Consider the following 57,671-nt stretch of genomic DNA (forward strand, 5'->3'; position numbering starts at 1 on the left):
AAGATCATTAAGAGATTATGAAGAACAACTTGTGTGGATTTTTACTGATTGATTGATCGAAATATTATCATTGATTGATTGGTTTAAATTACTCGAAGTTTATTTGAGCGAAATTTAAGTCAGAAAATTGATGAGCCAGAATTGGCACCTTGTCTTTAATAAGGTGCAAAATGATTTTTAACTGAAGAGTTTGATCATGGCTCAGATTGAACGCTGGCGGCAGGCTTAACACATGCAAGTCGAGCGGAGTGATGGTGCTTGCACTATCACTTAGCGGCGGACGGGTGAGTAATGCTTAGGAATCTGCCTATTAGTGGGGGACAACATTTCGAAAGGAATGCTAATACCGCATACGTCCTACGGGAGAAAGCAGGGGATCTTCGGACCTTGCGCTAATAGATGAGCCTAAGTCGGATTAGCTAGTTGGTGGGGTAAAGGCCTACCAAGGCGACGATCTGTAGCGGGTCTGAGAGGATGATCCGCCACACTGGGACTGAGACACGGCCCAGACTCCTACGGGAGGCAGCAGTGGGGAATATTGGACAATGGGCGCAAGCCTGATCCAGCCATGCCGCGTGTGTGAAGAAGGCCTTATGGTTGTAAAGCACTTTAAGCGAGGAGGAGGCTACTGAAGTTAATACCTTCAGATAGTGGACGTTACTCGCAGAATAAGCACCGGCTAACTCTGTGCCAGCAGCCGCGGTAATACAGAGGGTGCAAGCGTTAATCGGATTTACTGGGCGTAAAGCGCGCGTAGGCGGCTAATTAAGTCAAATGTGAAATCCCCGAGCTTAACTTGGGAATTGCATTCGATACTGGTTAGCTAGAGTGTGGGAGAGGATGGTAGAATTCCAGGTGTAGCGGTGAAATGCGTAGAGATCTGGAGGAATACCGATGGCGAAGGCAGCCATCTGGCCTAACACTGACGCTGAGGTGCGAAAGCATGGGGAGCAAACAGGATTAGATACCCTGGTAGTCCATGCCGTAAACGATGTCTACTAGCCGTTGGGGCCTTTGAGGCTTTAGTGGCGCAGCTAACGCGATAAGTAGACCGCCTGGGGAGTACGGTCGCAAGACTAAAACTCAAATGAATTGACGGGGGCCCGCACAAGCGGTGGAGCATGTGGTTTAATTCGATGCAACGCGAAGAACCTTACCTGGCCTTGACATAGTAAGAACTTTCCAGAGATGGATTGGTGCCTTCGGGAACTTATATACAGGTGCTGCATGGCTGTCGTCAGCTCGTGTCGTGAGATGTTGGGTTAAGTCCCGCAACGAGCGCAACCCTTTTCCTTATTTGCCAGCGAGTAATGTCGGGAACTTTAAGGATACTGCCAGTGACAAACTGGAGGAAGGCGGGGACGACGTCAAGTCATCATGGCCCTTACGGCCAGGGCTACACACGTGCTACAATGGTCGGTACAAAGGGTTGCTACCTAGCGATAGGATGCTAATCTCAAAAAGCCGATCGTAGTCCGGATTGGAGTCTGCAACTCGACTCCATGAAGTCGGAATCGCTAGTAATCGCGGATCAGAATGCCGCGGTGAATACGTTCCCGGGCCTTGTACACACCGCCCGTCACACCATGGGAGTTTGTTGCACCAGAAGTAGGTAGTCTAACCGCAAGGAGGACGCTTACCACGGTGTGGCCGATGACTGGGGTGAAGTCGTAACAAGGTAGCCGTAGGGGAACCTGCGGCTGGATCACCTCCTTAACGAAAGATTGACGATTGGTAAGAATCCACAACAAGTTGTTCTTCATAGATGTATCTGAGGGTCTGTAGCTCAGTTGGTTAGAGCACACGCTTGATAAGCGTGGGGTCACAAGTTCAAGTCTTGTCAGACCCACCATGACTTTGACTGGTTGAAGTTATAGAAAAGAAGATACATAACTGATGATGTAAGCTGGGGACTTAGCTTAGTTGGTAGAGCGCCTGCTTTGCACGCAGGAGGTCAGGAGTTCGACTCTCCTAGTCTCCACCAGAACTTAAGAGAAGTTCGGATTACAGAAATTAGTAAATAAAGATTAAGATCTTGGTTTATTAACTTCTGTGATTTAAGTATCACGGTATTAAGCATGACCTGACGAAGGCATGTTTATTCATTAACAGATTGGCAAAATTGAGTCTGAAATAAATTGTTCACTCAATAATGAAAAGAGAAGAAGTAATTCTGATCTTGGAATTAATTGAGAACTAGCAAATTAACTGAATCAAGCGTTTTGGTATATGAATTAGATTGAAGCTGTACAGTGTTTAAATACACAGTACTTCAAACTGTAAGAGATTGATGAGAAATCATTAATCATGTCTTATTACTCCTTGTAGGTAATAACGACTGTTTGGGGTTGTATAGTCAAGTAATTAAGTGCATGTGGTGGATGCCTTGGCAGTCAGAGGCGATGAAAGACGTAATAGCCTGCGATAAGCTCCGGGGAGGCGGCAAATATCCTTTGATCCGGAGATTTCTGAATGGGGGAACCCACCTACTTTAAGGTAGGTATTGCAACATGAATACATAGTGTTGCAAGGCGAACGAGGGGAAGTGAAACATCTCAGTACCCTTAGGAAAAGAAATCAATTGAGATTCCCTTAGTAGCGGCGAGCGAACGGGGATCAGCCCATTAAGTTATGTGTGTTTTAGTGGAACGCTCTGGGAAGTGCGAACGTAGAGGGTGATATTCCCGTACACGAAAGGGCACACATAATGATGACGAGTAGGGCGAGGCACGTGAAACCTTGTCTGAATATGGGGGGACCATCCTCCAAGGCTAAATACTCCTGACTGACCGATAGTGAACCAGTACCGTGAGGGAAAGGCGAAAAGAACCCCTGTGAGGGGAGTGAAATAGATCCTGAAACCGCATGCATACAAGCAGTGGGAGCCGACTTGTTCGGTGACTGCGTACCTTTTGTATAATGGGTCAGCGACTTATATTCAGTAGCGAGGTTAACCGTATAGGGGAGCCGTAGAGAAATCGAGTCTTAATAGGGCGTTTAGTTGCTGGGTATAGACCCGAAACCAGGCGATCTATCCATGAGCAGGTTGAAGGTTGGGTAACACTAACTGGAGGACCGAACCCACTGTCGTTGAAAAGCCAGGGGATGACTTGTGGATAGGGGTGAAAGGCTAATCAAGCCTGGTGATAGCTGGTTCTCCCCGAAAGCTATTTAGGTAGCGCCTCGGACGAATACCATAGGGGGTAGAGCACTGTTTCGGCTAGGGGGTCATCCCGACTTACCAAACCGATGCAAACTCCGAATACCTATGAGTACTATCCGGGAGACAGACTGCGGGTGCTAACGTCCGTAGTCAAGAGGAAAACAATCCAGACCGCCAGCTAAGGCCCCAAAATCATAGTTAAGTGGGAAACGATGTGGGAAGGCATAGACAGCTAGGAGGTTGGCTTAGAAGCAGCCACCCTTTAAAGAAAGCGTAATAGCTCACTAGTCGAGTCGGCCTGCGCGGAAGATGTAACGGGGCTAAAACTATGTGCCGAAGCTGCGGATTTGACTTTTAAGTCAAGTGGTAGGGGAGCGTTCTGTAAGCCGATGAAGGTGTATTGAGAAGTATGCTGGAGGTATCAGAAGTGCGAATGCTGACGTGAGTAACGACAAAACGGGTGAAAAACCCGTTCGCCGAAAGACCAAGGGTTCCAGTCCAACGTTAATCGGGGCTGGGTGAGTCGACCCCTAAGGCGAGGCCGAAAGGCGTAGTCGATGGGAAATTGGTTAATATTCCAATACTTCTGTGTAATGCGATGAGAGGACGGAGAAGGTTAAGTCAGCCTGGCGTTGGTTGTCCAGGTGAAAGGAAGTAGGCATGCATCTTAGGCAAATCCGGGGTGCTCTATGCTGAGATCTGATAGCAAGCTGTACTTGTACAGCGAAGTGGCTGATACCATGCTTCCAGGAAAAGTCTCTAAGCTTCAGTTACACAGGAATCGTACCCTAAACCGACACAGGTGGTCAGGTCGAGTAGACCAAGGCGCTTGAGAGAACTCTGCTGAAGGAACTAGGCAAAATGGTACCGTAACTTCGGGAGAAGGTACGCTGTTGTTGGTGATGGAACTTGCTTCCTGAGCTGATGACAGCCACAGAAACCAGGCCGCTGCAACTGTTTATTAAAAACATAGCACTCTGCAAACACGAAAGTGGACGTATAGGGTGTGATGCCTGCCCGGTGCTGGAAGGTTAATTGATGGGGTTAGCGTAAGCGAAGCTCTTGATCGAAGCCCCAGTAAACGGCGGCCGTAACTATAACGGTCCTAAGGTAGCGAAATTCCTTGTCGGGTAAGTTCCGACCTGCACGAATGGCATAATGATGGCGGCGCTGTCTCCAGCAGAGGCTCAGTGAAATCGAAATCGCTGTGAAGATGCAGTGTACCCGCGGCTAGACGGAAAGACCCCGTGAACCTTTACTGCAGCTTGACATTGAACTTTGACCTTACTTGTGTAGGATAGGTGGGAGGCTTTGAAGTTGGAACGCTAGTTCCAATGGAGCCGTCCTTGAAATACCACCCTGGTAATGTTGAGGTTCTAACTCTGCCCCGTAATCCGGGGCGAGGACCATGTCTGGTGGGTAGTTTGACTGGGGCGGTCTCCTCCTAAAGAGTAACGGAGGAGTACGAAGGTGCGCTCAGCGTGGTCGGAAATCACGCGTAGAGTATAAAGGCAAAAGCGCGCTTAACTGCGAGACCCACAAGTCGAGCAGGTACGAAAGTAGGTCTTAGTGATCCGGTGGTTCTGTATGGAAGGGCCATCGCTCAACGGATAAAAGGTACTCTGGGGATAACAGGCTGATACCGCCCAAGAGTTCATATCGACGGCGGTGTTTGGCACCTCGATGTCGGCTCATCTCATCCTGGGGCTGAAGCAGGTCCCAAGGGTATGGCTGTTCGCCATTTAAAGAGGTACGCGAGCTGGGTTTAGAACGTCGTGAGACAGTTCGGTCCCTATCTACCGTGGGCGCTGGAAATTTGAGAGGATCTGCTCCTAGTACGAGAGGACCAGAGTGGACGAACCTCTGGTGTACCGGTTGTGACGCCAGTCGCATCGCCGGGTAGCTATGTTCGGAAGGGATAACCGCTGAAAGCATCTAAGCGGGAAGCCTACCTCAAGATAAGATTTCCCTAGGACTTTATGTCCTCTAAAGAGCCGTTCGAGACTAGGACGTTGATAGGTTGGATGTGGAAGCATAGTGATATGTGAAGCTGACCAATACTAATTGCTCGTGAGGCTTGACTATACAACACCCAAGCAGTTGTATATAAAGCATCAATCGATTCATTAATATGCAAAGCAACTTGATTTAGTTATACGCTTAGCTAAAATGAACAAAATATTAAGACTCAATCAGCCCATCTGTAAAGATTTGGAAAACGCATCGGCAACCAATAAGACCAATGTAAGTATCCATACCAGTTGTGCTGGCGACCATAGCAAGAGTGAACCACCTGATCCCTTCCCGAACTCAGAAGTGAAACCTCTTAGCGCTGATGGTAGTGTGGGGTTTCCCATGTGAGAGTAAGTCATCGCCAGCTCATTATTCTAAACACCCTCAACCTAACAGTTGGGGGTGTTTTTTTATGACTGAATTAAAATACACAGACAAAGAATTTAGGGAGTAAAGGAAAAGTCGAATAAAAATATAGGAATATTATGAGAGAGTTGTGCTATAAATAATAAGAAAATTATCTATTTAAGCATAAATAATAAGAGAGGAGTATATATGAAAATCTATGGAGATGTAGGTTCCGGTAATTGTTATAAAATTAAACTCTTACTTTCCTTATTAAATATTAATCATAGATGGATTCATATTGATATTTTAAAAAAAGATACTCAAACCCAAGAGTTTTTATCTCTAAACCCTAATGGAAAAATACCTGTATTAGTTCTGGAAGATGGTCGTGTTTTAAGTGAATCGAATGCTATTTTAGGTTACTTAGCTGAGGGAACAAAATTTATTCCTATAGATCTTTTTATTAAAGCAAAAATGTACCAATGGATGTTCTTTGAACAATATAGCCATGAACCTTTTATTGCAGTTGCACGTTTTATTAATAAATATTTAGGTTTACCAGAAGATAGAAGAACCGAATATTATAATTTACAGCCAAAAGGGCATAAAGCATTATCTATTATGGATAAAGTATTAGCAGAGCACGACTATCTTACAGGACAACAACTCACTATTGCTGATATTGCGCTATATGCTTATACACATGTGGCTGATGAAGGTGGCTTCGATTTAAAGTTATACCCAAATATTCAAGCATGGTGTCAAAGAATTCAAGAATATCCCAGATATGTGAGTATGATTGAATAAAAAAGAACTCTTATAGAGTTCTTTTTTATATATGGGGGGGAAATTTTGAGCTCATTCTGATTTAGAAATGTGCTTCTAAACCAACATACGGGCCTTTAAATTCAAATTTAAGGTCATTGTTATCGTAGTCATCTAAATCGATATTGAGTATGCGATAGCCTGCTGTTAAACCAAGATCAATTAGTAGGTTATCTGCAAACTTATATTTTACTTCTGCTAGCGCATCTGTAATTCGTGCATCGTCAAAGTTTGTATAGGTTGCTTCACCTTTAGCACTTAAACCTGTAAATGGAAGTTTTACTTCACCTGATAAATAAGCAATAGGATATGTTTTATCAATATCCACGCGCTTACCTGTATACGCAGTGATATCACCATTTAGTACAGTTGCACCAAGTCCGGCATCTACACTCACAATATTATCTAGTAATTCGTAATAGAGAATAAAATCGCTATGATCTAAATCAACTTTATAGTTTGCTTGACCTAGAGTTTCTGATTTAGTTTGAGTATCTAAATTTACATAACGAATTTTTGCATTTGGAATAAATGGGATTGGGTGTTCTACTGACAATGAGAGTTGAGCACTACCTTTTTGATCTAGATCCTGATCATCAGGGAATTGAGAAGACATATTAGCTTTACCGTCATAAAACCAGTAGCCTACTTCTCCTTTGACTCCAACAAAGTCTGCCTGAGCAAAGCCACTTAAGCCCATCCCGAGCGCTAATAAAGACATTTTTAATATTTTCATTTTAACATCCGAATAAAAGAAATCTTCGAGCGCATGATATAGACATCTTGCTACAGATGCATTGATAAAAAATAAGCCTATCGAATATATATCTATAAGATTTTTTGAGACTGAATAAAAATTCATGTATTTCAAATAACTAATATTTATTTATTAATTTTTATGTCACTAAGTGTATAAAAATTTTGTCATCTTAACAGCAAGGTGACATTTAAATCTTAATTGAAAACTGAAGATTTAAGAATAAATTACTGGATAAGTCGAGTAATTGAAGAACTCTTTCAATGAATTGGAATAAAATATCATTGAACAATTATGTCTGAACCTAAGCTTTAGAGTGTAAAGATAAGCTGAAAAATAACCAATTGTGAAAAAAACTTAGAAAATTCGTAAAATTTCTGACGGAAATTACAGTAAAAAGAAATAAAAACAGGTATTGTTCAGCTATATAGGAGCAAAAAATGGACAAAAATCTTTAAGGAAGAATTTTCTATTTTTGCTTGTTTGTTAAGGGAATAAAAATACTCAAAAGGTTCTTTTTATTTTCTACAAACACAAAAGTATTTTTTGGTTCTTTTTTTGCATGCGGAATAACAATCAACAATAGCAGTAAAAATAAGTAATCTTTTAACATTAGGTGTTTTATGGCAGATTCTCGTGAAAACTGGACGTCACGATCTGGTTTTATTATTGCAGCCGTTGGTTCGGCTGTAGGTTTAGGTAATATTTGGCGCTTTCCATACGTTGCTTATGAAAATGGTGGCGGTGCGTTTCTTATTCCCTATCTATTGGCACTCATTACTGCTGGTTTACCGTTACTATTTTTAGATTATGCGGTAGGCCATCGTAGTACTGGTTCGCCTCCAAAAGCATATCGTGCTTTATTTAAAGGCGGAGAAACTTTAGGGTGGTGGCAGGTTTGTGTCTGTATCATCATCGGTTTGTATTATGCAAGCGTCCTGACATGGGCAGGTAGTTACGTTTACTTTTCTATTGGTCAAATGTGGGGAAGTGATCCAGAAGATTTCTTCTTTAATACTTATTTGCAAACCTCAAAAGCGACTGGTTTTGATCTACAGTTTGTAGGTCATTTATTCTGGCCGATTGTAGGGATTTGGGCACTTACTTTAATCATTCTTTATGGTGGTGTGAAAAAGGGTGTTGAATTATCCAATAAGATTTTCATGCCATTATTATTCGTTCTATTCACGATTCTGGTAGTCCAGTCATTGCGTTTACCGGGCGCTGTTCAAGGTTTGAATGCATTTTTTACGCCAAACTGGTCTGCAATGATGGATTATAAAGTTTGGTTAGCCGCTTATGGTCATACCTTCTTCTCACTATCTGTTGGCTTCGGGATCATGGTGACGTATGCATCATATTTGAAACCAAAAACTAATTTAACGGGTTCTGGCTTAATCGTTGGTTTTGCAAATGCATCAACAGAGATTCTAGCGGGTATTGGTATTTTTGCAGCGCTAGGTTTTATGGCACATGCTGCAGGAACTGAAGTTAAAGATGTGGTGAGTGGCGGGATTGGCTTGGCATTTATTGCATTCCCGAAAATTATTTCAAGTTTAGGTACAGGTGCCGATTTATTTGGTTTCTTATTCTTCTCTTCACTTTTCGTCGCAGGTATTTCTTCGATGGTCAGTATTTTGGAAGTGCCTATTGCAGCAATGCAAGATAAGTTGAAATGGGGCCGTAAAAAAGCTGTAACGATTATTGGTGGTGGTAGTGCGCTTGTATCGATTATTTTATTCTCAAGTGTAAACGCAATTAAACTGGTTGATATTGTTGACCACTTTATTAATAACATCGGTATTATTGGTGGTGCTTTACTTTCTATTATTGCCGTGACTTGGTTTAAACGTTCAGCACTCATTGAACTTCGCAATCATGTAAATCGTATCTCAACAATTCAACTTGGTAAGGGATGGGATTTCACTTTAACGGTTATTACATCTTTAATCTTGTTAACAACACTCACTATGACTGTTTTTAATTTGATCAAAAATGGCTATGATACTTATAGTATGAGCTTACAAGGTGTATTCGGCTGGGGCAGTGTGATTTTCTGTGCGGTCGTTGCAATCGTGTTAAGCAAAATGAAAGATCGCTAGGAGGATAGAATAATGAATACTTCGGCAATCGTAATGATGGTGATTTCGATGGTGTTTTTATGGGGTGGATTAGCTTTATCCATTCTGCATTTGTCGAAACATCCTGAAGAGTTAGATGATGTTTTAGAAGAGGTAAAAGATCAGCACACGCTTTGATGCTGATCTCGTAAAAAGCAGGCTCGAAGCCTGCTTTTTTTATGCAATTTTTTGAATTTTACAATAATAAAATCCATCACCAGACTGCGCTTGCGGCAGTAATTGGCGGCCATGAATTTGCTCAATACCCCAATCAGCTTCAATTTTGATTTCTTTCGCATCAGTATGTTCTGCGAAGAAATCTATCATTTGCTGTTCATTCTCAGCTTTTAAAACTGAACATGTAATATAGAGCAGTGTGCCTCCAACTTTGAGTTGTTGCCACATGTGCTGCAAGATCTGCTTTTGCAGCTCAATCGTTTGGGCTATATCACTAGATTGGCGTAAAAGGCGTATATCAGGATGACGTCGAATGACCCCTGTTGCAGAGCAAGGCGCATCTAGCACAATACAATCTACAGGCTCTGCGGGAACCCATTGGGTTGCATCTGCTGCCAAAATTTCTGTTTGACTTTGATCAAGTGCTAAGCGGTTTAAATTCTCAGTCACACGGACTAAACGGTTAGAATCTTGGTCAATAGCAATGAGCTTAGCCGGTTTAAACTTTTCGAGTAAATGAGCTGTTTTTCCACCGGGTGCTGCACAGGCATCAATCACTGTTTTATTATTTAAATCTGGTAATAATTCTGCACAAAGCTGAGCGTGTTCGTCTTGTACAGAAAACCATCCCTCTTCAAAACCAGGTAGCTGGGTAATTTGAACAGATTGCTCAAGGATGATGCCTGCTTCAGATAAAATACATGCACGTGCTTTAATTTCTGAATTTTGTAATTTTGCTAAATAAGCATCTCGACCAATGTGGCGTTGATTAACCCTTAAGGTTAAAGGTGCGACTTGTTTTAATGATTGGCATAGAGATTCGGTTTGTTCACCCCAATCTTTTTTCACACGCTTATAAAGCCAACTTGGTAAGCCATGCGCCTGTTGTAAACCTTGCTGAAAGTCATCAGTTTCACGCGTCGCGCGGCGTAAAATTGCATTCACAATACCGCTGAGTGCTGGGAACCCAAGTTGTTTCGTAGCGTCTACTGTTTCAGAGATCGCAGCATGTGCGGCAATACGCGTGCATAAAACTTGATAAAGGCCGACGTAAAGACAGGTTTCAACAGTTTCATTGTTTAACGGTTTGCTGAGCAAAGGTAAGCTAATTGATTTAAGTGCAAACCATTGACGCAATGTACCCAAAACCAACTCGTGAAACAAAGCACGATCACGTTCTGCAACTTGATTCAGCTGTGTATTTAAAATACTAGCGAGTGATTGGCCTTGCTGAACTTTTAATAACGTCTGGACGACTTGAGCACGTAAGTTAAATCGTGACGAATTTGATGAAACCTGACTCATGGCAGAATTTGTCCTACATGAAGTTTTTGAGTTTGGGCAATTTGTTGGGCATTCATTGCTTTGCCGCCCGGCCATTGCACACTGGTCAGACAAATAAAGGAATCTTGCCCACAAGCCACATGTACGCCTTGCTTATCAATCGCGATAATTTCACCAGCTTGGGCATTCACTTTGTTTTGACTAGAAATTGTTGAGCTCCAAACACGCAGCGCATTATTTTCATCTAACTGAACGAAGGCAACAGGCCAAGGGTTGAACGCACGAATATTTCGGTCAAGTTGAATAGCATCAGTTGACCAGTCAATACGAGCTTCTGATTTCACGAGCTTGTGTGCATAGACAGTTAGGCTTTCATCTTGAACTTCACGTTCTGCCAAATATTTTTGTAATGTTGCTTCTGACTCGAGTACTGCACAAATCGCTTCTGCACCTTGAACAGCTAATTTGTCATGCAAGCTGGTAGAGGTCTCTTCGGCGGTGATTGGGCAGTAGGTTTTATACATCATATCGCCTGTATCTAAACCGGCAGCCATCTGCATAATCGTAATTCCTGTTTCATCATCACCTGTTGCGATTGCACGCTGAATTGGTGCTGCACCGCGCCATCGTGGTAATAATGAGCCGTGAATGTTTAAACAACCATATTTAGGTGTATCGAGTACAGCTTGTGGAAGAATCAAACCATAGGCAGCGACCACCATCACATCAGCACCTAAAGCAGCGAGTTCTTGTTGCGCTGCCAAGCCTTCTTCAGTTGAAGCTTTAAAGTGAAGCGGTTGATAAACAGGAATATTATGTTCAAGGGCAAGCTGTTTTACAGGAGATGGCTTTAATTTTTGTCCGCGACCAGCTTTACGATCTGGTTGAGTATAAACTGCGATAATTTCATGGGAAGTTTTTAATAAAGCCGCCAATGCTGTTGCAGCAAATTCGGGGGTGCCAGCAAAAATAATTTTCACAAATGCAATCCAAAAAGAGTTTGTGGATAGTATACGTGAAAAACGTTTGAAGCCCTAAACTCATGGCTATTGAGAGATTTGGTTTTTAAATAGTGAACAAAAAATTATTGAAAAACTTTTATTGATAAAAAAAGGTTATGAAAAAATAAAAAATTATTCATGTAAGTTTTGCTAAATATTGACTGACTATTACTGTTCTTGGCTTTCCGAATATTATTTGCTTCTATAGAATGGAGAATGATCAAATTATGATGATGAGTCAATATTCCGACTGATCTAACGCTATATCAGTATCATTCAGCCAGAGTGGGAGAAATTTCGCTCAAGCACAACTTGTTGGAAACACTAATGCCTGACTATCGTTCAAAAACATCGACACACGGAAGAAATATGGCTGGCGCACGTGGCTTATGGCGTGCAACAGGAATGAAAGATGAGGATTTCGGCAAACCGATTATTGCGGTGGTCAATTCATTTACTCAATTTGTTCCGGGCCATGTACATCTTAAAGATCTAGGGCAGCTTGTTGCAGCAGAAATTCAGGCATCAGGTGGTGTTGCTAAAGAGTTCAATACGATCGCAGTAGACGATGGGATCGCAATGGGGCATGACGGCATGCTTTATTCTTTACCATCACGTGATTTGATTGCTGACTCAGTAGAGTACATGGTGAATGCGCATTGTGCTGATGCTATGGTCTGTATTTCTAACTGTGACAAGATTACTCCGGGAATGCTCATGGCTGCGATGCGCTTGAATATTCCTGTGGTTTTTGTGTCTGGTGGACCAATGGAAGCAGGTAAGGTCAAATTCCGCGGTAATGAAAAAGCGATTGATCTTGTTGATGCAATGGTTGTTGCAGCTGATGAAAGTTATACAGACGAAGAAGTTGAAGAATTTGAACGTTCAGCATGTCCAACCTGTGGTTCATGTTCAGGTATGTTCACTGCAAACTCAATGAACTGTTTAACCGAAGCGTTAGGTTTATCTTTACCGGGTAATGGTTCGATTGTCGCGACACATGCTAATCGTAAAAAATTATTCTTAAAAGCAGGTCAGCTTATTGTTGAATTGGCTAAGCGCTATTACGAACAAGAAGATGCAAGCATTTTACCTCGTTCAATTGCAACAAAGGCTGCATTTAAAAATGCCATGACGCTTGATATTGCAATGGGTGGTTCAACCAATACCGTTCTACACTTATTAGCTGCGGCAAGTGAAGCGGAAGTTGACTTTACCATGGACGATATTGACGAATTGTCACGTCGAGTGCCTGTATTGTCTAAAGTAGCACCTGCAAAACAAGATGTTCATATGGAAGATGTACACCGTGCAGGTGGCATCATGGCCATTTTAGGTGAACTTGATCGTGCGAATTTACTTGATGTATCACTACCAACCGTACATGAGAAAACTTTAAAAGATGCCTTGGATAAGTGGGATATTATTCGCACTGAAGATGCAGATGTGTATGAGTTCTATCGCTCATCTCCGGGTGGTGTACCAACTCAAGTTGCGTTCTCGCAAAATCGTTACTATGCAACTTTAGATGGCGATCGTGAAAAAGGCGTTATCCGCAATGCAGAACATGCATTCTCTAAAGATGGTGGTTTAGCTGTGCTATACGGCAACATCGCTCTTGATGGTTGTATTGTGAAAACTGCGGGTGTAGATGAATCTATCCTAAAATTTACTGGCACAGCGCGCGTGTTTGAGAGTCAAGATGCTGCTGTAGATGCAATCTTGGGTCATGATATTAAAGCTGGTGATGTCGTTGTTATTCGTTACGAAGGTCCACGTGGTGGTCCGGGTATGCAAGAAATGCTTTACCCAACCAGCTATCTTAAATCGAAAGGTTTAGGAAAAGACTGTGCATTAGTTACAGATGGTCGTTTCTCTGGTGGTTCATCAGGTCTTTCGATTGGACATGTTTCGCCAGAAGCTGCTGAAGGCGGTGCCATTGGTTTGGTTGAAGATGGCGATACCATTGAAATTGATATTCCAAACCGTACCATTCACTTGAACGTTGATGATGCGACTATGGCGCACCGTCGTACAGTTCAAGAAGCGAAAGGCTGGCATCCAAAAGAAGAACGTAAACGTAAGGTATCAAAAGCATTAAAAGTTTATGCAATGCATACAACAAGTGCAGCGAAAGGAGCTGTACGCGTTCTATAAAATATTCAATTTTAATAATTGAGTAGAAATTATGCACTCTTCAATACGATGAATTATTATCTGTTGAGGGTGCATTTTTTTTGCCTGATGAAAAAAATAGGCTTGTAGATGAGGGTGTTGCAAGTCATTCTATGGGTTTGTCATAAAATGATGATAAAATCTTCACCGATGCAGGAACACGTGCAATAACATGATATTTGTTCTGCGTAAGCAGAGCTCGTCAGTATTTTGTATATTAAGCTTCTGCTGCACTTTGTACTGCGATCAAAGCAGTTTTTTGGTCTAGCTTAGGATTTTATTTTTTAGAGGCACTATTCATGTCACTGCTACGCCGTTGGTTTGACCCTATCCGATCGAGTTGGTTTTACCAAAAACCCTCTCGTCAAGCGGTGTTACCCACGGAAAATGGTTTAAGTATTTATTTACGACTTGATGATGTGTATAGCTATTTGGCTGTTCAGCAATTGTCTCAGCTCGATGAGATTTTAAGTGATGAACTTAAGCCTTTAAAGATTATTATTTCCCATACGGCTTCTGAACCTCCAAATGGTATGTCACATGAAGAGTGGCAAAATTATTGTCTAAATGATGCAAAAATTTTAGCCAAGCAACACCGTTTTGCTTTTGATGAATTTCCAGAAATCCCAAGCCAAGAATCTTTAAAACAAGCCGCTGTCATATTAAAAAGAACTCCATTACAAGGTCAGAATTTCTTACATTTACTAGAAGATATTTTTCACATGCTTTGGCAGCAGCAATATGGAAAGCTGCGTACTCTTCATGCCATGGCAGTTAAACATCAGCTTCCTCAACATTTTTCAGAACGTATTTTTACGGATGAACCTGTACCGGCGGCATACTTTGAATTTGGTGGACGTAAGTATCATGCAGTAGATGATTTATTACGTTTAACCCGTCGTCTAAAACAGCAAAAGTTACTTACTGGTAATCCGATCTTTTTAATTAATCATATCGAATGGCGTGAACATTTGATTAATGACGCTGAGGCACTTACCGAAATTCAGACACTTCGTCCTGAACTCGATATATATATTGCCTTAGAAGATCCAATGAGTTGGCTGTTACTTGCTTATATTAAGGAAGAGCTGGCCGATTATTATGACATTCAATTAAAAGTTTACCCTTTAAGCTATCAAGGCCGAGATTGGTTTGACTGGAGTTTGGCAACCCGTGTTTCTAAACGAACAGATGTAGCTTTTACCCCTTTTTGCCGTCCTACAGAAGAAAGTACGCTTGAAATGGCAAAGCTTTTCTATAGCGTACTTGAAAATCAGCAAATCGATACGGTTTTTACGATTTTGCAGGCTGTGTGGACAAAAGGCAAAGATTTATCTTTCAAAAAGCATTTCCAAGAATTACAGCAACAGTTGGGAATTGAGCAGTTAACTGAGCAGGATGTGCCAGCTGTTCTGGCGCAAAATGACGCATTTTGCAGAGATAAGCATCAGCCTGATTTACCAGTTTTAGAGTTGCGTATTGATGGGCAAAGCTATGTATTTAATAGTTTGTATCGTGTTTGGATGATTGAAAGTATTTTTAGTAATGTTTTAGAAGAAAAATATAAAACGGCCTCAACTTCTAATTGAGGCCTACTCCTAAAAACAAGAATAGGGCAAAACCTGTTTTTTCCGTAGCATAACCTTGTAAGGAATCGGAGATAAACAGTGACATTTCTAGCAATTATTATGATGGTGTTTGCCTTTGCTGGCATGATTAAAGGCATGATTGGTCTAGGGTTGCCCGCAGTATCGATGGGCTTACTCACCATCGCAATGAGTCCTTTTCAAGCAGCCTCTTTACTCATTGTTCCTTCAATGGTCACTAATGTTTGGCAGCTTTTCGCTGAAGGACATGTCTGGGCTTTTATTCGCCGTTTCTGGACTTTGCTTGTAGGCATTGTAGTGGGCTCAATATGGAGCTTTCTGCCCACCTTGAGCCAAAGTCATGGGCATAGTAGTGAAATTTTATTAGGCTGTATGCTGGCTTTATATGGACTCTACGGTCTATGTGTGAAGAAGCTCCCGCACTTAGGCAAGCATGAACGTTGGTTATCGCCCATCATTGGTTATATCGGTGGGGCAGTGACGGTAGCAACAGGTGTGATTATTATTCCAGTAGTACCTTACTTGCAGTCGTTGCATTTAAAACGTGATGAGCTGGTACAGGCTTTGGGGCTGACTTTTACTGTCTCTACGATTTGCCTTGCAGTGTTTTTACACCACAACCCTATATCAGGAATAACGCTAGACTATCGTTTATCTTTTGCGGCTTTATTTGCTGCATTAGTTGGAATGTGGTTAGGTAAAAAAATCCGTTATCGACTAAATGAACAAAAATTTCGTCGTATATTTTTTATTGGTTTGGTGTCATTAGGGATTTATATGGTTTTGCACTAAGCCAAGTATTTAAGGGCGATGTTGCAGTAAAAAATCAGAAAACTGTTGATAGCTTTGAGGAAGTTGATTGAAATTTTGTGTGGCTAAAAGCAGTTTACGATTTGCCCACGCCCCTAGTAATTGAATCGAATGGAAATCATAGTCCGATTGCAAACGCTGTGCAGCGCGGGCGGGCATAATTGCAATTCCAACACCTTTCGCCACAACCTCAGCAATTGCGCCAAAGCTAGGTAAACGTAAACGGTACTGTATGTTAAAGCCCAATAATTTAGCTTGAGTTTCAATTGATTGTTGCAGAGAGTGGTGGGGCTTAAGACCAATAAAGCCATAGCTTAGAGCATCTACCAAATTCAGCTCTTGGTATTGAGCTAAATTGTGGGTAGTAGGGCAAATCAGAACTAAAGGGTCGCTGGCAAATTCTTTTGTTTGCAAATGCCTTGTATCAAAGAAACTTGAGACGAGTCCTAAATTGGCAATTCCCTGCGTTAATGCATCTACAATTTCAGAGCTTTCTGCTTCGTGCAAATCGATATTCATTTCGGGATGTAGTACTAGATATTGCGGTAAGAGAGGCGGTAGATATTCACTTTGAGCAGAAGAGTTACACCAAAGGATCAATGATTCTGTGGTCTTTTGCCTAAAACGCTGCATTTCTTGTTCGAGTTGATCTTTTTGCGCCAAAAGCTGACGAGCATGTTCAGTAAAAGCATGTCCTGCGGTCGTGAGTTCGACTCCTGTTGTCTGGCGAATAAATAAAGGAGTTTCAAAATATTGTTCGAGTTTTTTTATACGTTCGCTGGTAGCCTGAAGTGAAATCGCGGAACGATCTGCACCTTTAGTTAGGCTACCTGTAGAGACAATATGGAGAACCAGTTGTAAATCAAAAAAATCAAAACGCATGACAGGGAACGTATTGAAGGGTAAGTGATCATCATACTAAAAAGTGATCAAGAAAGGGCGATGAAAAATAATAATAAAAAAGGCAGCTGATGCTGCCTTTGGGAACTTAAGTTTTATCTTTTAAACTAAACAACCAGTTCAAAATAATGGCTGCAAACGTTGCTGTACCAATGCCGCCTAAATTGAAGTTACCAAACATCAATTCAAAGTTTCCGGCACCTAAAATAATCGTCACAGAAGCAACAATCAGGTTTTTATTGTTAGAAAAATCGACTTTATTTTCAATCCAGATTTTTGCACCAGCAATGGTAATTAAACCAAACACGACAATAGACGCACCTGTTAAAACAGCATTTGGGATGGTGCTAATTACTGCGCCAAATTTTGGAGATAAACCCAAGAAAATTGCAAAGACACCAGCAATGACAAAAACAATCGTTGAGTACACACGAGTTACCGCCATAACTCCAATGTTTTCACCGTAGGTGGTCATACCCGGTGCACCTACGCTACCAGAGAGTGTTGTGGCCAAACCATCTGCGACAAATGCTTTCCCCAATTGTGGAGTCAGGTTTTCACCAGTCATGGCACCTACAGCTTTAATATGCCCTAGGTTTTCTGCTACTAAAATAAGCGCAACCGGAGCAATAATGAGCATAGCTCTGGTGTCAAAAGTAGGGTGTGAAAAACTTGGAATTCCGAACCACGCAGCCGCTGAAATCTGGCTAAAATCGATTGGTTTACCTAAACCTAGACCATTGGTGGTGATAGCATAAATCACATAAGCCAAGATTAAACCAACCAATAGAAGTAGACGTTGCAATAAGCCGCGAGTAAAGACTGCAATACTTCCCATACAAAGTACGGTAATGAGTGCCATCCACATTTCAAATGGTTGGCCTGCAACACCTTTAATCGTAACAGGTGCAAGGTTTAGACCAATAATCATCACAATCGCGCCAGTAACGACAGGCGGCATGAGTTTTTCAATCCAGCGTGTGCCAGTAAGCATCACAATAAAACCGATGAGGGCATAAAACACGCCGCACGCAACGATTCCACCTAAAGCCATAGAGAGGTTTGGATTTGCACCTGAACCTGTAATATGCCCAGTCGCTGCTGCAACCACACCAATAAAGGCAAAACTTGATCCTAAGTAACTTGGAACGCGACCACCTGTAATTAAGAAGAACAGGATGGTACAGATGCCAGACATTAAAATGGCAAGATTTGGATTAAAACCCATGAGTAATGGTGCTAAAACAGTTGCTCCAAACATGGCAAACGCATGTTGAATACCTAAAATAGCACTTTGAACTGGAGGGAGATATTCATTGGTAGAGACTGGCCGATGGTCAATATCACCTTGGTAAGGCTGCCATTTTGGAAACCAATTGGACATAAAATAAACTCGTTATTTTTTAATTGGTGCCATGATACTCTTTCTTGAGAATGCATTTAATCTCTAGAGAGAAGTATGTCCGTGAAAATTAATTATTTTTTAACGATTGGTATAATTTTTAAATTCTAAATGTACGTATTTAGTTATTTTTTTCTTATAAAAATTAATTTTATGATTTTTAAAAAATATTTAAAAAAATAGAAAATCGGCGAAAATTTAAGAAAACTGGGGAACTTTGTAAGTAAAAAGCAGTGCATCGGTAATGCACTGCTTTGTTAAACAATCGGTAAAATCAGCTTAGCCAGTGTTACGTAAACCAGCAGCAATACCTGCAATACTCACCATTAGCGCATGATCAACAGGGGTGTTTTCTGCTTGACGCTCAGCGAGATAATCACGACGGCGTTTCATCAGTTCAGCCTGTAAAAGGTGTAAAGGTAGTAAATAAGGTTTACGAACTTGCATAGACTGATCAAGAACTTCGTTATTACTCAGAAGTTTTGATTCATCTTTTAAAGCAAGCAGGGTTTCAACAGCATCTTTTAATCGCTGACGTAATTGGTTGCCGAGTACTTTTAAATCTTCATCTTCAGTCAGATGTGATTCGTAATAGAGCGCAATGTTGGCATCGGCTTTTGACAATACCATTTCCAGCATATCGATGAGTGTCTGGAAATAAGGCCATTGCTGGAGCATTTCATCAAGGGTTGCTTTTTGCTGATCTGCAATCACTTCATTAATTGCTGCCCCAGTGCCTAACCATGCAGGTAACATTAAACGGATTTGTGTCCATGCAAACACCCATGGAATGGCACGTAAAGACTCGATGCCGCCACTCACTTTACGTTTTGCCGGACGTGAGCCTAAAGGCAACATTTGTAACTCAAGCTCAGGCGTAACGGTCCGTAAATATTTCACGAAGTGTGGGTTTTCACGCACTGTTTGACGATAAACCTTAACAGAATGATCTGTCATACGGTTCATGAGTTCACGCCATTCAGCTTTAGGTTCCGGTGGTGGTAATAAGGTCGCTTCAAGTGTTGCTGCGGTATAGATTTCAAGGTTTTGCATTGCAATCCCTTCTAGACCGAATTTGAAGCGGATCATTTCACCTTGTTCAGTCACTCGGATTGCACCCGAGATCGAACCCGGTGGCTGTGAAAATAGTGCCTGTTGAGTTGGAGCACCACCACGACTAATTGAACCACCACGACCGTGGAACAGAGTCAACTGTACGCCGTGTGTTTGAGCAATTGCAGTCAGCTCTTCTTGAGCACGATATTGTGCCCAGTTGGCAGACATAAATCCGGCATCTTTTGCAGAGTCAGAGTAACCGATCATAACTTCGTGTTTACCCTGAATGTGCTGTTTATACCAATGCATATTGAACAGCGTATTCATGGTAGTTGCAGCGCCATCTAAGTCCTTTAAAGTTTCAAACAGAGGAACTACTCGTAAAGGATGCTGAATACCTGCTTCTTTTTGTAACAACAATACAGCTAAAACATCGCTTGGATATTCAGCCATAGAAATAATATAAGCCCCTAAAGATTCAGGCGGTTGGTCTGCCAAAGTACGCATGGTTGCAAATACTTCTTGAACATCTGGGTGTCCAATCAAACTGCCTTCAGGTTCATTAATATATTTCGGTAAAAGTGGACGTTTGCTTTGTAATTCCTGAATTAGAAAGTTTTGGCGCGCTTGTTCAGTCCACGATTCAAAATTACCTAAACCTAAGTATTCGGTAATTGCTGAAATTGCTTGACGGTGACGACCTGATTCTTGGCGAATGTCGAGTTTAAGTAGTTCAATACCAAAACAGTTCACACGGTAGATAAAGTCGAGTAGTTGACCATTCGCAATTTCAGGCAGGTTACTGTCGATTAAAGAGCGATAGCACAGCAATAATGGTTGTAAGAGCTCATCTTTACTTTTAATCACATTCGTATCGTCTGCTTCGAGTCCTTGCAAACGTTGAGCTAACCAGTGACGAGTCGCTTTTAAGCGTTCTCGTGTTGCACGTAAATACTCACGATAAGGTTCTGCATGTTGGTTACCAATGGCTTGAATCATTTCTTCAGAACAGGTTTGGATCGAAAGTTCCCAACGTAAGTTTTCGATATCTCTTAAATAGAGATCGGCAGCTTGCCAGCGCGATAACCACAGCACTTCTTGTGTAATTTGATGGGTAACATTTGGGTTACCATCACGGTCTCCACCCATCCATGAGGCGAAACGCACTGGTGCAATGTTAAGGGGTAAGTTTTGTTGGCAATTTTCTTGAACCAACTCATTTAACTCTCGAATAAATTTAGGTACTGCATTCCAAAGTGTTTGTTCAATGGTTGCAAAGCCCCATTTTGCTTCATCAACAGGAGTCGGACGATGTTGGCGAATTTCATCTGTTTGCCATGCCGAACTAATTTGTTGTTTTAGGTTCGCAAGTGCACTTTGACGCTCTCGAGGAGTAAGTTTTTGCTGATCAAGCTGAGACAAGCACGCATTGATATCATCATATTTCTGAATGAGTGTACGACGACTGACTTCAGTTGGATGTGCCGTAAGTACCAGCTCAATATCAAGATCACAAACTTGTTGGAATAGTTTTTCTGTTGAAATACTTTTATCTTTAAATTTTTCAAATAGGTGAACAAGCGGATTCGGAGAGTTGGCATCCGAATCGAATTCTGCTTGTCTACGGCTACGGACCACATGATATTGTTCGGCAATATTGGCAAAATTTAGGAAATGAGAAAAAGCTCGGGTAAGGGGAAGTAGTTCATCGTCGGGTAGATTTAAAAATAATTGTTCTAGTTGCTTTTGGGCTTCAGCTTGGCCATCACGTGCACCTTTAGCAAGGGCACGAATTTGCTCGATCTGATTAAACAGCTCTTGTCCTGCATGTTGCTTTAGGGTTTCACCTAATAAATTACCAAGTAAGCGGACATCCTCGCGCAGTGGCGCATCGATTTGCTGAACCATGCTATTTTCTCCTGTTCTTATCCTTATCGAATATAGCGTGATTAACAAACATTCCAAGCTTTGAGCGTAAGAAAATGTGAATTTTTGCTTAAAAAATAACATTTAATTCGCTTATGGCGTCTTAAAAGAAGACATGCACTCAGTGCAACTTTTGGCAATCGGACTTTGGTTTAATTCCGATATTTGAGCAGGAATAACGTAATTGCATCTTGAATGATTTGCTCAAGCTCATGAGCATTTGGTACAGCAATGATCCCAAGTAAAACCTTCTGGTGGCGTACGCCAAGCAATAAGGACATAAGAAGCTCGGTTTGATAAGTAGGATTATCGGTTTGAATAAAACCTAATTGAGCCGCTTTTTGCAAAAACTCAGCTAATTGATTTTGCAGGCGGGTATGAGATGCATCAAAAAACTGTAGAGCGAGAGGACTTTGTTCTGCTGCAAGTTCAAATAAAACGTGCTCGAGTTTAAGCGCTTCAGGTGAGTAAATAATCTGCAAAGCACGTAAACAAACACTGTGGAGTGTCTGGCAAAAGTCTGCCGAGGCATCTAATTCAAATTGTTTAGTGCAGAGAGACTCTTCACAGGTTTCTGTAATTGCGCAAATAAATAGATTGGCTTTGTCTTGAAAGTGATTATAAACCGTGAGCTTAGTGACACCTGCTTCCTGTGCAATCTGGTTCATGCTGGTACCGTGATAGCCAGATTTTAAAAAAATAGCTTTCGCGGCTTGTAAGATACGAGCACGTTTTTCTAGATCTTTGGGGCGCCCACTTTGATTAACTGTTTGCACAAAACCCTCTGTTAAAAATTTAAAAAATAGCGATTTATAAGTTTTTCTTTAATTAATGTACCCATGAGTATATTAATTAAAAAACAAACAATTTATGATGCAAGCATATTGTGCCTTAAAAAATCAGTTTGAATAAGAGCGATAAGATATGAATCTGTTAAAACCTCTCATCATGAGTATGGTGATTGTTTGTACGGTCACATTAATGGGGTGTAGTAAAGAAGCCCCAAAAACAGAAGAAATACCCTATGTGATGGTGGCTCAACCCTTGACCACACTCAATGAACAAAAAAGCTACGCAGGGGATGTGCAGGCCAGACAACAAACGGCTTTAGCGTTTCGAGTTGGTGGGCAAGTCACGGCACGTTACGTGGACGTCGGTGATCGAGTTAAGGTTGGACAAGTTTTGGCAAAGCTTGACGTGGCAGATGCTCAGCTACAGTTAAATGCTGCTAAAGCCCAACTGGACAATGCACAGGCAGCAGCAAAAACGGCATCAGATGAGTTAAAACGTTTTCAGCAATTACTGCCAATTAATGCGGTTAGCCGTTCGCAATACGATACGGTAAAAAATCAGTATGACTCGGCACAAGCAGCGTTACAACAAGCTCGTTCTAACTATGAAGTTTCTGCCAATCAGACAGGATATAACCAACTCGTTTCTAATAAAAATGGGGTGATTACTGCGCGAAACATTGAAATTGGACAAGTGGTTGCAGCGGGTCAAGCCGCTTATCAACTGGCAATTGATGGAGAGCGTGAAGTTGTCATTGGCGTACCAGAACAAGCGGTTGCCGAGATCAAAGTTGGTCAGGCAGCTTGGGTCACTTTATGGTCTAAACCGAATGATCGATTTGCTGGTTATGTGCGCGAAGTTTCTCCCGCGGCTGATCAGTCTCGTACCTTTACAGTCAAGGTTGCACTCAAAGAAGGGCAGTCTGTTATTCAGCTTGGACAAAGTGCACGTGTATTTTTTAGCTCAACTCAAACCAATGTGATGAGTGTGCCACTTTCGAGTGTTTCAGCAACAGATAATCAGCCTTATGTATGGGTTGTTAATGCGAATCAGACATTGCGTAAAGTACCTGTAACAATTGGTGCATATGGAAAAGATAGTGTGCCGGTATTATCTGGCTTAGCTCCAAATGATTGGGTTGTGATTGGCGGCGTACATTTGCTACGTGATAAACAGAAGATTCACCCGATTGACCGTGAAAACCGTGGGGTGAAAATTCAGGGAGCAACCCAGCCATGAAATTCAATCTCTCGGAATGGGCATTAAATAATAAAGGCATCGTCCTTTATTTTATGCTGTTGCTTGGCATTATCGGTGCGATCTCTTATTCAAAATTATCACAAAGTGAAGACCCACCCTTTACCTTTAAGGTAATGGTGGTACAGACCTATTGGCCTGGGGCGACTGCCAAAGAAGTTTCTACTTTAGTTACGGACCGTATCGAAAAGGAACTTATGACAACAGGGCAGTATGACAAGATTATGGCTTATTCCCGTCCAGGCGAGTCACTAGTCACTTTTGTGGCCAAGGATTCACTTACTTCTGACAAGATTCCCGATGTTTGGTACAACGTTCGTAAGAAGGTCAATGATATACGTCATGAACTACCAAACGGCGTACAAGGTCCATTTTTCAATGACGAATTTGGCGATACTTTCGGCAATATTTATGTACTGACAGGCAAAGACTTTGACTATGCACTTCTTAAGGAATATGCAGATCGTTTGCAATTACAGCTTCAACGGGTCAAGGATGTCAGTAAGGTCGAATTAATTGGTCTGCAAGACCAAAAAATCTGGATTGAGATTTCTAACACCAAAGCGGTACAGCTTGGTATTCCAGTGACTGCGATTCAAGATGCCTTACAAAAGCAAAACAGTATGGCAAGTGCAGGTTTTTTTGAAACAGGCACAGACCGTATTCAGATTCGGGTAAGTGGTCATTTACAAAACATTGATGAAATTAAGAAAATGCCTTTACTGGTAGGTGATAAAACCATTCAACTCGGAGATGTCGCTGATGTCTACCGTGGTTTTAGTCAACCTGCTCAGCCACGTATGCGTTTCATGGGTGAAAATGGTATTGGTATTGCTCTATCGATGCGTAAGGGCGGTGACATTATTGCCTTAGGTAAAAATCTCGACACAGAATTTGCCCAACTGCAAAAAACTTTGCCTTTAGGCATGAAACTCCAAAAAGTTTCTGACCAACCTGTAGCGGTACAACGCAGTATTCAGGAGTTTATAAAGGTACTCGCTGAAGCAGTTATTATTGTCTTGTTAGTGAGTTTTTTCTCTTTAGGTTTCCGTACAGGATTGGTTGTCGCTTTTTCTATTCCTTTAGTTTTAGCAATGACCTTTGCGGGTATGAGTCTATTCGATGTCGGCCTGCATAAGATTTCACTGGGTGCCTTGATTCTGGCGCTAGGTTTGTTAGTCGATGACGCCATTATTGCTGTCGAGATGATGGCAATTAAGATGGAGCAGGGGTATAGCCGAATTAAAGCCGCCGGATTTGCGTGGAAAACAACAGCATTTCCGATGCTCACTGGAACACTGATTACTGCGGCTGGTTTCTTACCGATCGCTACGGCTCAGTCTGGTACAGGTGAATACACTCGCTCTATCTTTCAGGTGGTGACGATTGCCTTATTAGTCTCTTGGGTCGCGGCAGTTTTATTCGTACCTTATTTAGGTGAAAAGCTATTACCCGACTTTACCAAAATAGGCCATCAGGCACCTTGGTATGTCCGTTTATGGGCGAGATTAACTAAAAAACCGCAACCGCAAACTGTGGCTATTTCACAGGACCATCACTACGACCCTTACCAATCTAGCTTCTATTTACGTTTTAGAAAGATGGTCGAGTTTTGTGTGACTTACCGTAAAACAGTAATTGCGACGACGGCGGGTATTTTTGTACTGTCTGTATTGATGTTTAAGATAGTTCCTCAGCAGTTTTTCCCACCTTCGAACCGTGCCGAGATTTTAGTCGATTTAAAACTTGAAGAAGGCGCTTCTTTAACAGCGACAGAACAAGCTGTGAAAAAGGTTGAAAAGTTTCTGTCTAAACAAAAAGGTATTGATAACTATGTGGCCTATGTCGGTACAGGTTCACCACGTTTTTATTTACCATTAGACCAGCAATTACCGCAAGCCAGCTTTGCGCAGTTTGTAGTTCTGGCATCATCACTTGATGATCGTGATGAAATTCGACGCTCGTTAGAAACACAAATTAAGCAATTACTTCCGCAAGTTCGTACTCGCGTGTCATTACTGGAAAATGGCCCACCTGTTGGTTATCCGTTGCAATATCGTGTGTCGGGTGAAGATCAAAATCTGGTACGTCAAGAAGCACAGAAAGTCGCTAAACTAGTTAGCGAAAACCCGAATACGACCAATGTACATTTAGATTGGGGTGAGCCGAGTAAGATTATTTCAATTCAAATTGACCAAGATCGTGCTCGACAAATGGGTGTCTCTAGTGTGGATTTAGCGAATTTCATTAATGCATCAATTACAGGTAGTGCGATTGAGCAATATCGTGAAAAGCGTGAACTCATTGAAATCCGTTTACGCGGTGATCAGAGTGAGCGAGTTGAAGTGGCTTCACTGGCAAGTTTAGCTGTACCAACGACCAATGGAACGACTGTGCCTTTAGCTCAAATCGCTAAAATTGAGTATAAATTTGAAGATGGTTTAATCTGGCATCGTAACCGCTTACCAACCATTACTGTTCGTGCAGATATCCGGACTCAATTACAGCCAGCTACAGTGGTTGGTGAGTTAGCTGAATCAATGGATAAGTTACGTGCTGAATTACCAAGTGGCTATCTTGTTGAAGTTGGTGGAACGGTAGAAGAGTCTGCACGTGGGCAAAATTCTGTGAATGCTGGTATGCCACTGTTTTTAGCAGTTGTCATGACATTACTGATGATTCAGCTCAAAAGCTTATCGCGCGCGACCATTGTGTTGTTAACAGCTCCACTAGGTTTAATTGGTGTGGTTTTATTCTTACTGTTATTTAACAAACCATTTGGCTTTGTGGCCATGTTAGGCACAATTGCACTCTCTGGCATGATCATGCGTAACTCGCTTATCTTGATTGATCAAATTGAACAAGACAGGCAAGCAGGTCATTCAACATGGGAAGCGATTATTGAGGCTACTGTACGTCGATTCCGTCCGATTATTTTGACTGCTTTGGCCGCGGTTCTGGCGATGATTCCACTTTCACGGAGTATTTTCTTTGGTCCGATGGCAGTTGCGATCATGGGTGGATTGATTGTTGCCACCTTACTGACATTATTTTTCTTACCTGCACTCTACGCAGCATGGTTTAAGGTGAAAAAAACCGCATAAAATACATAAATTTTTTGTGAATAAAGGTGCGAAATATTGAAAACTCCAATATAGTAGCACCTGTCTTTACACAAAAAATACAGGATTATTTCACTGCATAAAAAATAGGCAAATGCAGTGAATTGAGGTGAAATACAGATGGGGCAAGACCATATCGAACAGCATCGCCGTTATATTGTAATTTCTTATGCGTTCATGTTTCTTGCATTGTTTACAGTTATTTTTGCAGCCTTTGCTTATTTGGTTGCTCGCAAAGTAGCAGTTGTAGATAATGCGGAAGTTTGGATTCATGCGCATGCACTATGGATTATGCGAAACGGGATTCTATTTCTTTGTATGGCAATTTTTGCTGCGGTCTGGTTTATTCCGCTCTTCTTTTTTGCATGGGACAGTAATCTTTGGGTAACTGCCTCTACGGTTGCTGGCGTGGTATTTAGCGCGATTGCGTGGTTATTTCTATTAAATGCATGGTTAAAAGGCTTGTCTAAATATTTAAAAAATAAGGCAGTTTTTTAATATATCTATTTTTTAAACATTTTCCCCTTGTAAATTCGGCTAAAGCCCCCCATTTAGTCGGCAATAGAGTATTGATAAAATTCCGTGAGGAGCACCGCCAAAAATGGCTAAACGTGATTATTATGAGGTTTTAGGCGTTTCAAAAACCGCAAGTGATGATGAGATCAAAAAAGCCTACCGTAAATTGGCGATGAAATATCATCCTGATAGAAACCCTGACAATGCCGAAGCTGAAGAGAAATTTAAAGAAGCTGCTGAAGCTTATGAAGTTTTATCGGATAGCGAAAAGCGTAGCATGTACGATCGCATGGGTCATAATGCGTTCGAAGGTGGCTTTGGCGGCGGTGGTGGCGGCTTTGGCGGATTTAGTGCAGAAGATATTTTTAGCCAGTTCGGTGATATCTTCGGTGGTGCATTCGGTGGTGGTGGACGTCAACAGCGTCAACGTCGCGGATCAGATTTACGCTATGTAATGGAACTTACCCTTGAAGAAGCTGTAAAAGGGGTGAAAAAAACCATTACCTTTACTGCTCCTGCACCATGTGATGTGTGTGATGGTAAAGGTTCAAAAAATCCAAAAGATGTTGAAACTTGTAAAACTTGTCATGGTTCAGGACAAGTGCGTATGCAGCAAGGTTTCTTCTCTGTACAACAAACATGTGGTACTTGTCGTGGCCAAGGTAAAATTATTAAAAACCCTTGTCAGGCATGTCATGGTTCTGGTGTAGCTGATCGCCAGCAAACGTTGGAAGTTACAATTCCAGCGGGTGTAGATAATGGTGATCGCGTACGTTTGAGTGGCAAAGGCGAAGCAATTCGTGATGGCCAATCAGGTGATTTGTACGTTGAAGTCGTTGTTCGCGAACACGAAATTTTCCAACGTGATGGTGCCGACCTTTATATGGATGTACCTGTTAGCATTGCTGATGCTGCACTTGGTAAAGAAATTGAAATTCCAACTTTGGAAGGTCGTGTTAGTTTGAAGATTCCTGAGGGAACTCAAACAGGCAAATTATTCCGTTTACGCGGCAAAGGCGTTCGTCCAGTACGTAGCAGCATGGTTGGTGATTTACTCTGCCGTATTGTGATAGAAACACCGGTCAACTTGAATGCTCGCCAACGTGAATTACTTAAAGAGTTGCAAGCTTCTTTTGATGGCGAAGACAGTGCTTCTTCACCAAAGAAAAAATCATTCTTTGATCGTTTGTTCGATTAATACTTGATTAGATAAGAAATTAAAAAGAAGGCGGATATTGATAAAATATCCGCCTTTTTATTGCGCTGATTCATCTTATTATTTTTATTCTGCTTAAAAGAAAATTACTTCTGCTTACTCTGTAGGGTGAGCAACATCAATGTCGTCAACATTTACAGTCGGTTCGCTAGAAGCAAGAGTAGGAGCATTTTCGATAACTGGTGCGGCTACTGCTTCTGCCTGTACAGCTACTTTAGGCGTTTCTGCTGTTGTTTCGCCAATAATCGGGTCAATATCTTCAACTTTAACGTCGGTATTAGTCTCGCTTACTATGCTAATTTGAGCTGTAGGCGTTGCTGTTTGAGTAACGTTAGTTGTAATACGTGCTTTAGATAAGCTTTCTAATGTGTCTCCTGGCTGGATTGCAGGTTCTGCAAATGCCACTGAACTCATAATCCCCATCATCGCTGTTAAGCCAATAATTCTCGAATGCATGTTGAACTCCTTATAGTCATCTTTTTTTCATTCGTGGCTGAGTAGTGTGCAGATCAATTCTTTAACTTTTGTGAAAACAGATTAAATTTCAGCTGATCTTAAAAAATAATTTTTACTTTTTATCGTGAGCAAAGAGTTTTGATATAGTAGACAAATTACGTAAAACAGAAGATTGAGAAGGATTATGTCAGCAGCTCCACGCATTGGTGTTTTAGGTGCAGGCGGTCGTATGGGCCGTACGCTTATTCAAGCAGTTCAACAGGCAGGCTATCAATTAGCTGCTGCGGTAGAGCGTCCGGAAAGTAGTTTGGTCGGCACTGACGCTGGTGAGCTTGCTGGTATTGGTTCAGTGGGTGTGAAGGTTTCAGGAAGTTTGGCAGAGGTTCTGAAAGACTGCGATGTAATCATTGATTTTACTGCACCAGTTGCAACTGCTCAGCATTTGAAGCTTTGCCGTGAAGCTGGGGTTGCCATGGTTATTGGTACAACAGGTATGTCAGATGAGCAAAAAGCTGAGTTAGACGAAGTTGCCACTCATACACCTGTGGTTTACGCTGCGAACTATTCAGTTGGTGTAAATGTATCAATCAAGTTACTTGAGCTTGCAGCAAAAGTATTTGGCGATACAGTAGATATTGAAGTGATTGAAGCTCACCACCGTCATAAAGTAGATGCGCCGTCAGGTACAGCATTAATGATGGGTGAAGCGATTGCAGATACTTTAGGCCGTAACCTAAAAGAAGTTGCTGTTTATGGACGTGAAGGATATACAGGCCCACGTGACCGTCAAACGATTGGTTTCGAAACCATTCGTGGTGGTGATATTGTTGGTGAACACACTGTTATGTTCATTGGTGAAGGTGAGCGCGTTGAAGTGACTCATAAAGCAACTAACCGTATGAACTTTGCTGCTGGTGCAGTGCGAGCTGCGGCATGGGTTGTGGGCCGTGAAGCGCGTAAATATGACATGAAAGATGTTTTAGGATTGAACGACGTACAGGTTTAAAACCCTGTACGTATTCCATGTGTAGCGAGAAAAAAAAGATAGAGCAGAACATGAATAAAAAACAAATTGCCCTGACCACTCTTCTTTGTTTAAGTAGCCTCTGGACGGGGGCTGCTTCTACAGAAAAAGCTAAATTAAGCTTAGACCGCAATAATATTAAAGTCTGGACCTATCAGAAAACTGATAATCCAGTCTTTCAATATAAAGCAGAAACGACATTTGATGTGCCACTCGAACGCGCTGTCGCCGTGATTTTAGATGTGAATCGTGCCGATCAGTGGGTGCCTTATATGGGCAAAGTTGAAATGTTGTCTCAAGATGAGAAAAAAGGTGAGTTCACACTGTATATGGTGTTGGATTTTCCATTTCCTTTGAAAGATCGTGATGTCGTTGTAAAAGGAAAAATGAGCAAGGCTGCAAATGGCGTTGTGACAATTAAAAATACTGCAATTAGCGGAAATTATCCGATACAACCCGATGTGGTGCGCTTAACACGCTATGAAGGGGACTGGACATTCCAGAAACTTGCAAATAATAAGGTGAAAGTAACCACCAGTGGTTATGCTGATCCTGCTGGTGCAATTCCATTAAGTTTTGTGAATATGTTTGTTCAACAGCAGCCTTACCAGATGTTGCTTAAAATGAAGCGCGAAGTGACCAGTCCGATTTATGAACAACCGAAACTACCAGATATTTTAAAATAAATAAGTTTAAAAAAAGCGCCTGAAATCAGGCGCTTTTTTTATTAATCTGAACACTGCTGTAACGCTTGGGCAGGACTGCTCTCGCGTTTGATTTGGAATAAAACCAATAACAACGCTAACCCCGCCAGTAATGCACCAGCAAATGATACTGCGCTATAACCCCAACCTAAATCGAGTACTAATGCGCCTGCTGCTGCTCCTACTGCGTTACCTAGGTTAAACGCACCGATATTTACTGAAGAGGCAAGGCCTGGTGCTTCGTGAGCGACGGACATTACACGCATTTGTAATGGAGGCACTAAAGCAAAGGTTGCTGCACCCCAGATCACTAAAGCAATGGCTGCCCCAATCTGACTTTGTGCAAGGATTGGAAAAGTCACCATCATCACAATCAACAGAACCAAGAAACCAATCAGGGTTTTGTTGATGGACAAATCTGCAAAACGTCCACCTAAATGGTTACCAATTGAGAAACCGACACCAATCAGCATCAGCATAAAAGTAATGAAGGTAGGTGAAGCATGGGTAAACTCAGTCAAACTTGGCGCAATATAGGTATAGAGCGTAAACATTGCACCCGCACCGAGTACGGTGGTGAGCAAGGCAAGTATTACAGGAGTGCGCGTTAACACTTTCAACTCAGCTTTCACATTTGGTTTTTGGGCAACCATACCTTGTGGGAGGGCTTTCCATAAAGCGAGCATGGTAATCACACCAAGCAACGAAATAGCAAGGAAAGACATACGCCATCCAATGTTTTGCCCAACCCATGTTGCCAAAGGCACACCACCAATATTGGCAATGGTTAGGCCCATAAACATGGTTGCTACAGCACTGGCTTGTTTATGTGCGGGCACAATGCTTGCTGCTACAACTGAACCTATCCCGAAGAACGCACCGTGGTTCAAGCTTGTGATGAGACGAGCACCTAATAAGCTCATATAGTTTGGTGAAAACGCTGCAAGCAGGTTACCTACTGTAAAGATCGCCATAAGGAAAATAAGCGCATTACGTCGTGCAAAACCACCGAACCACAGGGTCATGAACGGGGAACCTAGCATTACGCCAAGTGCATAGCCCGTAATTAACATTCCGGCTGTTGGAATTGAAATCCCTAAATCATTAGCGATATTCGGCAATAATCCCATTGGTGAGAATTCAGTGGTGCCAATGGCAAAGGCACCGATTGCCAATGCCAATAACGAGAACGCCGTATTTGATTGAGTGTTCATGAGTTTAGTCCCAAACTGGTGCCCATGGCTCTGGGCTAACTTCACGACTGTTACGATCAAGTTCGGCAATCAGTTGCATTTCAGCTGAAGTTAACTCGATATCCTGTGCTTTTAAATTGCTCATCAGGTTTTCACGTTTAGTCGAAGATGGAATGACTGCAAAACCACGTTGCAATGCCCATGCCAGTGCAATTTGTGCTGTTGTTGCTTGATGAGCTGCTGCAATTTCAGCTAAAACAGGGTCTTGAAGCACTTTGCCGTACGCAAGCGTCATATATGAAGTGACATCAATATTCTTCTCTTGTAAGAAGTTCACAAGTTTGTGGTTTTGAAGATAAGGGCTTAGCTCAATCTGATTAGTTGCAATATGTTCTGCACCAATTGTGTCAATTGCTTGTTGGGTAAGCTCAATATTGAAGTTTGAGATACCAATTTGTTTAGTCAGGCCTTGTTGCTTTGCCTCAAGTAAAAGCTGCATGATTTCAGGAATCGAAACGCCTAAGTCCGGTGCTGGCCAGTGAATCAACGTTAAATCGACATGGTCAGTACGAAGTTTTTGTAAGCTCTCTTTTAAGCTTGGAATAAATTTATCTTGAGTAAAATTATCTACCCAGATTTTTGTGGTTAAAAATAAATCCTGACGTGATATGCCGCTTTCGGCAATGGCTTGACCAATCGCTGCTTCATTGTCATAAATTTGAGCAGTATCAATTGCACGGTAACCTACATCTAAAGCATTTTTAACAGAATCAATCACCGCTTGCTCTTTTAGACGGAAAGTTCCTAGACCAAAACGTGGGATATTCATGTGTTCACCTGAATTTAAATAATTGTTTAACTTGAGGTGCATTTTGCTCGGATTATTGTTGCGAAAAAATAGATGAATAAGCAAAATATCTTTGATGATTAGTCAATAATAGAATAAGCCATGAAATCAACAATTGAAGAACTTGTTGCCTTTATCACAATTATTGATACAGGTTCATTTGTAGCCGCAGCAGAGCATTTAAAACAAACACCTTCAGGAGTAAGCCGCTCTTTAACACGCTTAGAGACTAAGTTAGATGTGACCTTGTTAGAGCGAACGACACGTAAGTTAAAACTGACTCAAGAAGGGCAGCAGTTTCTGGTAAAGGCCCGTAAAATCTTAAATGAGCTAAATGCTGCTGAAGAAGAACTGCAAAAATCTGATCAGGGTACTGCGGGACTCATTCGTATTGATTCAGCTACTCCGTTTGTTTTACACGTGATTGCACCATTAATGCATAAGTTTCGTGAGTGCTATCCAGATATTGAAATTGAGTTAAATAGCAATGATCAGGTGATTGACTTGTTACAACATAAAACGGATGTGGCATTTCGATTTGGGGAGCTTAATGATTCGAGCCTACATGCCAAACTAGTTTGTAAAAGTCGCTTATTTATTGTGGCGAGCCCGGAATATTTGGCGATTAAGGGCACTCCAACACAACCAGAAGAACTCGAACAACATGATCTGATTGGTTTTACCAGACCTGCCTATATTAATAGCTGGCCGATTAAAGTTGGCGATGAATATTTTTTTGCGCAAGCAAACATTAAAGCTTCTAGTGGAGAGACAGTACGTCAACTCACCATTAGAGGGCATGGTATTGCACGGCTATCTGAATTTGAAGTTTGGAAAGATATTGAAGAAGGGCGATTGATTGCATTATTTGAAGATCAAATTGAACATCAATATCAAAGCATCCATGCTGTGTATTATCAACAAGAGCATCTACCAAAACGAATCCGTTTATTCATTGAGTTTTTGGCAGAACAGTTAAAAGATGGTTTTAAAAACGCTCTCTAAAAGTAGCATAGCCATCCGTTGGAAAATGAACCTCTAGAAGTGGAGTGGTTTGTCCTTCTGATGAATGCTGTGCCAGAAAATAGCTTTTTTGCTGTTGGCGGCAACTAAAATATAATTTGGAATAGGTCGAGTTCACCATCACAACTTCATTTGAGCTATTACGCTTATATTGATAATGAGAAATCGTACTGGCCTCATCATCAGTGCGCTGCTCCAATTTGTAGTCTTGTTGATTGGTCATTTTTAAATAACCCTCAATCAGACTTTGGCAAACTGTATGTCTGTACTGTTCGTTTTTTGGTTGTGGTTGGCAACCTGCTAAAACAATAGCAAATAACAATATAGCTTTTAATTTCATGATCTTGCTACTCTTTGAGTTGATTTATATAGCGTAAAGGTGTTCTATAAACCAGTACAGATACAGAAATTTTTAAAAAAGCAGCACAGAATGACTTTCCAATATCAGGTTCTTGCCAATCAATTAGCACATCGTATTTATCAAGATGAGCTCAAGCCCCATCAGAAGCTGATTTCTTTACGAGATTTTGCTCGTCAGCACACTATTAGCTTAAGCACGGCAAAAAGTTGCTATGAATTGCTTGAGGCAAGGGGGCTCATTTATGTAAAGCCGAAATCGGGTTACTTTGTGGTTGCCAGAACCCAATCTAGTCCTATTCCTGATAGCCCCGATTTTTTGTCTTTACCTCGGCAAGTCTCAAATCTGGAGTTGCATAACCAAATTCAAGAGGCCGCCTTACAAAGCCATCTCGTACCGTTGGGTTCGATCCAGTTGACGCCACATTTTATTCCAGTAGAAGGCTTACGCCGTTCTATTCAACGTGCTTTAAAAAATTGTCAGCCACAAGACTTTCTCTACTGTAATAAACAAGGACATGAGCAATTAAGAAAAGCGCTTTCTGATCATTGGCGTGAAGATGGCATTTTTATCGCAGCAGAAGATATTTTCATTACCAATGGTTGCATCCCCGCTTTGTCGTTAGTCATTCAGCATCTAACAGAAGTAGGGGATAGTATTTTGATTCCGACACCTACTTTCAATGGGCAGCTACAGCTTTTAGCCAGTTTAAAACGGCAGATTATTGAAATTCCTGCGCATCATCGTGGCATTGATCTTGAGCGTTTAGAGTCATTAATGCAGCAGGGTTTGGCAAAGGTTTGCCTCATGACAGCCAATTATCAAAATCCTTTAGGATATTGTTTAAGTAATTCAGAAAAACAAAAGATTGCTGAATTAGCTGCAAAGTATCAGTGCTTTATTATTGAAGACGATATTTTTGGTGAATGTGGTTACAGTAATGAACGCCCGCTGCCGATTCGCTATTGGGACCGTGAGGGCTATGTCATTTGGTGTGGGTCGGTTTCTAAGTCACTGTCGAGCGCATATCGGGTAGGGTGGTTTTGTCTAAGTGCAAAGCTACAGCATTTAAGACTTGAGCTGCTGGCAAGCAATATTGGCGTAAATACACCGCTACAATTAGGCTTAGCTGATTTTATTTATAGCCGTGGTTATCGAGAGCATTTAGAGCAGCTACGACCAAATCTGATGCGGCAAGTTGAGCAATACCGCAGCTGTATTTTAAGAGCCTTTGAAGGAATTCCAATCGCATTGAGTCAACCAGAAGGCGGCTATGCACTCTGGATACAGTTACCTAAGGGCGTCGATACATTAGCGCTGTATTACACTGCGAAAGCCCAGGGAATTACTGTGGTTCCCGGTCATGTTTTTGGTGAAGATGAACGTTATCGGCATTTCATTCGGTTAAACGCGGGTCATGAATTAACAGCAGATGTCCGCCAAGCAATTAGTGACTTGGCGGAATGGTCGCGACAACAGATGAAAACAGTAAATTAGTTTTATTCTGCAAAGTCTGCTTTAAGCACAATTCGATAACGTGCCTGACCTGAGTGTAAACGTTCAATTGCTTCATTAAGCTCTGACATTGGAAACAGCTCAATTTGAGGGGCAATTTTTTTGCGTGCAGCAAACTTTAACAGTTGTCGCAGTGCAGCAGGTGAACCTGTAGGGGAGCCTGTTACTGACTTAGCACCACCAATAAGTGAACCTACAGAAACAGGAACGGGTTCAAGCGTAAGGCCTAAGAAATGTAAGGTTCCGTTTGGTGCCAGTGTTGCAATAAAAGCAGGCCAATTTAGAGTCACATTTACGGTACTCAGCAATAAATCGAATTTACCTTTTTGAGCTTTTACAGCCTCTGTATCGCGGCTATTCACCACATGATCGGCGCCCATTGCTTTGAGCTCTTCAGTTTTATCAGGGTTGGAACTGAATGCCGTGATTTCACAGCCCCACGCTTTAAGTAGCTTAATGGCTATATGGCCTAAACCACCAATGCCAATTACACCAACATGATGCGTTGCTTGAATTTTGTGTTTGAGTAGCGGGTCAAAAACGGTAATTCCGCCACAAAGTAAAGGACCTGCACTTTCAGCGTCTAAATCTTCAGGGAGGGGAATAGCCCACTGCCAGCCTGCACGTACTTTATCGGCAAAGCCACCGGCATGCCCGACAATTGTTGCAACATTTTCGCCGGTACAAAGGACTTGCTGACCACCAATACATTCATCACATGCTTGGCAGCTCTCCGCTGTCCAGCCGATGCCCACACGTTGCCCGATTTGTAAACCTTTGGCTTCTGAGCCTAAAGCAACAATTCGTCCAATAATTTCATGGCCTGCAACAACAGGGTACACAGTTGAACGCCACTCATTGTTCAAAACAGAAATATCAGAATGGCATAAACCACAGTATTCAACTTTTACTTCAACCTGATGCGGTTGTAATTCACCTGCATCAAATTGGTAAGGAACCAGTTTTTCACCTGCCTGCATAGCGGCATAAGCTTGAATTGTATTATTGCTCATCGGAAACTCCTTAAGCGGATTTGAACCGTTATGGTGGGTTATGAAGCTTTAAATTGACAATTGTTTTCATGATCATTGACCATGCCTACTGCTTGCATAAAAGCATAACAGGTAGTTGGACCAACGAATTTGAAGCCATTCTTTTTGAGTGTTTTGGAAAGTTTTACGCTGAGTTCGGTTTGTGCTGGTGCCTGACGATAATCTACAACATCGTTTTGTTGTGGGGCCGCATCTACAAATTGCCAAAGCCATGTAGTGACATCACCGACTTGTGCTTTGAGTGCTTGCCAAGCAATTGCATTATCACGAATTGCTTTAAGTTTGCCTAAGTGGCGAATTAAACCCGCATCTGATAATTTTAGTTCTAAAAAGTCATCTGTGAATGAAGCGATATCTGCAATTGGGTGATTAAAGAAGTGCTCTCGGTAACTCTCTCTTTTTTTGAGTACGGTTATCCAAGATAAGCCAGCTTGTTGACCTTCCAGACAAAGCATTTCAAATAATCGTGCTTCATCATGTTCTGGTTTGCCCCATTCTTCATCATGATAGGCAATGTAGAGGGGATCAGTGGAACACCATCCGCAGCGTTGAGTTTTCATGATGATGCTCCTTATATTTATCTTAGAATTTTAAAGTTTAAATAACACCCATTCATTTGGGCGCGTATCCCAATAATACAGTTCAGCTTGAGTTAAGTCTTCAAACTTTAGCCAAAAGTCTTTGCCCACTTTATCTGAAAAACCGGTACTGATTAGCAGGGCATCGTCGCTGATTTCCATGATCCAGCCTTGATAGCTATTGCCATTTAAAATGATCTTTTGCTGATTGCCTGACTCGGCAAACTCTACTAAGCGATTGATCAGCGCTTCCGACATACAATGTTCCTAGCGTAAATAAGAATAAGGGTTAATAGCACCACGTCCTTTACCATCTAGATAAAGACCATAATGCAAATGAGGTGAAGTATAACGTGCATTGCCCGTGTTGCCGACATAGCCGATCAGATCCCCTTTTTTGACATAGTCACCGACATTTAGTCCACGTTTGTGGCCATCAAGGTGAGCATAATAATGCCATGTTCCTGCTGGACCTAAAATCCAAATGACTTTGCCACCGAGATTGTTATTGCGAAGATCTGCCACAAGCCCTTCGGTTGTACTGTACACTTTGGTTCCACGTGGAGCCAAAATATCAATTCCTTCATGACTACGGCCCTGACTGCGTGCAGCTCCCCACGTATCTTTTAACTCATCTCGGTCGACACCTTTTACAGGCACAGGAAGTCGATTTGCAAGTTGCATACTTTTAAGCTTGCTGACTTGATCGGGTGAGAGTGGGGCTGGTTTTTTAGGTGCACTGGCACAGGCAGCCAAAAGAATAATTAAAAAGCCAAGTGAGAAATGAGAAACAAAACGTCGCACAAAATACTCCCTGTCACTGCCATATCAAAATTATTTTACTCAATATGTCATGAACGGCTTGTCGAGATCAATTTTTTCATCGCTGTTGGAACGCCCTTGGCAACAGCTTGTTCTGGACTAAGCCATTGTCCTTCGAGTTCAATTGCCAGATGTTCTTTTTGATCAGGTTCCACGTGGAACGTGTGAGCATTAAGTAACCATGTAAAATGAGTGAAACTATGACTGATCTGAAAGGTTTGCGGTTGAGGTTGCAATTTAAATTGCTGACTTAAGCTAAGACGTTCGTGTTCAATTTCTAAAATGGGTAAACAGAATAAACCACCCCATAAACCATGAGATTGTCGTTGTTGCCAGAACCATTCATCTTCGCATTGGATGATAAGAACATCTGCTGTTCTAACGGGTGGTGTTTTTTTAGGTTTTTTAAATGGGAGTTCTTGTTCTAAGCCTTGTTGGTAAGCTTGGCAGTGAGCTTGCATTGGGCAATATAAACAGAGTGGTTTTTTAGGCGTACAAATGGTCGCACCTAGGTCCATAATTGCTTGAGTGTAATCATGGTTACGCTGGGTTGGGCAAAGCGCTTCAGCGAGTTTCCACATTTCACGTTCATGTTGGGGTTTACTTAAATCATCTTCAATAGCAAAGAAACGGGCTAAGACACGTTTTACGTTGCCATCCATAATGACGCCATACTGACGTAAACCCAAAGACATGAGCGCACCTGCGGTAGAGCGGCCAATGCCGGGTAGAGCAATCCATTCTTCTAGCGTTTCAGGAAATTTTCCCTGCTGAGTTACAAGACCTGCGGCCTTGTGCAAATTACGAGCACGAGCGTAATAACCCAGACCTGCCCAATAAGGTGCTACTTCATCCCAAGTTGCATGACCTAAAGCTTCTACAGTCGGGAAGCGCTCCATAAAGCGGTCAAAATATTGCAGAACCGTTTTAACTTGGGTCTGCTGCAACATAATTTCCGAAACCCAGACTTTGTATGGATCATCTGCGACTTGCCACGGCAAATCATGACGACCATGTTGATCGAACCAGTTTAAGAGGGCATCAGAAAAAGAAAAGTCGGGCATGAACAGCTAAAGAAGAAAAGTAAGAGTTAAATTATAGCTGAAATTTAGATGAAATTTTGTTTAAAGCAGGCGAACAGCAAGAGTATGTTAAAACAGAGATTACCTGATAATGAGCAATCTCTGTTTCATGTATAAAAAGGATTAATCCTTTTGTACGCCCCAACGCTGATCAAGTTTCAACGGCTGGTTTTTGTAGTAAGGAATGACATGAATGTGGAAATGATCTGAGTTTTGTCCGAACACTTCGCCATCATTGAAGCTAATATTGAAACCGTCTGGTTGATGGCGAAGCTGCGTTTCGTGGCGTGCAATTTCAAGAAGTGTAAGCAGGCCTTGATGCTCTTTAGACGTAATGTCAAAAAAAGAACGAACATGGCGTAGTGGTGTTACCACACAGTGGCCTTTAGATAGCGGATTAGAATCAGGTAAAATTACAGCAAATTCATTCTTATCAATGATGTCATATTCATCAAATTCGCAATACGGACATTTCTTGTCAGTCATTGTTGTATCCTCTCATGTTATTCCATTAAACCCCGAGTGCGGGAAATAAGACTAGGCTTTGCTCTAGCTCAACGGGAGTATAGTTATTGAAGTATGGTTTAAAAAATACAGTAAAAATATTGCAAAGTCATAAACATTTAAGGGAGCAAATGCAAATAAACAATTTGCTCCAAATTCGCTTCTTTTATTTTAAAGTACGTTCTAATAAAGCGTACATTTTAGCAAGGCCTTGTTTTTCCGCTTCGCTATTGTAGCCAAGGTCTACACCGTTCGCTTTAGCTCTTTCATCTGCAAGCGGGTTACTAAAGCCATGTTTAGCACCTTCTAAAACCACTACCTCGTGTTTCACCTCAGCAGCTTGCATCTCTTTTTCAAAATTAGCAACATCTTCTAAGGTGACCATACTGTCTAATTCACCATGAAGAACTAAAATTTCACCTTGAATGTTGCCTTTTTGAGCAGGTGCTTTAGGTGTTAGCGTGCCATGGAATGTTGCAACTGCTTTTAGTGGAGCGCCTGAGCGAGCAAGGTCCAATACCACTTTCCCGCCATAACAAAAGCCAACAGCTGCAAGTTTTTCACCGTTTACTTCTGGTTGGGCTGCAAGAGTCTGAAGTCCAGCATTTGCACGAGTAGTGACAGTGTCTAATTCTTCAAATGTCTGCATCATCCATTCATAGGCTTGAGCTGCAGTAGTTGTGACTTTTTTATCACCATACATGTCAATTGCAAGCGCAGCATAACCATGTTCAGCAAGCTCACGCGCACGTTGTTCGGTATATTCGTTACGGCCCCACCATTCAGGAGCAACAATCACACCCGCAACAGGTGTTTCACTATCTGGAGCAGCAAAGTAACCAATTAAATGGCTGCCATCTGGTGCAGTATATTGAATTTCACGGGTTTTAATTGCTGTACTCATAACCTTAATCCTGAAATTTAAAGAGATTTAAACACGCTTGATTAAAGCATAAAAAAATAAAGTAATATAAATAACTATGTAAGAATCTACATCAAAAGAAAAAGTTAGAAAATTTTTTGCAATAAAAAAGAAGGAAACTGGTTCCTTCTTTTTTATATATGGTCATGATTAAATTAAGTCCTGCCTCGCGAAATGAACCCAATTACAGCAAGAATTACAGCTATAACTAATAAAATCACGGCAAAGTCTTTAGATAACCCTGCAACACCACCAAACCCTAATAGACTGGCAATGAGTGCAATCACTGCAAAAATTATTGCCCAACGGAACATATGCTGTCCTCCTACTTATTTTTCATTGTCCTTTAACTATATAGGGTGTTTTTTGCACCGAATGTGTCGTTTATGTGGTTGAAATGTATATTAAACAATCATTTTGTGATGTTAGGAATACAGCTTCTTTTTTCGTACAGATCACTTCAATGCTATACTTAGATACTGTTTTATCTCATCTGCTGCTAAAAAATTATGTCTACCGAGACCTCACTTCGTCCATTGTTTTGGAAAAATTACACGCTTGAGCAACTGACTCAGATTGAGTGGGAGGCTTTATGTGACGGGTGTGGTTTATGCTGTCTGGTAAAGCTAGAAGATGAAGATACGCATGAAGTCGCGTACACCAAAGTGGCTTGTAAGTTACTTGATTGCAGTACCGGTCGTTGCTCGGACTATTCTAATCGTCAGCAACAAGTGCCTGACTGTTTGCAATTAACCCCAGAGTCTTTAAAAACAATTCACTGGTTGCCATCAAGCTGTGCCTATAAACGCTTGAATGAAGGTAAAAATTTACCTTCTTGGCACTATTTAAATACGGGTTCTCGACAAAGCGTGATGAATGCGAAAAAGTCGGTTGCAGGACGTTGTATTTCTGAAGTTGATGTCCATGAAGATGATCTTGAAGATTATGTTGTACGTTGGGTACGTTAAACAGATCGGCATGGCATTTCTAATTACAGCGTATAATAAAGTAACACTTTTATCGTAAATTTTTTGCTCATCTCCGTTATATAACAATAAAAACAAAAGGAGATAAAAATGATGAGACGACTAGCAGCCCCGTTATTATGTAGTAGCTTTTTTTTATTAATGGCTTGTGGTTCTAATAATACCAATTCAAAAAATCTTGAACAAAACACCTCTGTTAAAACAGAACAGTCTAATTCAGTCAAACAATTTTATCAGGTTGAAACAGTTGCACATTTTGATGAGCCTTGGGCAATAGCAAGTTTGCCAGATCAGCGTTTATTAGTGACGGAGCGCCAAGGTAAATTAAAAATTTTTAATCCTAAAAATAAGCAAATGCTGGATGTTTCAGGAGTACCTCCAGTGAGTTATGGCGGGCAAGGTGGTTTGGGTGATGTAGCTTTACATCCCAACTTTGCGAAGAACTACTGGATTTATCTGAGCTATGCAACCAAAGGACAAGGTGGTTATGGAGCAGTCATTTCACGTGCAAAATTAGATTTGTCCAACCCCAATCAACCTAAACTTACAGATGTGAAGCAGATCTGGCAGCAAGTACCCAAAGTTTCAGGACAAGGCCATTACGGACATCGCATGGTTTTTGGGGCAGATAGAAAACTTTGGGTGAGTTCAGGTGAAAGACAAAAGTTTGATCCTGCTCAAAACATGAAAAGCAACTTGGGCAAAATCTTGCGTTTAAATGATGACGGCTCGGCATCTGTAGGTAATCCTTTTTATCAGCAAGGCGGGGTAACTGCTGAAATATGGTCGCTTGGACACCGTAATCCGTTAGGAATGGCGTTTGACCCTCAAGGGCAGCTATGGGTCGTTGAAATGGGCCCGAAAGGCGGTGATGAGCTCAATATTATTAAAAAAGGCGAAAATTATGGTTATCCAATCGTTTCAAATGGAGACCATTATTCGGGCCAACCTATTCCAGATCATCATACTCGTCCAGAATTTAAAGCACCTGAAATTGACTGGACTCCTGTAATCTCTCCGTCGAGTTTGATCATTTATCGTGGTCAGCAATTTCCGGCATGGCAAAACAAGGCTTTAATTGGAGGGTTATCTTCCGAAGCGATTATTGTTGTGGATTTACAGCATAAACCTGTGAAAGAAGTGCAAAGACTAGATATGAAGCAACGTATTCGTGGTTTGCATGAAGCACAAGACGGTTCAATTTGGGTCATTGAAGATGGTTCAAAGGCACGCTTACTTAAGCTGACTAAGAAAGCATCTTAAGGCGATAAAACCGCCTGTAAATAAAGGCCGTGTCTCATAGATTCAAATTGTAGATTTCTGTGAGACACAATAGACTATAGATAAAAGACGATAAAGCTATTTGAAATGTCAGACACCCATATCCCACTTCCCGAACGCCTACGCCCGAGAGACTTGTCTGAAATTATTGGGCAAGATCATTTATTAGGTGAGAATGCACCCCTGCGTCAAATGATTGATCAGGGTCATTTACCTTCTATTATTTTTTGGGGGCCACCGGGAGTTGGTAAAACCACAATTGCTTTGCTGTTAGCTCAGGCGATAGACCGCCCATTTGTGAGCTTATCTGCGCTGAATACGGGTGTAAAAGAATTACGTGAAGTCATTGCAGAAAGTGGTGATTTACTGACACCTGTGGTTTTTATTGATGAAATTCATCGTTTTAATAAATCGCAGCAAGATGCTTTATTGGGTGCAGTTGAAAAAGGTAAAATTACCTTAGTTGGAGCGACCACCGAGAACCCGTCTTTTGAGGTGAATAGTGCGCTTTTATCACGCTGTCAGGTTTATACCTTAAACAGTCTAGACAGTGAAGCGATCCAGACTCTCATTAATAGTGCGCTTCAAGCCGATAAATTTTTAAAAGAACGCTATATTCATATTGAAGAATACGATGCTCTCATTCAATTCGCTGCAGGAGATGCCCGCAAAGCGCTTAATTTACTTGATCTGATTGCCAGTACATTTGAACCAGAGATTGAAAATACCATTACTAATGCGGTTGTGGTGAAAGTAGCACAGCAAAATATTGCACGTTATGACAAATCTGGGGAACAGCATTACGATTTAGTTTCTGCCTTCATTAAATCGATTCGGGGCAGTGATCCAGATGCAACCCTGTATTGGATGGCACGTATGCTCAAAGGCGGAGAAGATCCAGTTTTTATTGCTAGACGTATGTTGATTGCAGCCTCGGAAGACATTGGAAATTCTAACCCAAATGCGCTATTGCTTGCAGGTGAGTGCTTTCGTTCAGTACAAGCGGTAGGTATGCCTGAAGCTCGAATTATTCTGGGCCAAACGGCGGTTTATTTAGCGACAAGTGCAAAAAGTAATAGTACTTATTTAGCGATTAATAAGGCCTTGGAACTTGCTGATAAGACTGCAAATTTACCTGTGCCTTTACACTTAAGAAATGCACCAACCAAGCTCATGAAGCAACAGGGTTATGGAATTAATTATCTCTATCCTCACGATTATCCTGAGCACTTTGTGCTGCAAGACTATTTGCCGCCTGAGTTAAAGGGAACCAAACTCTACGAGTCTGCGAGAAACAAGCGTGAAGTTGAAGGTGAGCGCTTGCAACAACGTAGATGGCAGCAAGAACAGTAATAACCTATTCGTTGTATCAAGCTACACCTAACGATGATCCTGCTGTTCCAGTTCTTCAGTCACCTGACCATAAATCAGTAGCGTGAACACGCCTGTACCACCAATAATATTGCCAATGGTGGTTGGGACTAGAAAAGTAAACAGATATTCATTAATGGAAGCCTCTCCTTGCCAGACGAGATAGGACATTTCGGTAGAGCCAACCACTACATGGGTAAAGTCACCTAGTCCTATCAGGTAAGTCATGAAAAAGATGAGCAGGAACTTATTGCTGACTGAAGGCAGCATCCAGACCAATGCTGCAATTAACAGCCCTGACATAATACCTTTGAGCATATTCTGGGTTGCAGAAAAGGAACCTACATGATGGGCTAGCTCATCGAGTGCTTGGTCAATACCGGGAGTAAACAGGTGAGTAGTTAGGAAAAATAAACTAGCTAAACCTGTTCCAATCACATTGCATAGAATCACAATCCCCCATAAGCGGCCTACTGCTCGTAATTTATCGAAGGTAAAGGGCTTGAATAAAGGTACAACTGTGGTGATGGTATTCTCGGTAAAGAGCTGCATGTGACCCAAAATAGCGATCAGGAACCCAATGGTATAACCGATATTAGTAATTAAATCGGTCCAGATCGCATCAGTCGGGAGATAAGAAGCAATAATCGCTTTAAATACAAATGAAAAACTGATGACCAAACCTGCGGCAATCCCTGAAAAGATCAGCGCAGCCGTCGGGCGATCCAGTTCCTCGGCACCATCACGACGGATAATTTCATAGACCAGACGGGGTGACAGCTTTTCATGTTCTTCAACCGCTATTTTTTCACGCCAACTTAAAGTTTGATCGACTTTTTCTTCCTCTACTTTATGATCCATCAGGTTTACTCCTCACTGAATAAATATTTTATATTTCTAATTTTTATTTATTGTTAAGGCAGTGTTCAGGATAAATCCAGTCTATTCCTAACAGCTTTGTGTGTCTTTTTATAAATCGAATGATACAGTGGTAGCAAAGAAGCAAAAATAATGCATGAACAAGCAATCAACCCAGATACAAAGGAAGATTGAGAGCACTTTGGGCTACAAGACGATTTACTGCCTGAATTAAAGGGAAGCTATGAGTCTGTAAGAAATAAGCATGAGGTGGAAGGTGGACGCTTGCAGCAAATTATGCAGCCATACTAGCTAAAGGTGTAGGTTCTTAAGGTACGAATAAGCGCCATATAATCGCCTTGAGAAGCCTTGGAAATTACTGATTCAACTTCTGCCTGAGTCCAGCCTTGTTTTAAGGCTGAGCTGCTAAAGTTAGTTAATAACACCAACGGATTTTCACCAAAGTGGATTGGATGATTCATTAATCTCTTTTCAAGCTTAGATATTTCCATAGGTCTACCCTAGTTTTAAATTTAATTATTGTGAAGTACTTAATGTTTTTTTAGATTTTAGTGTTTAAATTTAGGTTTGTGCAAGTGCTAATTTATTTTAATAGACAAATCTGTCTACATTATTTATTTTCTAAAGTACTTAATGTAAAAAAACCGGGCTAAGACCCGGTTTTTCATGAAGTTTGACTGATTAGATGTCAGATAAATCTACACCTAAACGAGCAGCAACTTCTTCATAAGCTTCAACAACACCGCCTAAACCTTGACGGAAACGGTCTTTGTCGAGTTTCTTCTTAGAGTCTTTATCCCATAGACGGCAGCCGTCTGGAGAGAACTCATCACCAAGCACGATACGGTCATGGAAAACACCGAATTCAAGCTTGAAGTCCACCAAAATCATGTTGCCTTCAGCAAATAATGCTTTTAAGACATCGTTTACTTGGTAAGTTAACACTTTCATTTGCTCTAATTGTTCAGCAGTCGCCCAACCTAAAGCAATCGCTTGAGATTCGTTAACCATTGGGTCGCCTAGACCGTCATCTTTATAGAACAATTCAAATGTAGGAGGAGTTAACTCTTTACCTTCTTCTACACCTAAACGACGGCATAGAGAACCAGCTGCGTAGTTACGAATTACGCATTCAACAGGAATCATTTGAAGTTTTTTAACAAGCACTTCAGTTGGAGAAAGCAATTTTTCAAAATGCGTTTCAATACCCGCAGCAGCAAGTTTTTCCATAATGAAGGCGTTAAAAAGGTTGTTCACCTTGCCTTTACGATCTAGCTGTTCGATTTTTTCGCCGTTGAACGCAGAGGCATCATCACGAAAGACTAAAATCAGATGGTCGGCATTGTCTGTTTCATATACAGATTTTGCTTTACCAGTATAGAGCAAGGTTTGTTTTAACATGAGGGAACCTTTTTAAAAAAAATGCCTAGTAAACGACTAGGCTGGCCAATTTTGGTAAATCTGGTTTAACACTTCAGCAGCCACATCTGGACTTGCAAAAGTGTTGTCTACATTAAATAGAGCAAGAGTATGACTAGAACCAACACCAGTCAGCTTAAGCACATAAGTATTGTCATTTACTTTAATCGTCGCCTGATTGCTGCCTTGGGCGATGATGTTGTAATTTAAAGTACTTAATGTCGCTTTGGCATATTGCCAGATCTCGGTCGTATTCCCATCAATTTTTAACAATGGGTTTTTATTACCGTCGGTCACAAGCTGAGGGCGTCCAAGTGCAGTCGTCGTTTGAGCAGATGCATCTGCTGTTGCGTTGTTACCTTGTGTTTGTTCAGGACGTGGCAATGCAAAACGGTTACCACGCTGGTTTTCAAACTTCGGCGCATGCTCGATAGCGAGCTGGTCTACAGTTGGGGCAGGATACAAAGGTGTCGCTGGTCGTACAGTTGCATCGGCAGGATACTCAAGCGGGGCAAGTTGCTTGGCATTTTTATAATCTAAAGAGTGATTATTAATTGCGAAGCGACCACAACCAGTTAAACTCAAGGCTGAAACTGCAAGGACTAAACCAAGACGTAATTGCATCATAAATTGCTCTTATTAAATAATTCCCGCATCGTTTAGGGCATTGCGGAGAGGTTCGCGATATTGCTCAGCGAGAGGAGTGAGTGGTAAACGAATACCAGTATCAATCAGTCCCATCTCATGTAGTGCCCATTTCACAGGAATTGGGTTTGATTCGCAAAATAGAATATTGTGTAAATTTGCAATCTTATTGTTAATCGTCTTCGCTTGTTGTTCATCTTTGGCAATCGCAACAGCACATACTTCGCTCATGGCTTTAGGTGCAACATTTGCTGTAACAGAGATATTGCCGTCTGCACCAAGAAGCATAAGTTCCCATGCAGTTTCATCATCACCTGAATACACAGCCATCTTGCCCTCTAAAGCGTCAATTAAAGCTTTACCACGAGGTACGTCACCTGTTGCGTCTTTAATACCGACAATATTAGGGATCTCTGCTAAACGTACAGCTGTATCGTTTGCAAGATCTACACCCGTACGGCCAGGTACGTTATAAAGAATAAGTGGTAATTCTACGGCTTCAGCAATCGCTTTATAGTGTTGGTAGAGGCCTTCTTGAGTTGGCTTATTATAATATGGCGTAACAAGTAAGGCTGCATCTGCGCCAAGATCTTTAGCAGCTTTAGTTAATTCGATTGCTTCACGGGTTGAGTTTGCACCAGTACCGGCAATAATTGGAATACGTTTATTGGCTACACGAATAATTTCTTTAATAACCTGTGTGTGCTCTTCCATGCTCAATGTTGAGGCTTCGCCGGTAGTACCGACGGCTACAATACTGTTTGTACCTTGTTCTATGTGCCACTCAACCAGCTTCTCAAGACCCTTCCAATCTACACCACCATCTTTCAACATTGGTGTGACGATTGCGACGATTGAGCCTTGAATGGTCTGTGCTTGCTGAGTCATTTTTAAAAATATCCTATTTATCCATCCGAATCTGAGGTAAGAAAAACAAAATGTGGGATGGTTGCAGTATTTTGATTGTCCAGTTCTAACAATAACAGATTGTTGAATGACAATTATGCAAATTATGACTGATCAGACGCATAAGAACAATACGCCTAACGGATAATCGCTATGTAAACTTGAGGAAAAGATAGGATGTATTCGTATTGCAGGGGTGAGAAGGGTTCGTAAATATAACAATACAGCTTGATTCAACTGAGCCTTACTTAATATCGGCTTTTTTTATGGCAAGATAGAATGCAATTTTCCCTGTTGGGATTGAAGATGACATGAAAATGAATAAACAACCACAAAATGCGGCTTTAATCGTAGTTGATGTACAAAATGGTTTTACACCGGGTGGAAATTTAGCAGTTGCTGACGCCGACACAATTATTCCAACGATTAACCAACTTGCTGATTGTTTTGAAAATGTTGTTCTGACACAAGACTGGCACCCAGATAATCATATATCTTTTGCACAAAATCATTCGGGCAAGCAGCCATTTGAAACTATTGAACTCACCTATGGACCGCAGGTGCTTTGGCCTAAGCATTGTGTACAAGGCACTAAAGATGCCGATTTCCATCCTGATTTAAATATTCCGAAAGCTCAGCTCATTATTCGAAAAGGCTTTCATGCCGATATTGATAGTTATTCGGCTTTTATGGAAGCAGATCAGTCCACAATGACTGGCTTAACGGGTTACTTAAAAGAGCGTGGCATTGATACGGTGTATGTGGTTGGAATTGCGACCGACTTTTGTGTGGCATGGACTGCTATAGATGCAATTAAACAAGGTTTTAAAACTTTAGTGGTTGAAGATGCTTGTAAAGGTATTGATTTAAATGGTTCGTTAGAACAGGCATGGCAAACCATGCAGCAACAAGGTGTTGTCCGTATTCAGTCTACGGATCTGTTGAGTGAGCGCTAAGTCTATTGCTCTAGTATTTTAATTTTTAGGGAACGAAAGTATGTCAGCATTACTGCGCTTTACCCAATTTATTCAAAAAACTTTTGCCCTATGGGTGATTGTTTTTGCAGCATTGGCGCTATGGCAGCCTGAATTTTTTGTCTGGCTAAAAGCTTATATTCCATGGATTCTGGGCATTATTATGCTTGGCATGGGAATGACCATGACCGTAGACGACTTTAAAGGTGTGCTACAAAGTCCTAAAGCGGTATTGATTGGGGTGGTTGCGCAGTTTGTGGTCATGCCGGGTTTAGCATTTGTCTTATGTAAATTATTTCAACTACCCCCTGAAATCGCGGTTGGTGTGATTTTAGTGGGGTGTTGCCCCGGTGGAACGGCTTCAAACGTGATTACCTATATGGCTAAAGGCAATGTGGCTTTATCGGTGGCCTGCACTTCAGTTTCAACTCTTTTAGCTCCCGTGTTAACACCTGCTATTTTCTATTTGCTTGCTAGTCAGTGGTTAAAAATTGATGCAGCTTCCATGTTCGTTTCAATTTTACAAGTAGTACTGCTTCCTATTGTAGTTGGTCTAATTTTAAGAACATGGCTAAAACGTCAGGTCGAGTCCTATATTCAAGTCATGCCTTTAGTTTCAGTGATTGCAATTGTGGCCATTGTGGCAGCCATTATTGGTGGGAGCAAAGCGGCTATTCTACAGTCGGGTTTACTCATTTTAGCCGTAGTGATCTTACATAATGGGCTTGGATATTTATTAGGTTTTGCAGCAGCACGATTCTTTAAATTACCTTATGCCGATAGCAAAGCAATTGCTGTTGAGGTGGGAATGCAAAACTCAGGCTTAGGTGTTGCTCTTGCAGCGGTACATTTTGCGGCTTCCCCGATTACAGCAGTACCAAGTGCGATTTTCAGCCTTTGGCACAATATTTCTGGGCCGGCACTTGCGACTTATTGGGCGAGTAAACACAAACAAGAATAACTGTATAAACAGCATACATTACAAAAGAAGGCCAAACGAATAGTTTGGCCTTTTCATTTAAAACAATTTTATTGGAGCTAAAGGTAGAACTGGTATGTCTTTTGCTTTGGATTGATGCACTAAAAATAACGTGAATATGAGTATAAATCGCAAAGAAAAATAAGGTATTTCCTAGATGAATCAGATTTTTAAATTATTTATTCCCATGCTCTCAAGCAATTTAATTCTAGTTTTAAGTGGGTTGATTGATATTGCTTATGTAGGGCATTTTAGCAATGACCATGTCGCCGCATTATCGGTAACCTTATCTTTATATACAGTGATTTATGTCATTGGGATGGGTATTCTGCAAGGTGTGATGCTCAAGCTCTCGGAAGCTTATGGTTGCCACGACATACCACGCATTCGTCAGATTTTTATTCAAGGCATCTGGCTGATGTTATGTTCGGCATTGATTAGTATTGGCTTGCTTTACTTGTTCCGTGATTTACCAAAATTGTTTGGTGCATCTGAACATGTCATTTCAATTACTAAAAACTGTATTTGGGCTTTGGTATTTATTTTACCTGCGCATTTACTGATGCGTTTATTTACCGCTTTGTCTCAGGTCACTGAAAATGCGCATAAGGTTTTACTATCAGATAGCATTTTCTTCATTCTTAAAATTATTTTGTCCTATCTTTTAATTTATGGTGTCGCTTTATTTTCAATTCCGCCACTTGGTGCGATAGGGGCTTTGTTAGCCACTCTCATTGTACGGTGGTTTATGTTGGCTGTTTATTACTTATTTTTTCTAGAGAAAAGCTACATCTTTATTAAGCATCCCGAACGTTCGGTTGAAGATAGCCGACAGAGTCTGCGGATGATTTTAAAAATAGGGATACCGACCGCGATCTTAGCGTTGATGGATGTCGTTGCATTTTGTTCGGTTGCTATTCTGATTTTGCCTTTTGGAAGCGTGGTGTCAGCAGCCCATCAAATTGTCGCAAGCCAGCGGGTTCATGTTTATTATCCCTTCATCAATTGCCTCGGCTTATAGCATTCTAGTGTCACGATCTATGGGCAGCGGGAACATGGAAGAAGCAAATAAAATTGCCAGACAAAGTATATGGGTGATTATGGCGGTGAGTGGCAGTCTGTCCCTGTGCTTATGGTTAGAGCGGGACTTAATTGTTACGTTCTATTCAGATGATTTGGCCGTACAGATTTTGGCTGCATCCTTGTTGTTGATTGTCTGTATGTCTCACTTTCTAGATGGCTTAATGACGTTATTAACCTCTTTGCTACGTTGTTGGGATGTTTCGATTTTACCGATGTTAATTTTCTTGGTCGTGGTGCTATTTTTCGGATTAGGCGGTGGTTGGTGGATGGCCTATAAGGGACTGCATTGGCAGAATATCTCGATTTCTGCGATGGGAATTTATGGTTTCTGGTGGATGGCAGCCATAAGTTATTTAGTGGCTTGTCTATTGAGTGCCCTCTGTTTTCATTTTAGAAAGCAATTAAGAGGGTTTTGATCGAGTAGATCAACACAACCTTAAAGCGGATGTTCTGCTAACCAATCTTCAATCTCGTTTTCAGAAATAACCTCAAAACCATGGCGCTGCAACAGTGCCGTGGTAATCCCAACTCCTGTAATTTTCTCTCCTTGAAAAGTGCCATTATAAATTTTTTGACTACCACAAGACGGACTATTTTCTTTTAAGACGACACAGCTTGCTTTTATGTGCTGTGCAATTTCTAGAGTGCGGTAAGCACCTTTTAAATATAAATCTGTTACATCTAAACCAGATGAATCGGTAATTTTTGCTTTGCCATCTAGTACATCTTGTCCTGTACCTCCCACAATTTCTGCGGGTAAGCGCGGAGTGGTAAAACCACCTAATAATTCTGGACAAAGTGCATGAGCTTTTTTATTGAGTAACAGCTGCTTAAGTAAAATATTTAGGCAAGATTTACCGTCATAACGAACAGGTTCGCCAATTAAACATGCGCTGACTAAAAGCATAGTTTTCCAAACTCAAAGCAGGTGAGATTTTTGAAGATTAAGAATCATAAACAGAATATGGAATATGACAATTCATTTTAAAAACAGACAAATTAAAAGATTACTAAAATTATGCAATTCATAATTAAGTTATGTATTGCATAATTTAATTGTTTTTAGTAGCATCTGTTTTAAGGTAAATGGCCATTGGAGATCCAACAAGGATGTTGGTCTCCATAAATCTATAAATGATTTTTAGGAAAAGACGATTTTTAAGGGTTTAGTGAAAAATCTCAATCGTACTTTTAGATAAGAAAGGACAGTGTGTATGGAAAACAAACACCAAATGGAACGGGAATTAATCATCAAAAGCTTCACGCTCATCATATCTTCGTTTTAGTGATTCGTTTTTTTCTCATAGGATGCGTTGGGTTAAGGCATTTTGACGGTTCAAGACCTACCCAATAAATACGTATTCTATAGAGAAAGGAGCTGAATTGATCAGCAATAGAGATAAACGGAACAGGTAATCACCAGAGGGAAACTAGATGGATATTTTAGAGAACCCATTAGAATTATGCGGTTTTGCATTTATTGAGTTTGTTTCAAAAGAAAATGAATTAGATCCAGTTTTTGAAACAATCGGCTTTTCAAAAGTAGCCAAGCATAAATCGAAAGAAGCGTACTTATGGCGTCAAGGAAATATCAATATTATCCTGAATTATCAGCCAGAATCTTATGCTTCATTCTTCTTTAATGAACATGGTCCATCGGCTTGTGCGATGGGCTTTAAAACACGTGATGCAGCAAAAGCTTTCCAGAAAGCAGTAGAGCTTGGTGCTGAACCGATGTATTCAAAAGTTGGGCCAATGGAGCTCAACATTCCGGCAATTAAAGGTATTGGTGGCATGCCAATCTTTTTAGTTGACCGCGATATTTATGAAAACGACTTTGTTTTCTTTGATGATGCTCAAAGACATCCAGTGGGTGCAGGCTTAAATGAAATTGACCATTTAACTCATAACGTCTACAAAGGCCGTATGGAGTATTGGGCAAACTTCTATGAAAAAATCTTTAACTTCCAAGAAATTCGTTACTTTGATATTAAAGGCGAATATACAGGCTTAACGTCTAAAGCATTAACAGCGCCAGATGGCATGATCCGTATTCCATTAAACGAAGATTCGGACAAAGGAAACGGCCAAATTGCAGAGTTCCTGTCTGATTTTAATGGCGAAGGTATTCAACATATCGCGTTTATTTGTGATGACTTAATTTCGACTTGGGATAAGTTAAAAGGCCTCGGTCTGAAATTTATGACACCACCGCCAAATACTTATTATGAAATGCTACCAGAGCGTTTACCTGAGCATGGTGAGCCGACTGAAGAGTTAAAACAGCGTGGTATTTTGCTAGACGGCAATACTAAAGATGGTCAGAAGAAACTGTTATTGCAAATTTTCTCTGAAAACATGATTGGTCCAGTCTTCTTCGAATTTATTCAACGTAAAGATGATGATGGCTTTGGTGAAGGTAACTTCAAGGCATTATTTGAGTCAATTGAACGTGACCAGATTCGCCGTGGTGTTCTAGAAACTAAATAAGCTGAGCTTTGTTTCTGATCTAAAAAAACCAAGAGTTTGATTTCTTGGTTTTTTTATGGCTGTTAATTAGCGACTTTTAATATATTGATTGATGAGCTTCACTTCACTTTTTAAGATTTCAATCGTTTTACTGTGAGGGTCGACTGGTAAAAACATTTCGCTATCCAGTGCGACAATACAAAACTCGATGCTCTGATTTGAATTAAATACAGGTAAACCAATAGCATTAATTCCTGTTAGTAAATCACCTTTCGCTGCCGACATTTCTTGCTGGCGAATGGTTTCTTTAAGCTCTGTAAATGCTTGCCAGTTTTGTGGGGCAATGTGCAGACCAAGTTCTTGATGCTTTTGCCATTCTGCTTCCATTAATGGACGAACAAAATGCTCTGGAAGATAAGAAGCAAATAAACGTCCAGCAGCAGAATTGACTAAAGGCATAATTGAGCCGACTTTAGTGACAATCGAAATAGGGTGGTTTGATTCAATCGATTGAACAACTACAGGGCCTTTCGGCGACCATTTACTGATTTGTATGCCGCAACCAATTTTGTTTTGTAGGTCGTAAATTAAATGCTGTACTAGCTGTAGTGTGTCGCTATGCTGAACACAGTTTAGACCTAAGCGCCATGCCTGATCGCCTAAAGCATATTGACCATCATCAAGCTGTTTTGCATATTCCATGCGAATAAGGCTGACCAGATAGCGGTGTACTTTGGCAGGATGCATTTCTAGCTTGCTAGATAGATCTTTGAGAATAATAGGTTGATTGTGCTCTAAAAGGGCATTTAGTACAGATAAACCGACTTCAAGTGATTGAACCCCCCCAGATACTTTTTCTTCAATCATTTAAATACCCTTAATAAAGTTACTTCAGTTGTTAAACAGTGATGTTCAAAACATAAATTGAAATTGGTGCGTTTTACATCATGCCTGAGCCTAGTGAGAAATAGAAATCACCTTTTTCTATTAGCGAAATTGGCATGTTTAATAATCAACAATTTTCTAAAATCACCATGCTCTCATTTATAGCGCGATTTTCTAGAAATTTAGCAGCTTTAAATAATATAAATCGGCATTGATACAGAACAGTTCATTCAAACAATTCTAATCAATGCCGACTTTTTAGATCGATCTTTTAAAATTAGGTTCCTAACTCTTCTTCATGCAAGAAATGTGTGTGGTGAGGAGCGCGTTTAGTTTTGCTCCATTCCTCCAGCATTTCTGCTTTCATTTCTTCAGTAATTTTTGCAATTTTTTCTTCAGCGCGCACATCGTTATAGGTAAGTTCTAAACGGTGGCCATTTGGGTCAAAGAAGTAAATTGAGTGGAAAATACCGTGATTGGTTACACCTAAAACTTTCACACCATTTTCTTCTAAATGTTGCTTCGCAGCCATCAGCGCATTTATATCTTCGACTTCAAAAGCAATATGCTGTACCCATTGAGGCGTATTTTCGTCTCGGCCCATTTCTGGTTGAGTCGGCAATTCAAAAAATGCCAAAACGTTGCCTTGACCTGCATCTAAGAATAAATGCATATATGGGTCAAAAGCTTTAGTTGAAGGTACATGGTCTTCAGCAAAAGCTAAAATGAAGTCCATGTTGAGCATTTTTTTATACCACTCAACGGTCTCTTTCGCATCCTTACAACGATATGCAACGTGATGTATTTTTTTAATGGCAAATGTCATGTTAAAACTCCTTTTTACTATTCCCAATCTGGTTGTTGTTCTGGCGCCGCGTTATAGAAGGCTGGGATAGACAAACAATGGTGATAAATCGATTCAATTTTTGGAAACGCAGATAAATCAATCTTGAAGCGTTTCGCGTTGTAAACCTGTGGAATCAGACAGCAATCGGCAATTGTTGCTTCGTGTCCAAAGCAAAATTGGCCATTCGAATTTTGTAGTTGCTGTTCCAGATTTTGAAAACCTTCAAGAATCCAGTGCTGATACCAATAATTTTTTTGCTCATCTGAAACATTTAACTCATTTTTTAAATATTTCAGAATGCGCAGGTTATTTAATGGGTGCATATCACAGGCAATAGCTTGTGCAAAAGCACGGACTTTGGCACGTTCTTGCACATCTTTTGGGAGTAATTTGGTTTCTGGATATTGTTCATCCAGATATTCCAAAATACTTAACGATTGAGACAAGGTTAAATCGCCGTCAATTAAAGTCGGGACCAGAGCACTAGGGTTTAACTTTAAATAGTCTTCGCTTTGCTGTTCATTTTTTACTAGATGTACCGGAACAGTTTCATAAGCTAAACCTTTAATGTTTAGACCAATCCGTACTCTATAGGCTGCAGAGCTACGAAAGTAACTATACAGCTTCATAGTCAGGCTCCGAAGTTTCTGCAAAATTGAAAGTTAATGCAGGAAGAACTGTATTTTTCACTTCACCAAAGCCGACACGGATTCCATTTTTCTCACAGTGGCCTTTCATGATGAGCGTATCGCCATCTTGTAAGAAACCACGAGTTTCACCGTTGGCAAGTGTTAAAGGCTTGGTGGTGTTCCATGTAAGCTCAAGCAAACTGCCATAAGAATCTGGTGTAGAACCTGAAATCGTTCCTGAACCCATTAAGTCACCAACCTGAACATTACAACCAGCAATGGTATGGTGGGTGAGCTGTTGAGACATAGACCAATACATATATTTGAAATTTGTTTTACAGATCACGTCAGTTTGTGTCGATTTCGGCGTTTGAATTTCAACACTCAAATTAATGTCGTAACTGTTGGCGATATTTTCTTGTAAATAGCCCATTGGCTTCGGGTCTTGTTTCGGACCTTCAACTTTAAATGGTTCAAGTGCTTCAAGCGTCACGACCCAAGGTGAAATCGAACTGGCAAAAGTTTTAGCGTTAAAAGGGCCGAGTGGAACATATTCCCATTGCTGAATATCGCGTGCTGACCAGTCATTGAGTAATACCATTCCAAAAATATGATCCCAAGCATCTTCAATAGCGATAGGCTGACCGAGCTGCGTTGGTTTACCCACAATAAACGCTGTTTCAAGTTCAAAATCGAGTTTACGCGTTGCAGAAAAAACTGGGCGCTCTTCATTTGGAAGTTTAATTTGTCCAGATGGACGTACAACTTGAGTGCCACTGACCACTACAGAGCTAGCACGACCGTTATAACCGACAGGTAATTCGGTCCAGTTTGGCAGTAAAGCATTTTTTGGGTCGCGGAACATACAACCCACATTGGTTGCATGTTCTTTAGAAGAATAGAAATCGGTATAACCAGGTACTTGAATTGGTAAATGCAAAGTAACGCTGTCTTGTTTAACCAATACTTCCTGACGTAATGCTTCATTTTGTTGAAGCGTTAAATTATCAGCCGAGAGAAGAGACTGTAGTGTCTTACGCACTTTTGACCAGTTTGCTTTGCCAGACTCAATAAATTTATTCAGGGTCGGTTGATTAAAGTAGGTGTCTTGTTCTGAAAGTTTTAAAAGACCATGCTTTTCAAGAGCAGCGAGATCAATGACCCAATCACCAATAGCTACACCGACTTGGCGTTCGCTTTCGGCAGTTCTGCTAAAAATACCATAAGGCAAATTATGAATAGTGAAATCTGATTGAGGTGAAACTTCAATAAAAGAATTTAGGTTTTGTTCCATTTTCGCGTCCTTGTCTTTATCTCGGGTCATATACAAATAAAAGTTCGGTCTAGGACTGAGCTACTCGATAAGTTTTTAACCTTTGCTGAGAGCATCTTTTGTCTTATGAGTTTGATATAGACCGAGCACAACCAATTGCTTCATGTCTCTATAATACTGAATTCATCAAATTACGCAATACATAATTTAATTACACATTTCATAATAATTGTCATTTCCTGTATTTTCTGTTTTCATTCGCGGTCATGAGAAAAGTCACGCAATTATTTTTTCATGAATCTCTATGAAAGTTTGATTAATTTATGATATACGTAATTTATTGGAAAAAAATTACGTGACAAGGATGAGAATAATCATATGTCAGCACAAGAGCAAGGAAACCTGAAACACGGTTTGAGTAATCGGCACATCCAACTTATTGCATTGGGTGGGGCGATTGGCACAGGGCTTTTTCTTGGTATATCACAATCGATTAAA

Annotated in this window: 50 protein-coding genes, 2 tRNA genes, 3 rRNA genes and 1 pseudogene (1 of these 56 running past the window's edge); 27 read left to right on the plus strand and 29 right to left on the minus strand. The window is 41.1% G+C overall.

All coding sequences use genetic code 11. From position 1 onward, the window contains the following. Positions 1-178 precede the first annotated feature (178 nt). From MKL38_RS10155 to MKL38_RS10180, 6 genes are all read left to right on the plus strand, one after another. A 16S ribosomal RNA gene (locus MKL38_RS10155) occupies positions 179-1,716 on the plus strand. Between the two features lie 59 nt (positions 1,717-1,775). Beyond that, positions 1,776-1,852: transfer RNA gene (locus MKL38_RS10160), tRNA-Ile, on the plus strand. A gap of 56 nt (positions 1,853-1,908) precedes the next feature. Further along, positions 1,909-1,984: transfer RNA gene (locus MKL38_RS10165), tRNA-Ala, on the plus strand. 370 nt (positions 1,985-2,354) lie between these two features. After that, positions 2,355-5,248 (plus strand): 23S ribosomal RNA (locus MKL38_RS10170). A gap of 180 nt (positions 5,249-5,428) precedes the next feature. Further along, positions 5,429-5,543: ribosomal RNA gene (rrf, locus tag MKL38_RS10175) — 5S ribosomal RNA — on the plus strand. The 16S, 23S and 5S rRNA genes sit together here with 2 tRNA genes alongside, the layout of an rRNA operon. 188 nt (positions 5,544-5,731) lie before the next feature. Continuing rightward, the gene (locus MKL38_RS10180; RefSeq protein ID WP_270903194.1) at positions 5,732-6,331 is read left to right on the plus strand and encodes a glutathione S-transferase family protein; all 600 of its coding nucleotides are present in this window, start codon (positions 5,732-5,734) and stop codon (positions 6,329-6,331) included. 61 nt (positions 6,332-6,392) lie between these two features. On the opposite strand, the gene MKL38_RS10185 is transcribed toward MKL38_RS10180, so the two are convergent. Continuing rightward, a complete protein-coding gene (locus tag MKL38_RS10185) occupies positions 6,393-7,085 on the minus strand; it encodes a TIGR04219 family outer membrane beta-barrel protein (protein WP_270903195.1) in 693 nt (230 codons plus the stop codon). Positions 7,086-7,729: 644 nt separating this feature from the next. Between MKL38_RS10185 and MKL38_RS10190 the strand changes: the two genes are divergently transcribed. Together MKL38_RS10190 and MKL38_RS10195 are read left to right on the plus strand one after the other, a co-directional pair. Next, the gene (locus MKL38_RS10190; RefSeq protein WP_270903196.1) at positions 7,730-9,208 is read left to right on the plus strand and encodes a sodium-dependent transporter; all 1,479 of its coding nucleotides are present in this window, start codon (positions 7,730-7,732) and stop codon (positions 9,206-9,208) included. Positions 9,209-9,220: 12 nt separating this feature from the next. Further along, the gene (locus MKL38_RS10195; RefSeq protein WP_003654330.1) at positions 9,221-9,364 is read left to right on the plus strand and encodes a methionine/alanine import family NSS transporter small subunit; all 144 of its coding nucleotides are present in this window, start codon (positions 9,221-9,223) and stop codon (positions 9,362-9,364) included. A 39-nt stretch (positions 9,365-9,403) separates the two neighbouring features. Here the strand turns inward: MKL38_RS10195 and rsmB are convergent, their stop codons facing one another. Both rsmB and fmt read right to left on the minus strand, forming a co-directional pair. Next, positions 9,404-10,708, minus strand: a complete 1,305-nt coding sequence (rsmB, locus tag MKL38_RS10200) for a 16S rRNA (cytosine(967)-C(5))-methyltransferase RsmB (protein ID WP_270903197.1) — start codon at positions 10,706-10,708, stop codon at positions 9,404-9,406. Further along, a complete protein-coding gene (gene fmt, locus MKL38_RS10205; RefSeq protein WP_270903198.1) occupies positions 10,705-11,667 on the minus strand; it encodes a methionyl-tRNA formyltransferase in 963 nt (320 codons plus the stop codon). The genes rsmB and fmt overlap by 4 nt, the downstream gene beginning before the upstream one ends. A gap of 348 nt (positions 11,668-12,015) precedes the next feature. On the opposite strand from fmt, the gene ilvD reads away from it, so the two are divergent. The 3 genes from ilvD to MKL38_RS10220 all read left to right on the plus strand — a co-directional run bounded on the left by ilvD (position 12,016) and on the right by MKL38_RS10220 (position 16,262). Then, complete coding sequence (ilvD, locus tag MKL38_RS10210) at positions 12,016-13,845, plus strand: dihydroxy-acid dehydratase (protein WP_003654323.1); 1,830 nt, start codon at positions 12,016-12,018, stop codon at positions 13,843-13,845. Between the two features lie 317 nt (positions 13,846-14,162). After that, positions 14,163-15,452: a hypothetical protein gene (locus MKL38_RS10215; RefSeq protein WP_270903199.1), complete on the plus strand. Its 1,290-nt coding sequence runs from the start codon at positions 14,163-14,165 to the stop codon at positions 15,450-15,452. A gap of 78 nt (positions 15,453-15,530) precedes the next feature. Further along, positions 15,531-16,262 carry a sulfite exporter TauE/SafE family protein gene (locus MKL38_RS10220; protein WP_270903200.1) on the plus strand — a complete coding sequence of 244 codons (732 nt, stop codon included), beginning with the start codon at positions 15,531-15,533 and terminating at the stop codon, positions 16,260-16,262. Between the two features lie 9 nt (positions 16,263-16,271). Here MKL38_RS10220 and MKL38_RS10225 read toward each other — a convergent pair whose 3' ends face one another. The 4 genes from MKL38_RS10225 to MKL38_RS10240 form a co-directional block, all read right to left on the minus strand. Beyond that, complete coding sequence (locus MKL38_RS10225) at positions 16,272-17,162, minus strand: LysR family transcriptional regulator (RefSeq protein ID WP_270903201.1); 891 nt, start codon at positions 17,160-17,162, stop codon at positions 16,272-16,274. A gap of 106 nt (positions 17,163-17,268) precedes the next feature. Beyond that, entirely contained in the window at positions 17,269-18,564 is a 1,296-nt protein-coding gene (locus MKL38_RS10230) for a solute carrier family 23 protein (protein WP_003654314.1), read from the minus strand. Positions 18,565-18,861: 297 nt separating this feature from the next. Then, positions 18,862-21,546, minus strand: coding sequence for a phosphoenolpyruvate carboxylase (gene ppc / locus MKL38_RS10235; protein WP_003654312.1), 2,685 nt, complete (start codon positions 21,544-21,546; stop codon positions 18,862-18,864). A gap of 170 nt (positions 21,547-21,716) precedes the next feature. Then, complete coding sequence (locus MKL38_RS10240; RefSeq protein WP_209831649.1) at positions 21,717-22,340, minus strand: TetR/AcrR family transcriptional regulator; 624 nt, start codon at positions 22,338-22,340, stop codon at positions 21,717-21,719. A gap of 148 nt (positions 22,341-22,488) precedes the next feature. On the opposite strand from MKL38_RS10240, the gene MKL38_RS10245 reads away from it, so the two are divergent. From MKL38_RS10245 to dnaJ, 4 genes are all read left to right on the plus strand, one after another. Then, a complete protein-coding gene (locus MKL38_RS10245) occupies positions 22,489-23,595 on the plus strand; it encodes an efflux RND transporter periplasmic adaptor subunit (protein WP_003654309.1) in 1,107 nt (368 codons plus the stop codon). Further along, positions 23,592-26,717, plus strand: coding sequence for an efflux RND transporter permease subunit (locus MKL38_RS10250; protein WP_270903202.1), 3,126 nt, complete (start codon positions 23,592-23,594; stop codon positions 26,715-26,717). Before MKL38_RS10245 ends, MKL38_RS10250 begins: the two co-directional genes overlap by 4 nt. A gap of 138 nt (positions 26,718-26,855) precedes the next feature. Then, positions 26,856-27,233, plus strand: coding sequence for a hypothetical protein (locus MKL38_RS10255; protein WP_016139760.1), 378 nt, complete (start codon positions 26,856-26,858; stop codon positions 27,231-27,233). 103 nt (positions 27,234-27,336) lie between these two features. Beyond that, positions 27,337-28,449, plus strand: a complete 1,113-nt coding sequence (gene dnaJ, locus MKL38_RS10260) for a molecular chaperone DnaJ (RefSeq protein ID WP_003654301.1) — start codon at positions 27,337-27,339, stop codon at positions 28,447-28,449. Between the two features lie 114 nt (positions 28,450-28,563). Here dnaJ and MKL38_RS10265 read toward each other — a convergent pair whose 3' ends face one another. Then, positions 28,564-28,923 carry a hypothetical protein gene (locus tag MKL38_RS10265; protein WP_270903203.1) on the minus strand — a complete coding sequence of 120 codons (360 nt, stop codon included), beginning with the start codon at positions 28,921-28,923 and terminating at the stop codon, positions 28,564-28,566. A gap of 184 nt (positions 28,924-29,107) precedes the next feature. Between MKL38_RS10265 and dapB the strand changes: the two genes are divergently transcribed. After that, on the plus strand, positions 29,108-29,929 hold the full coding sequence (dapB, locus tag MKL38_RS10270; protein ID WP_270903204.1) for a 4-hydroxy-tetrahydrodipicolinate reductase: 822 nt from the start codon (positions 29,108-29,110) through the stop codon (positions 29,927-29,929). A 50-nt stretch (positions 29,930-29,979) separates the two neighbouring features. Continuing rightward, positions 29,980-30,633: an START domain-containing protein gene (locus MKL38_RS10275; RefSeq protein ID WP_005037811.1), complete on the plus strand. Its 654-nt coding sequence runs from the start codon at positions 29,980-29,982 to the stop codon at positions 30,631-30,633. 41 nt (positions 30,634-30,674) lie between these two features. On the opposite strand, the gene MKL38_RS10280 is transcribed toward MKL38_RS10275, so the two are convergent. Then, positions 30,675-31,865, minus strand: coding sequence for an MFS transporter (locus tag MKL38_RS10280; protein WP_270903205.1), 1,191 nt, complete (start codon positions 31,863-31,865; stop codon positions 30,675-30,677). A 4-nt stretch (positions 31,866-31,869) separates the two neighbouring features. Continuing rightward, on the minus strand, positions 31,870-32,673 hold the full coding sequence (gene dkgB, locus MKL38_RS10285; RefSeq protein WP_270903206.1) for a 2,5-didehydrogluconate reductase DkgB: 804 nt from the start codon (positions 32,671-32,673) through the stop codon (positions 31,870-31,872). A 120-nt stretch (positions 32,674-32,793) separates the two neighbouring features. On the opposite strand from dkgB, the gene MKL38_RS10290 reads away from it, so the two are divergent. Continuing rightward, on the plus strand, positions 32,794-33,696 hold the full coding sequence (locus MKL38_RS10290; RefSeq protein ID WP_209734514.1) for a LysR family transcriptional regulator: 903 nt from the start codon (positions 32,794-32,796) through the stop codon (positions 33,694-33,696). Here the strand turns inward: MKL38_RS10290 and MKL38_RS10295 are convergent. After that, positions 33,680-34,054 (minus strand): hypothetical protein, encoded by a 375-nt coding sequence (locus MKL38_RS10295; protein ID WP_270903207.1) that lies wholly within the window; start codon positions 34,052-34,054, stop codon positions 33,680-33,682. The genes MKL38_RS10290 and MKL38_RS10295 overlap by 17 nt on opposite strands. A 90-nt stretch (positions 34,055-34,144) precedes the next feature. Here MKL38_RS10295 and MKL38_RS10305 point away from each other — a divergent pair, with 90 nt between their 5' ends. After that, positions 34,145-35,569, plus strand: coding sequence for an aminotransferase-like domain-containing protein (locus tag MKL38_RS10305; RefSeq protein ID WP_270903208.1), 1,425 nt, complete (start codon positions 34,145-34,147; stop codon positions 35,567-35,569). Between the two features lie 2 nt (positions 35,570-35,571). Here the strand turns inward: MKL38_RS10305 and ahr are convergent, their stop codons facing one another. From ahr to MKL38_RS10345, 8 genes are all read right to left on the minus strand, one after another. Further along, the gene (gene ahr, locus MKL38_RS10310) at positions 35,572-36,600 is read right to left on the minus strand and encodes an NADPH-dependent aldehyde reductase Ahr (protein ID WP_005037824.1); all 1,029 of its coding nucleotides are present in this window, start codon (positions 36,598-36,600) and stop codon (positions 35,572-35,574) included. Positions 36,601-36,638: 38 nt separating this feature from the next. Further along, entirely contained in the window at positions 36,639-37,199 is a 561-nt protein-coding gene (locus MKL38_RS10315; RefSeq protein ID WP_270903209.1) for a DNA-3-methyladenine glycosylase I, read from the minus strand. A 30-nt stretch (positions 37,200-37,229) separates the two neighbouring features. After that, positions 37,230-37,475, minus strand: a complete 246-nt coding sequence (locus MKL38_RS10320; protein ID WP_001287364.1) for a hypothetical protein — start codon at positions 37,473-37,475, stop codon at positions 37,230-37,232. A gap of 9 nt (positions 37,476-37,484) precedes the next feature. Then, complete coding sequence (locus tag MKL38_RS10325; RefSeq protein WP_045434027.1) at positions 37,485-38,021, minus strand: M23 family metallopeptidase; 537 nt, start codon at positions 38,019-38,021, stop codon at positions 37,485-37,487. A gap of 47 nt (positions 38,022-38,068) precedes the next feature. Next, positions 38,069-39,103 (minus strand): A/G-specific adenine glycosylase, encoded by a 1,035-nt coding sequence (mutY, locus tag MKL38_RS10330; RefSeq protein WP_151744746.1) that lies wholly within the window; start codon positions 39,101-39,103, stop codon positions 38,069-38,071. A gap of 141 nt (positions 39,104-39,244) precedes the next feature. Then, entirely contained in the window at positions 39,245-39,607 is a 363-nt protein-coding gene (locus tag MKL38_RS10335) for an HIT family protein (protein ID WP_004640165.1), read from the minus strand. A gap of 184 nt (positions 39,608-39,791) precedes the next feature. Next, positions 39,792-40,529, minus strand: coding sequence for a dienelactone hydrolase family protein (locus tag MKL38_RS10340; protein WP_080028042.1), 738 nt, complete (start codon positions 40,527-40,529; stop codon positions 39,792-39,794). Between the two features lie 173 nt (positions 40,530-40,702). Further along, positions 40,703-40,861, minus strand: coding sequence for a DUF1328 domain-containing protein (locus tag MKL38_RS10345; protein WP_000490267.1), 159 nt, complete (start codon positions 40,859-40,861; stop codon positions 40,703-40,705). A gap of 195 nt (positions 40,862-41,056) precedes the next feature. Between MKL38_RS10345 and MKL38_RS10350 the strand changes: the two genes are divergently transcribed. From MKL38_RS10350 to MKL38_RS10360, 3 genes are all read left to right on the plus strand, one after another. Continuing rightward, entirely contained in the window at positions 41,057-41,515 is a 459-nt protein-coding gene (locus tag MKL38_RS10350) for a YcgN family cysteine cluster protein (RefSeq protein ID WP_198078336.1), read from the plus strand. 108 nt (positions 41,516-41,623) lie between these two features. Then, positions 41,624-42,796, plus strand: coding sequence for a PQQ-dependent sugar dehydrogenase (locus tag MKL38_RS10355; protein WP_270903210.1), 1,173 nt, complete (start codon positions 41,624-41,626; stop codon positions 42,794-42,796). A gap of 105 nt (positions 42,797-42,901) precedes the next feature. After that, positions 42,902-44,167, plus strand: a complete 1,266-nt coding sequence (locus MKL38_RS10360) for a replication-associated recombination protein A (RefSeq protein ID WP_004640157.1) — start codon at positions 42,902-42,904, stop codon at positions 44,165-44,167. Between the two features lie 27 nt (positions 44,168-44,194). On the opposite strand, the gene MKL38_RS10365 is transcribed toward MKL38_RS10360, so the two are convergent. From MKL38_RS10365 to dapA, 5 genes are all read right to left on the minus strand, one after another. Next, the gene (locus MKL38_RS10365) at positions 44,195-45,046 is read right to left on the minus strand and encodes a formate/nitrite transporter family protein (RefSeq protein ID WP_080028040.1); all 852 of its coding nucleotides are present in this window, start codon (positions 45,044-45,046) and stop codon (positions 44,195-44,197) included. A gap of 305 nt (positions 45,047-45,351) precedes the next feature. Then, the gene (locus MKL38_RS10370; protein WP_270903211.1) at positions 45,352-45,555 is read right to left on the minus strand and encodes a hypothetical protein; all 204 of its coding nucleotides are present in this window, start codon (positions 45,553-45,555) and stop codon (positions 45,352-45,354) included. Between the two features lie 190 nt (positions 45,556-45,745). After that, complete coding sequence (gene purC / locus MKL38_RS10375) at positions 45,746-46,465, minus strand: phosphoribosylaminoimidazolesuccinocarboxamide synthase (protein ID WP_003654255.1); 720 nt, start codon at positions 46,463-46,465, stop codon at positions 45,746-45,748. Between the two features lie 36 nt (positions 46,466-46,501). After that, complete coding sequence (locus MKL38_RS10380; protein WP_270903416.1) at positions 46,502-47,107, minus strand: lipoprotein-34 precursor (NlpB); 606 nt, start codon at positions 47,105-47,107, stop codon at positions 46,502-46,504. A 15-nt stretch (positions 47,108-47,122) separates the two neighbouring features. After that, a complete protein-coding gene (dapA, locus tag MKL38_RS10385; protein ID WP_270903212.1) occupies positions 47,123-48,016 on the minus strand; it encodes a 4-hydroxy-tetrahydrodipicolinate synthase in 894 nt (297 codons plus the stop codon). Positions 48,017-48,345: 329 nt separating this feature from the next. Here dapA and pncA point away from each other — a divergent pair, with 329 nt between their 5' ends. The 3 genes and pseudogenes from pncA to MKL38_RS10400 all read left to right on the plus strand — a co-directional run bounded on the left by pncA (position 48,346) and on the right by MKL38_RS10400 (position 51,486). Beyond that, positions 48,346-48,990, plus strand: a complete 645-nt coding sequence (pncA, locus tag MKL38_RS10390; protein WP_270903213.1) for a bifunctional nicotinamidase/pyrazinamidase — start codon at positions 48,346-48,348, stop codon at positions 48,988-48,990. Positions 48,991-49,030: 40 nt separating this feature from the next. Further along, positions 49,031-49,969, plus strand: a complete 939-nt coding sequence (locus MKL38_RS10395) for a bile acid:sodium symporter family protein (protein WP_005037860.1) — start codon at positions 49,031-49,033, stop codon at positions 49,967-49,969. A 175-nt stretch (positions 49,970-50,144) separates the two neighbouring features. Beyond that, a pseudogene (locus tag MKL38_RS10400) lies at positions 50,145-51,486 on the plus strand (MATE family efflux transporter). Between the two features lie 20 nt (positions 51,487-51,506). Here the strand turns inward: MKL38_RS10400 and MKL38_RS10405 are convergent. Then, positions 51,507-51,977 carry a DUF523 domain-containing protein gene (locus MKL38_RS10405; protein ID WP_270903214.1) on the minus strand — a complete coding sequence of 157 codons (471 nt, stop codon included), beginning with the start codon at positions 51,975-51,977 and terminating at the stop codon, positions 51,507-51,509. A 527-nt stretch (positions 51,978-52,504) separates the two neighbouring features. Here MKL38_RS10405 and hppD point away from each other — a divergent pair. Next, complete coding sequence (gene hppD / locus MKL38_RS10410) at positions 52,505-53,560, plus strand: 4-hydroxyphenylpyruvate dioxygenase (RefSeq protein ID WP_017388898.1); 1,056 nt, start codon at positions 52,505-52,507, stop codon at positions 53,558-53,560. Between the two features lie 66 nt (positions 53,561-53,626). Here hppD and MKL38_RS10415 read toward each other — a convergent pair whose 3' ends face one another. The 4 genes from MKL38_RS10415 to fahA all read right to left on the minus strand — a co-directional run bounded on the left by MKL38_RS10415 (position 53,627) and on the right by fahA (position 57,194). Next, a complete protein-coding gene (locus MKL38_RS10415; protein WP_270903215.1) occupies positions 53,627-54,406 on the minus strand; it encodes an IclR family transcriptional regulator in 780 nt (259 codons plus the stop codon). Between the two features lie 295 nt (positions 54,407-54,701). Further along, complete coding sequence (locus tag MKL38_RS10420; RefSeq protein ID WP_270903216.1) at positions 54,702-55,250, minus strand: VOC family protein; 549 nt, start codon at positions 55,248-55,250, stop codon at positions 54,702-54,704. A gap of 17 nt (positions 55,251-55,267) precedes the next feature. Beyond that, positions 55,268-55,900, minus strand: coding sequence for a maleylacetoacetate isomerase (gene maiA / locus MKL38_RS10425; protein WP_270903217.1), 633 nt, complete (start codon positions 55,898-55,900; stop codon positions 55,268-55,270). Beyond that, positions 55,887-57,194 carry a fumarylacetoacetase gene (gene fahA / locus MKL38_RS10430; RefSeq protein WP_270903218.1) on the minus strand — a complete coding sequence of 436 codons (1,308 nt, stop codon included), beginning with the start codon at positions 57,192-57,194 and terminating at the stop codon, positions 55,887-55,889. The genes maiA and fahA overlap by 14 nt, the downstream gene beginning before the upstream one ends. A 357-nt stretch (positions 57,195-57,551) precedes the next feature. Between fahA and MKL38_RS10435 the strand changes: the two genes are divergently transcribed. Beyond that, a protein-coding gene (locus tag MKL38_RS10435; protein ID WP_004640132.1) for an amino acid permease crosses the window boundary here: on the plus strand, positions 57,552-57,671 show its start. 1,269 nt of this gene lie beyond the right edge of the window; the window shows 120 of its 1,389 coding nt (coding positions 1-120); the start codon lies at positions 57,552-57,554; its stop codon lies off the right edge, out of view.

Origin of the sequence: Acinetobacter sp. AOR14_HL (assembly GCF_027855175.1) — a bacterium.
Lineage (GTDB): Bacteria > Pseudomonadota > Gammaproteobacteria > Pseudomonadales > Moraxellaceae > Acinetobacter > Acinetobacter calcoaceticus.

Coding starts and splice junctions, on each gene's coding strand:
- MKL38_RS10420 (WP_270903216.1), bottom strand. CDS start 55,250: ATGACATTTGCCATTAAAAAAATACATCACGTTGCATATCGTTGTAAG.
- MKL38_RS10360 (WP_004640157.1), top strand. CDS start 42,902: ATGTCAGACACCCATATCCCACTTCCCGAACGCCTACGCCCGAGAGAC.
- MKL38_RS10365 (WP_080028040.1), bottom strand. CDS start 45,046: ATGGATCATAAAGTAGAGGAAGAAAAAGTCGATCAAACTTTAAGTTGG.
- mutY (WP_151744746.1), bottom strand. CDS start 39,103: ATGCCCGACTTTTCTTTTTCTGATGCCCTCTTAAACTGGTTCGATCAA.
- MKL38_RS10340 (WP_080028042.1), bottom strand. CDS start 40,529: ATGAGTACAGCAATTAAAACCCGTGAAATTCAATATACTGCACCAGAT.
- purC (WP_003654255.1), bottom strand. CDS start 46,465: ATGTTAAAACAAACCTTGCTCTATACTGGTAAAGCAAAATCTGTATAT.
- MKL38_RS10195 (WP_003654330.1), top strand. CDS start 9,221: ATGAATACTTCGGCAATCGTAATGATGGTGATTTCGATGGTGTTTTTA.
- dkgB (WP_270903206.1), bottom strand. CDS start 32,673: ATGAATATCCCACGTTTTGGTCTAGGAACTTTCCGTCTAAAAGAGCAA.
- MKL38_RS10355 (WP_270903210.1), top strand. CDS start 41,624: ATGATGAGACGACTAGCAGCCCCGTTATTATGTAGTAGCTTTTTTTTA.
- MKL38_RS10255 (WP_016139760.1), top strand. CDS start 26,856: ATGGGGCAAGACCATATCGAACAGCATCGCCGTTATATTGTAATTTCT.
- MKL38_RS10315 (WP_270903209.1), bottom strand. CDS start 37,199: ATGAAAACTCAACGCTGCGGATGGTGTTCCACTGATCCCCTCTACATT.
- MKL38_RS10225 (WP_270903201.1), bottom strand. CDS start 17,162: ATGCGTTTTGATTTTTTTGATTTACAACTGGTTCTCCATATTGTCTCT.
- MKL38_RS10350 (WP_198078336.1), top strand. CDS start 41,057: ATGTCTACCGAGACCTCACTTCGTCCATTGTTTTGGAAAAATTACACG.
- MKL38_RS10395 (WP_005037860.1), top strand. CDS start 49,031: ATGTCAGCATTACTGCGCTTTACCCAATTTATTCAAAAAACTTTTGCC.
- hppD (WP_017388898.1), top strand. CDS start 52,505: ATGGATATTTTAGAGAACCCATTAGAATTATGCGGTTTTGCATTTATT.
- ilvD (WP_003654323.1), top strand. CDS start 12,016: ATGCCTGACTATCGTTCAAAAACATCGACACACGGAAGAAATATGGCT.
- MKL38_RS10415 (WP_270903215.1), bottom strand. CDS start 54,406: ATGATTGAAGAAAAAGTATCTGGGGGGGTTCAATCACTTGAAGTCGGT.
- MKL38_RS10405 (WP_270903214.1), bottom strand. CDS start 51,977: ATGCTTTTAGTCAGCGCATGTTTAATTGGCGAACCTGTTCGTTATGAC.
- MKL38_RS10280 (WP_270903205.1), bottom strand. CDS start 31,865: ATGAACACTCAATCAAATACGGCGTTCTCGTTATTGGCATTGGCAATC.
- MKL38_RS10295 (WP_270903207.1), bottom strand. CDS start 34,054: ATGAAATTAAAAGCTATATTGTTATTTGCTATTGTTTTAGCAGGTTGC.
- MKL38_RS10185 (WP_270903195.1), bottom strand. CDS start 7,085: ATGAAAATATTAAAAATGTCTTTATTAGCGCTCGGGATGGGCTTAAGT.
- ahr (WP_005037824.1), bottom strand. CDS start 36,600: ATGAGCAATAATACAATTCAAGCTTATGCCGCTATGCAGGCAGGTGAA.
- MKL38_RS10275 (WP_005037811.1), top strand. CDS start 29,980: ATGAATAAAAAACAAATTGCCCTGACCACTCTTCTTTGTTTAAGTAGC.
- MKL38_RS10245 (WP_003654309.1), top strand. CDS start 22,489: ATGAATCTGTTAAAACCTCTCATCATGAGTATGGTGATTGTTTGTACG.
- dapA (WP_270903212.1), bottom strand. CDS start 48,016: ATGACTCAGCAAGCACAGACCATTCAAGGCTCAATCGTCGCAATCGTC.
- MKL38_RS10215 (WP_270903199.1), top strand. CDS start 14,163: ATGTCACTGCTACGCCGTTGGTTTGACCCTATCCGATCGAGTTGGTTT.
- MKL38_RS10305 (WP_270903208.1), top strand. CDS start 34,145: ATGACTTTCCAATATCAGGTTCTTGCCAATCAATTAGCACATCGTATT.
- MKL38_RS10250 (WP_270903202.1), top strand. CDS start 23,592: ATGAAATTCAATCTCTCGGAATGGGCATTAAATAATAAAGGCATCGTC.
- MKL38_RS10345 (WP_000490267.1), bottom strand. CDS start 40,861: ATGTTCCGTTGGGCAATAATTTTTGCAGTGATTGCACTCATTGCCAGT.
- MKL38_RS10190 (WP_270903196.1), top strand. CDS start 7,730: ATGGCAGATTCTCGTGAAAACTGGACGTCACGATCTGGTTTTATTATT.
- ppc (WP_003654312.1), bottom strand. CDS start 21,546: ATGGTTCAGCAAATCGATGCGCCACTGCGCGAGGATGTCCGCTTACTT.
- MKL38_RS10380 (WP_270903416.1), bottom strand. CDS start 47,107: ATGCAATTACGTCTTGGTTTAGTCCTTGCAGTTTCAGCCTTGAGTTTA.
- rsmB (WP_270903197.1), bottom strand. CDS start 10,708: ATGAGTCAGGTTTCATCAAATTCGTCACGATTTAACTTACGTGCTCAA.
- maiA (WP_270903217.1), bottom strand. CDS start 55,900: ATGAAGCTGTATAGTTACTTTCGTAGCTCTGCAGCCTATAGAGTACGG.
- MKL38_RS10335 (WP_004640165.1), bottom strand. CDS start 39,607: ATGACTGACAAGAAATGTCCGTATTGCGAATTTGATGAATATGACATC.
- MKL38_RS10265 (WP_270903203.1), bottom strand. CDS start 28,923: ATGCATTCGAGAATTATTGGCTTAACAGCGATGATGGGGATTATGAGT.
- MKL38_RS10320 (WP_001287364.1), bottom strand. CDS start 37,475: ATGTCGGAAGCGCTGATCAATCGCTTAGTAGAGTTTGCCGAGTCAGGC.
- dapB (WP_270903204.1), top strand. CDS start 29,108: ATGTCAGCAGCTCCACGCATTGGTGTTTTAGGTGCAGGCGGTCGTATG.
- MKL38_RS10180 (WP_270903194.1), top strand. CDS start 5,732: ATGAAAATCTATGGAGATGTAGGTTCCGGTAATTGTTATAAAATTAAA.
- MKL38_RS10290 (WP_209734514.1), top strand. CDS start 32,794: ATGAAATCAACAATTGAAGAACTTGTTGCCTTTATCACAATTATTGAT.
- dnaJ (WP_003654301.1), top strand. CDS start 27,337: ATGGCTAAACGTGATTATTATGAGGTTTTAGGCGTTTCAAAAACCGCA.
- MKL38_RS10370 (WP_270903211.1), bottom strand. CDS start 45,555: ATGGAAATATCTAAGCTTGAAAAGAGATTAATGAATCATCCAATCCAC.
- fahA (WP_270903218.1), bottom strand. CDS start 57,194: ATGGAACAAAACCTAAATTCTTTTATTGAAGTTTCACCTCAATCAGAT.
- pncA (WP_270903213.1), top strand. CDS start 48,346: ATGAAAATGAATAAACAACCACAAAATGCGGCTTTAATCGTAGTTGAT.
- MKL38_RS10230 (WP_003654314.1), bottom strand. CDS start 18,564: ATGTCCAATTGGTTTCCAAAATGGCAGCCTTACCAAGGTGATATTGAC.